Origin of the sequence: Parablautia muri, assembly GCF_009917485.1 — a bacterium.
Classification (GTDB): domain Bacteria; phylum Bacillota; class Clostridia; order Lachnospirales; family Lachnospiraceae; genus Suilimivivens; species Suilimivivens muri.
Map to the genome: position 1 here is coordinate 1 of NZ_QZDT01000034.1, position 44,718 is coordinate 44,718.

Consider the following 44,718-nt stretch of genomic DNA (forward strand, 5'->3'; position numbering starts at 1 on the left):
TGATAATTGAATCATTGCCAGATATTGAGTTTTCAAGGTGCATAGCTAAAATCTATGTGCGAAGTTTGAGTAATATATATTTTCTTTTTGTTTTTGACATGAGAAGAACGCATGATTTTGCACCGGCAGCTTAAGAACGCTTCATAATGTATATTTGATTTACCCGAATTGTTAAGGAGGATGGCAAGCCACCATAAGGAGAATGGAGAATAGACTGTTATGAATGCAAAGACAACCGGTATTGTAGCATATTTTACATGGATTGGCCTTGCGGTAGCAGTTCTTGCAGGAGATAGAGAAGGAGCCAAATTCCATATGAACCAGTCGCTTGTAATATGGTTGTTTTCTCTGCTTAGACATGTTCCATGTGTGGGATGGGTATGGGGTGTTTTTATTTTGATTTGTTGGATTATGGGACTGGTTGCTGCAATGAATCAGGAGGAAAAAGAGGTTCCCTTGATTGGGAGTATAAGAATTTTAAAGTAGCTGAAAAGAGCAGTGGAACCCATATGGTTATCCTTATTTTAACCAGAGGGCGTTATCTGAGAATTATTTTTATAGGAACTTTAATCGCCTGAGAATAAATCTCAGGCGATTATCATGTAAATTGTCAGCTTTAGAGGAGGACAGATATCAGGGCTCAGGCGGTTGTTCAGCGCCTTCATCTTTCGGCTCACCCATATCTTCTTCACCAGTATCTTCGGTATCTTCTGTGTCCGTGTCTTCGTAGGTGAAAATTTCCTCCGGAATGTTCCCGTGTATGATTGAAACAATATATTGGAATCTTATGTTAGCCTGTTCATAATTCCGGTAAGCCACCTCCTCAAAAGCGGCGTCATATTCTCCATCATAAGCCTGATGGTAATAAGAAACCGCTTCTGACATGTAGGCACTGGCATCGTCCGCAAGCTCATCCACACCCGGGAAACCGTCAGGAACCTCCAAAGCAGCCATCTGTGCAAAGGAAGTGTCCATAGAATCAAGCAGCGCCAAAAGCTCGGCGGTTGAGGTTTCAGAATCAGGGTCAATAGCATTGATAGAGGAATCAATGATACGGATATTTTCAAAAAACTGATTCATGTTTGCTTTATAATTTTCCAGATCTTCATTTTTACCGCAGCCTGTGAGTATAAGCGGGAAAATAGCCAATAACAAGAATTTTACCTTAACTTTATGCATTTTCTTAAGAAGTGTTTTTTTCAAAACATAGTCTCCTATTCTTATGTATAAAATTTATTTTAACATAAATAAAGTTATCATAGTTGCTAGTTGAAGTCAACAACCATACTGTAAGCAGCAAATGCAGTAACCGGTTTAGATTATTTTTCATGGGGCAGGAATGCGCACGGGCTGCGCACTGCAAAAGAACATGAATTTTAAATTGCTATATATTTGTAAATTGTAGTTTCAGGGAAATTATGATAACATATAGCAATGTAAATACCATAGATCAGCTTATATGAGCAGGATCAGGAGGTGCATAGGTGAATATTACTGAATTTAAGGAATTTACAGGAAACAGACTTGTTTATCTGGATGGAGCTACAGGTTCTAACTTAATGAAGCGGGGAATGCCAGGCGGGGTGTGCCCTGAAAAATGGATTTTGGAGCATCCGGACATTTTTATGGGATTGCAGAGGGAGTATGTGGAGGCAGGCAGCAATATGATTTATGCGCCGACCTTTACGGCAAACCGCATTAAGCTTAAGGAATATCATTTGGAAGGAGAAATAGAGAGAATTAACCACGAACTGGTAGCTCTTTCCAAAAAAGCGGCGGGCGATAAGGCTTTTGTGGCCGGGGATATTACCATGACAGGCAGACAGCTCATTCCTATGGGAGATATGGATTTTGAGGAGTTGATTGGCGTATATAAGGAACAGATCAAACTGATTTGTGAAGCGGGCGCGGACCTTCTGGTAGTGGAAACTATGATGTGTCTTCAGGAAACCAGGGCGGCTCTGATAGCGGCAAAGGAAGTCTGCACTTTACCTGTAATGGCAACACTGACTTTTGAGTCTGATGGAAGAACGCTTTATGGAACGGATGGCATAAGCGCGGCGGTTACCCTCGAAAAATTAGGCGCCTGTGCAGTGGGTGCAAATTGTTCCACAGGCCCTGATAAAATGGTAGAACTGATTCAGAGTATTTCTAAAGTGGTGTCCATTCCGGTGATTGCAAAGCCCAATGCAGGGATGCCAGGCTTAAATGCGGAGGGGGAGACGGTTTATGATATGGATGCGGATACCTTTGCCCTCGAAATGAAGAAGCTGGTGGATGCCGGAGCCCGTATTTTGGGCGGCTGCTGTGGAACCGCGCCGGAATACATTGAAAAACTGGTAAAGGCCACAAAAGATATACGGCCGGTGGAACCAGCAGAAATTGGTACAAAAAGCCAGGCGGAAAAGTCTGATATACGTTACCTTTCCAGTGAGAGAAAAACAGTGGCATTTGGGCTTGATTCACCTTTTATGGTGGTTGGGGAACGGATTAATCCTACCGGGAAAAAGAAACTGCAGGCCCAGCTAAAGGAAGGAAATTTAGACTTGGCCCTTTCCTTTGCTCAGGAGCAGGAAGAATGTGGGGCGGCGCTTTTAGATATCAATGTTGGAATGAGCGGCATAGATGAAAAGGAAATGATGCTTAAGGTTTTAGATGAGGTTACGGTGGCGACCAATCTTCCTTTAGCCATTGATTCTAGCCACGTGGACGTTATAGAAGCAGCCCTTCGCAGATATCCGGGGCGTGCGCTGATTAATTCTATATCGGCAGAGTCTAAAAAAATGGAACCGCTTCTTACACTTGCAAAAAAGTATGGGGCTATGTTTATTTTGCTCCCTCTTTCCGATAAGGGACTTCCTGAAAACTTGGAAGAAAAAATTGAAATCATAGAAAAAATCAGTCAAAAGGCCTTCGAGATGGGCCTGGGTAAAGAAGACATAGTAGTAGACGGTCTTGTGGCTACGGCAGGCGCAAATCCTAATGCGGCAAAGGAAGTACTTGAGACAATCCGCTATTGTAAGAAGAATGGATTTGCCACAATCTGTGGTTTATCAAATATCTCCTTTGGTCTGCCAGAGAGGAGTTTTGTCAATACCGCCTTTCTCACTATGGCCATTCAGGAAGGACTTTCCATGACCATTGCAAATCCTTCCCAGGATTTGCTGATGAACATCGCCTTTGCATCGGATCTCCTGATGAATAAGGAGGAGGCAGATACCCGCTATATTGAAAGAATGGCTCTTTATAAGGAGAGAGCGCCCATTATGGTAAGCGCTAAGGTGGCGGCAAACGGACAGCCTGAAACAGCGGCAGGACAACAGACGGCAAAAGGCGGAGCGGCAGAGGGCAGTCAGGCTTTCACAGAGCAGGCTGACAGAGCAGGTCTTTCCGACAATCAGATTTATCAGGACGTGATGAAGGGCAACAGGAAACAGATAAAGGAGCACACGAAGCAGCTGGTGGAGGAAGGGCAGGAGGCGGCTCATATTTTGAACCAGATATTATTGCCGGCCATTAACCAGGTGGGCGAGTTGTTTGACAAAGGACGGTACTTTTTGCCCCAACTGATTGCCAGCGCAGAGGCTATGAAGCTCTCCATTGAATATTTGGAGCCCTTTCTTGCTGCAGATACCCAGAAGGAGGAAATGCCTGTGGTGGTAATTGCCACGGTAGCAGGAGATATTCATGATATCGGGAAAAACCTTGTGGCTCTTATGCTAAAGAATCATGGTTTTCAGGTGATTGACCTTGGAAAGGACGTGCCTAAGGAAACCATTGTTGAACAGGCCATTCAAAACAATGCCAGTATCATTGCCATGTCTGCCCTTATGACGACCACCATGCAGGAAATGAAACGGGTGGTGGATTATGCAAAGGAAAAACGGGTAGAGGCAAAGATAATGATTGGAGGGGCTGTCATAACACCTGAATATGCAAAAGAAATAGGGGCTGACGGATATTCCAGGGATGCAGCGGGGGCAGTGCGTGAGGCAAAGCAGCTTTTAGGACTGGTTTAACCATAAAAAGTTTGTGGCAGCGCGGCAGCCACGGATCTATATGATAGGGAAAGTACCGCGCAGAAATGAGGAGAAGTATGACAGGAGCAGATGTAATTGTAAAATGTTTGGAAAATGAAGGGGTAGAGTATGTTTTTGGCTATCCAGGTGTAGCGATTTGTCCGTTTTACAACAGTATTTTGGAATCGCCCATTCAAACGGTTTTGATAAGGACAGAGCAGAATGCGGCCCATGCGGCAAGCGGCCTTACAAGAGTCTCTGGAAAACCGGGGGTTTGTGCCGTCACCTCAGGACCGGGTGCAACCAATGTGATTACGGGAATTGCAACCGCCTTTGCGGACAGTATTCCTTTGATTTGCATAACAGGGCAGGTAAATTCAGCCCTGCTTGGAAGCGATGTATTTCAGGAGGCGGATATCACAGGAGCGGTGGAATCCTTTGTGAAATACAGCTATCTGGTAAGAGATGTTAATGATATTCCACGCATTTTTAAAGAGGCTTTCCATATTGCCAACACAGGAAGAAAAGGTCCTGTATTGATTGACGTGCCTATTGATATACAAAATGCGGAGGTGAAGAAATTTTCTTACCCGGAAACTGTTTCCATGCGTACCTATAAGCCTACTGTAAAAGGCAATATGGTACAGATAAAAAAGGTGGTTGCAGAATTAGCCCATGCAAAGAGGCCGCTCATTTGTACAGGCGGCGGTGTCCTTTTATCGAATGGAGAAAAGGAGCTCCTTGCCTTTGCCGAAAAGCATGAGATACCTGTGGTTTCCACTATGATGGGGATTGGGGTGATGCCCACAAAGCATCCGCTGTATTTCGGGATGGTTGGAAACAATGGAAAGCCCTATGCAAACCGTGCCATGAATGAATCAGATCTTTTGCTTATGGTGGGCGCTAGAGTAGCGGACAGAGCTGTCAATCAGCCGGATTTGATTACCAACAATAAGATACTGATCCATATTGATGTTGACCCGGCGGAAATTGGAAAGAATGTGGGACCTTCTATCCCGCTGGTGGGGGATGCAAAGCATATTTTTGAAGATCTTCTATTACAGGATTTTACTTGTGAGCACAGGCAGTGGATTGAAACCCTGGAAGAATATAGAGAGAGTATGGTGCGTAAGAGAAATCCCAATCCCGCTTATGTGGATCCGGCCGGATTCATCACGCTGCTTTCAGAAAAGATGGAAGATGAAGGTATTTATGTAGCGGATGTAGGACAAAATCAAATTTGGTCCTGTGCATATCATATTGTCAAAAAGGGAAGATTTTTGACCACAGGCGGAATGGGAACCATGGGCTATTCCATTCCTGCGGCTATGGGTGCTAAGCTGGCAAAGCCGCAGCGGCAGGTGATTGCTGTCTGCGGTGACGGTTCTTTCCAGATGTCCATGATGGAGCTTGCCACCATGCGTCAGCATCATGTGCCGGTTAAAATTGTGGTACTTAAGAATAATTATCTGGGCATGGTGAGGGAATTCCAGCACTATAACTATAAGGACAATTATTCGGTGGTTGATTTAACCGGAAGCCCGGACTTGGAAAAGCTTTCGGCAGCTTATGATATGAAATTCCTTCGCCTTGAGAATATGGAGAAGGCCGGTGAGATGATAGATGAATTTTTAAAGCAGGATGAATCAGTGCTTTTGGAATGTATCATAGATCCTATGGATTTGGTGTAGGAAGGGAGGAAGCAGATTTGAAAAAAATATATTCCGTTTTAGTTGAAAACCGTTCCGGTGTACTTTGCAAGGTGGCGGGGCTTTTTTCCAGACGTTGTTTTAACATTGATTCTCTTGCAGTGGGGGAAACGGATGATCCTGCTGTTTCCTGTATGACAATTGTCAGCAGTGGGGACAAACGCACCATAGAGCAGATTGAAAAGCAATTAAATAAAAAGCTGGATGTTATTAAGGTTAAAACCTTTGATGAAACAGCCAGTATCAGCCGGGAGCTTCTTTTGATGAAAGTAAAGTATAACAAATCAAACCGCAGGGATATTATGGAGATCTGCGAGATCATGAATGCACAGATTGTAGATATGTCAAAAACGATGATGCTGATACAAATGTGCGATACATCTGAGCGTATACAGCTTTTTATTAACATGTTTAAGACGGTGAGCATTGTGGAGGTGGCAAGAACCGGAACCCTGGCCCTCCAAAAATGTAATGAAACAGAGCAAACAAGTTGACTTTTGCAAGGTGAATTGTTAAAATATTTTTGTTTAGTCGGTCAGATGTGACGAAGTGAAGGAGGACGAAAATTGCGTAAAAAGGTTTTTCAGCTCTTAGTTGACAATACTTCCGGTGTTTTAAGCAGGATTTCAGGTCTCTTTTCAAGGAGAGGTTATAATATTGAAAGTATCACGGCAGGTCTTACTGCTGACCCCCGTTTTACCAGAATCACGATTGTAGCTTCCGGTGATGATGAGATTCTTGACCAGATTGAAAAGCAGGTGGCAAAGCTTGTGGATGTAAGGGATATCAAGGAGCTTGCACCGGAAAGCAGTGTGTATAGGGAGTTGGCGCTGATTAAAGTCAGGACGAAAAGTGAACAGAGGCAGGGGGTTATCTCTATAGCAGATATTTTCCGTGCCAACATAATAGATGTGGCTCCGGACAGTCTGATAGTGGAGCTTACCGGGGACCAGGCTAAAATTGATGCATTTATCAGCCTGCTAGAGGGGTATGAAATATTGGAGCTTGCAAGAACCGGTATTGCCGGTCTTGGACGAGGAACGGAAAACGTTACTTATCTGTAATATGCAGCAACTGTTTGGAGTGTCTAAACTGTTACAATGTGCAGTGGATATCAAACGCTGTCGCGCTTTGCGAGTCAGCTTATTGATAAAAATTATTTAATTTCACATAAGGATGACCCGTAAAGCGAGGCGTCCGCTATCTAGGAAAGGAGTCAGAAAATGGCAAATATTTATTATCAGGAAGATTGTAACCTGTCTTTATTGGAAGGAAAAACAATTGCGGTTATAGGCTACGGCAGTCAGGGACATGCCCATGCATTAAATGCAAAAGAATCAGGGTGCCATGTTATCATTGGCCTTTATGAGGGATCAAAATCCTGGGCAAAGGCGGAAAAGCAGGGATTTGAAGTATATACGGCAGCGGAGGCTGCTAAAAAGGCGGACATTATCATGATTCTCATCAATGATGAATTGCAGGCTGCTATGTATAAGAAAGATATTGAGCCAAATCTGGAAGAAGGAAATATGCTGATGTTTGCACATGGCTTTAATATTCATTTTGGACAGATTGTACCTCCTGCAAATGTGGACGTGACAATGATTGCGCCTAAAGGTCCTGGCCATACTGTAAGAAGCGAATATCAGGCTGGTAAGGGTGTACCTTGTCTGGTAGCTGTTCATCAGGATGCTACAGGAAAGGCGCTTGATAAGGCGTTGGCATATGCGCTGGCAATTGGCGGTGCAAGGGCTGGCGTGCTTGAGACTACCTTTAGAACAGAGACGGAGACAGACCTTTTTGGCGAGCAGGCAGTTTTGTGCGGCGGTGTATGCGCATTGATGCAGGCAGGCTTCGAGACCTTAACAGAGGCCGGGTATGATCCGAGAAATGCATATTTTGAGTGTATCCATGAGATGAAGCTGATTGTTGACTTGATTTATCAGTCAGGCTTTGAAGGCATGAGATATTCTATTTCTAACACGGCCGAGTATGGTGATTATGTGACAGGTCCTAAGATTATCACAGAGGATACCAAAAAGAATATGAAGAAGATTTTAAAGGATATCCAGGATGGTTCCTTTGCAAAGGAATTTTTGCTTGATATGTCACCTGCCGGCGGACAGGCTCATTTCAAGGCTATGAGAAAGCTTGCGGCTGAACATCCGGCTGAGCAGGTGGGGAAGGAAATCCGTAAGCTCTATAGCTGGAACAATGAAAATGATAAGCTGATTAACAATTAATGCTACATGCTGAAAGCGCGTTTGCATTTGAGGCACAGGTTGCTATATTTGATGAAGTAATTAGAAACTGGGATGGAAAGGGCTGCTGTGTGGCAGCCCTTTTTGTGTAAATAGTGTGAAATACATAAATTAACTTCTCAAATTTATGCTTTTGTGGTACAATCATATATTGTTTATGAAAGAGATTTTTACAGGAGGAAATTATTATGGGGATGACAATGACCCAGAAAATATTGGCAGCACATGCCGGATTGGACAGTGTGGAAGCCGGACAACTCATAGAGGCAGATTTAGATCTTGTCCTTGGAAATGATATCACAAGCCCGGTGGCTATTAAGGAAATGGAAAAAATGAAGGTGGAGGGCGTGTTTGACAAGGATAAGATTGCCCTTGTGCCGGATCATTTTGTACCGAATAAGGATATTAAGTCGGCGGAGCATTGTAAATGTGTAAGAGAATTTGCCTACCGAAACGAAATCACAAATTATTTTGAGGTGGGTGAGATGGGAATTGAGCATGCGCTTCTTCCTGAAAAAGGTCTCACCGTTGCAGGTGATGTGGTGATTGGAGCTGATTCTCACACCTGCACTTACGGTGCGCTGGGCGCATTTTCAACAGGCGTTGGCAGTACGGATATGGCAGCCGGAATGGCTACGGGGAAAGCCTGGTTTAAGGTACCTGCTGCAATCCGCTTTCATCTGATAGGAAAGCCTTCCAAATGGGTCAGCGGAAAGGATGTGATTTTGCACATCATTGGAATGATTGGCGTTGACGGCGCTTTGTATAAATCCATGGAATTTGTAGGAGATGGCATTCAGAATCTTACAATGGATGACCGTTTTACCATTGCTAATATGGCTATCGAAGCAGGCGGCAAGAATGGTATCTTCCCGGTGGATGATTTAGCAATTGCGTATATGAAGGAGCATTCTAAGAAGGCATATACGATTTATGAAGCAGATGAGGATGCTGTTTATGACGAAGAATATACCATTGACCTTAGTACCCTTCGCCCCACAATTGCATTTCCACATCTGCCTGAAAATACAAAAACCATAGATGAAATTACCGAGGATATCAAGATTGACCAGGTGGTAATCGGTTCCTGTACCAATGGGCGTATTGATGATATGCGTATTGCGGCTAAGGTGTTAAAAGGAAATCACGTGGCAAAGGGAATGCGCTGTATCGTAATTCCTGCTACACAGGCTATTTATATGCAGGCTATGGAGGAAGGACTTCTGAAAATCTTTATAGAAGCCGGCGCAATTGTGAGCACGCCTACCTGTGGACCTTGCCTTGGAGGATATATGGGGATTCTGGCAGAAGGAGAGAGATGCGTTTCTACCACAAACCGGAACTTTGTGGGACGTATGGGACATGTGAACTCTGAGATTTATCTCGCAAGTCCTGCTGTAGCAGCCGCAAGCGCTATCGCAGGAAAGATTTCAGCGCCTTGTTGAGAAGAAGCGGAGGTATAAGGTTGAAAGAATTGTATTCTTTCAACCGCAAATTTGTGCTTGAGGGCACAAATTCGCACGTTGAGAAAGGAGCATGGTTATAAATATGAAAGCAGCAAAAGGAATTGTATTTAAATATGGTGATAATGTGGATACGGATGTAATCATTCCTGCAAGGTATTTAAATTCATCTGACCCAGCAGAGTTAGCAGCCCACTGCATGGAGGATATTGACAAGAATTTTATTCATAATGTGAAGCACGGAGACATTATTGTAGCAGATAAAAATTTTGGTTGCGGTTCCTCTAGAGAGCATGCCCCTATTGCAATCAAGGCAGTCGGAATCAGCTGTGTGATTGCAGAAACATTTGCCAGGATTTTTTACAGAAATGCGATTAATATCGGGCTCCCTATTATTGAATGTCCGGAGGCGTCTAAAGGCATTGAGAATGGGGATGAAGTGGAAGTGGATTTTGATTCCGGTATCATTAAGAATCTGACCAAGGGAACCCAGTTTAAAGGGCAGGCATTTCCCGCGTTTATGCAGAAAATCATTGCGGCCGAGGGGTTGGTAAATTACATTAATCAAAAGTAAGTAAAAGCGAGGAGGATTTTTACAAATGGCTAAAAATAATACGCCTGAAGTAAAACCTGAACAGAAGGTTCAGACCAAATATGACCGTAAAATGGAGGCGAGAAGGCAGCAAAAGCTTAAAGACGCGCGCCAGGAAAAAATGATGAAGACCATAGGGGTTATGCTTGGAGTTGTTGTTCTGATAGCAATTGTGGTTTCAATTGCCGTTCCGATTGTGAGGAAGAATGTGGCGCTTAGGGGAACTTATGTTAAAGTGGGAGATCACGAGCTGACACAGCTTGAGTATGACTATTACTACAATGTGGCAGTTAATAATTATTTAACTGCATATGCATCCATCCTGCCTTATATGGGATTGGATACATCTCGTGATTATGCGCAGCAGCAATACGCGGAAAACAGAACCTGGAAGGATTTGTTTGACGAAATGACGGTGGAACAGATTAGGCAAAGTAAGGCGCTTTTGGACGATGCGAATGCGGCCGGATTTACTTATGATACATCTGCTGATTATGAAAGCTTTGTAAGCGAATTTGAAACTGCTGCACAGTCGGCAGGTGCCAGTGCCAGCGAGTATTACAAAAATAATTTTGGCACATATGCCACCAAGCAAAATATGGAGCCTTTTGTAAAAGAGGGATTGTTTGTGAGCGCGTACCATGATGATTTACTTGCCCAAAATGCACCTTCTGAGGAAGAAATAAAGTCATATTATGAAGAAAATAAACAAAATTATGACAAGGTAGATTACAGAAGCTTTAATTTCAACACAGAACTGGCAGAGGATGCCTCCGAGGAAGATATCGGCAATGCCATGGATGAACTTAAGGAAAAGGCAGAGGCAATGATGGAGGCCCGTAAAGATGGCGAGGACTTTGAAGCTCTTTGTCTGGAAAATGCTTCTGAGAATACCAAAGAAAATTATGAAGATCCTGATACGGAATACAGTCTTAGCGAGGGAAGAAGTTATAGCAGTATTTCTGCGGTTATGTCGGATTGGCTTTATGATGAAAGCAGAAAAGCCGGGGATATTACGGTTTTGGCGGATGAAACCTATCATCAGTATTATGTGGTGGAATTTGTAAATCGATATTATGATGAAGCAGATGATGCCAATATTGCAGATACTCTGGCAAGCCAGAGTGTCTCCGAGTACACCAACGGTCTGTTAGAAAACTATCAGGTGACGGACGTGAAAGGAAATCTGAAGTATCTGACAATCAGTACGGAGGAAAGTGCAACTGATCGTGCAGATGAGGAAGGCACAGAGACAGATGCTGATTCTGCTGCTGGTGTAGAAAACTCCGGAGAAGAAGATTCTGATACGGAAGGGGCACAGGCAGAAGATACGGATGAGGAAACCTTGGATGAGACAGACACCGAGGCCGAAAATTAGAATTGAGAAAATTCATTATAACAGGGACTCCGTAGGAGTCCCTTGTTTTATTGATGGAATGGATTTGCAAAAGAGCCTGCCGGAGATATGGGTTCACCTTTTGATAAAAGGTGATGGACATCCCCCATGGACTGTACTCTGAAATAAACTTCATCGTCCCATCGTTCTTCACTGGAAAGAATTGTGATGGAAGTGGTGGGCAGGAAAAAACCATGAACCAGCAATGGAAATGGTATGTTTAGCAGATGGGAGAGAACCACACAAGTAATGCCCAGATGGCAGAAAATAACAATAACAGGCTCCTTATCATCCTTTTCCAGGGCTTTGGAATATTCTGGGCTGTCCGGAAGGGGTGTAGCCTTGCTAAAACGTTTTTCCGTACCTTCTGCTGCCAAAACTTTATAATATTTTTTTTCGCGTATGTAACCGTAAGAGGATAAGAGATGGTCAAAATTGTTACATACTTCTGAAAACTTAATGGCAATTTGAGGATTCTGCTTCATTACATCCGATTTCACCCATTGCAATGGATCTAGCAAAAGAGGATCATTGGTCCAATAAGACGGAATAAAATCCCAGGGAACACCGTGCTTTCCGGTAGCAGGATCATCAATGACATAAGCAAATTCCTGCATCCAGTCTAAAGTAGTGGCCTTGCGATTCATTTTTTCCAAGGTACAGGAGGCAGTGTCTTTAGCGCGTCCTAACGGAGAGCAGTAAAAGGCGGTTACCTTCCATCTGCTGATGCGCTCTGCTAAAAGATTGGCTTCGCGCCAGCCTTTTTCAGTCAGGGTGTCATGCGTATAGTCAGGTTCACCATGACGGACAAATATGATTTTCATTTGCAACTCCTTTCAAAAACAGGATTTTTATAATGATATAAGTTCTATTTTAAGCGTAATAATCGTATCACATGCTGGCAATATTGTCCAGTGAAGCCCTTAGTGTGTGCAGGTAATTGCAAAAAAGGAAAAAACACAGTAGTATGGAGATTGTGGAATTAAGAAAGTCTTAACTTTTTTCCTTACTAACACTTAAATTTTTTATGTTTTACTATTACAGTAAAGTAAAGACAATCTATGGACATTTAGATTAGGCTGCCGGCAGCATGGAGGTTAGAATGACAAATATTTTAGTTTGCGATGACGACAAGGAAATTGTGGATGCCATTGAGATTTACTTGAATCAGGAGGGGTATCAGGTTTATAAAGCTTATGATGGGGAACAGGCGATTAAGCTGTTAAAAGAACAGAACATTCACCTTCTGGTAATTGACATTATGATGCCTAAGCTAGATGGAATCCACGCCACTTTAAAAATCAGAGAATACAGCAGTATTCCAATTATTTTTCTTTCCGCGAAATCAGAGGATACCGATAAGATACTGGGACTGAATATCGGGGCGGATGATTATGTGACCAAGCCCTTCAATCCTTTAGAGCTGGTAGCAAGAATCAAATCAAATTTGAGAAGATACACACGTCTTGGAAATTTGAACGTGGAAAACAATGCGCTTTTTAACGCAGGGGGACTATGTATCAATGATGATACCAAGGAAGTGACGGTAGATGGTGAGATTGTAAAATTGACTCCAATTGAGTACAATATCCTTCTTTTGCTGGTAAAGAATCAGGGAAAGGTGTTTTCAATCGATCAGATTTATGAAAATATCTGGAATGAGGAGGCCATTGGTGCGGATAATACGGTGGCCGTACATATCAGGCATATCAGGGAAAAGATTGAGATTAATCCTAAGGAGCCAAGATATTTGAAGGTTGTCTGGGGAGTAGGGTACAAGATAGAAAAACAATAGTGGAAGATACTGTGAAAACAGAAATAAATTCCTGTTTTTGCAGATAAATATGTGTTCACGATGAAATGAGTGGGGAAAGCAAGAACGGAGGATTCTTATGGAGCATCAGAAAAAGCAGGGGGAAAGCCAGGAGAATATGCAGGAAAATTATATGGGGGAGAATGATATTGAAAAAAGCATAGAAGAACAGGAACAAAATGTCAAAGCGCAAAATATGGAGAATACACAGAACAAAGATAATAAAAAGGAAACAAAAAACAAAAAAGAAGGCCGCAGAAAGAAGAAAAGAAGGCTGGTATTTTTCCATGGTCTTCAACATATTCTGCTGGTAGCGGCTGTTGTCCAGATTGTGACAGTGTTTATTAGCTCTTATGTTATAGTGGAGACAAAAAATGGACCTAAGCCCTTTCGGCTGCTAGAACAACAGCAGCCAAGATATTTTGAGGACTCTCAAGTGTTTAATACGCTCTTAGGGAACAGTGCTTCTGATCTGATATGCTACGGTGCAATCAGAAGCCAGATGGAAACGGATGCGAGATTTGACGCCAAAAAGGAAGTGGATGTGACAGCCTTTGCCGGAAGATATAACGGCATACAGCAGGAGTACATTACCGCACATTATTATTTGGAGGATTTAATTAAGTGGGCTCAGGCCGGATTTAACTACGAAAATGTTTATATGAACGGTGAGGAGGTAGATCAGTTTCTAAGCAGGAGCCGAACGGTGACCAAGGTTAATTTGGAAGGGTACCATGGTACGGTGAGCTACTTAAATGCTGATCTTTCAACCAATACCAGCATAGAGGATGTATCCGGCAATCTGCTTGAAGCTGGCATGGTGGAAAGGGATGGAACGGATGCTTCTGTCCTGCATAACCGATACCGCACGGTGGATGGAAAAAACATAGAAAATTATGTATCTTCCTGGGATGAATATTATGAGCTTTGCAGTAATGTGAAAAAAGCTGCCGAGGATTTGAATATCAATTATGAAGAATATTTAAAATACAAAGAGCTTTATGACTCCGGAAATACAAATGTATTGTATATTATAAAAAGAACCGTGGGAGATAATACTCAGATTTTCACAAATGTGAAAGCAAAAACAACAAATGCTTCCGATCTGGAAAAGGAGTTAAGAGGACAGTGCAATAAATACATCTATTATAACCCACAGAATATGCAGTATGAGACAGATACTTTGATTGAGGAATCTACTCTGCGCTATATTTTAAACGGTTATGATTATGCTTATCCGGAGGATACTCAGATTATGATAGGGGTACGGTCGGAGTATGCTGCCCAGGATTGCTTTTATCAGGCAAGAGATGGATTTCATAACTATGTACCTCATGTTTGGCGGTATGTTGCAGGCGCCATGGCATGTATCCTTTTCTATCTTGTCCTTTTTGTGATACTTACCATGAGGGAAGGAAGGGTTCGCAAAAAAGAAACCGGTGAAATTGTTATAGGACTGTACCCGGAGGATTATATTCCCACAGAAATCATGATTCTGGCGGCAGGAGCTGCTGCAATTGCTTTATGCTATGGAGCGGTATCTATCATAAGGGTAATTTGGGGAAACATTGACAATAGCAGTATGATTATGATTGCGGGAGCGGCAGCGCTTTTCGTGAGCCTATTTTTCTCATTCTTTTATTATAGCTTCGTAAGGCGGATGAAAGCAGGGACATTTTGGAGGGACAGTCTTGTCAGAAACATTATCATGCTGATTCAAAAATGGGTATTATATTTCTGCGATCATTCGACTCTTATTTTAAGAGTTTGGGTTCCTGTAGGACTGCTTGCTACGGTGAATTTAGGGGGCGCCATGTTTGCAGGGTATGCATGGGCGGAGAGAAGAATGGCCACATTGTGGGTTGTTAGTTTGATATTGATTGCCATAGATGGGGCTGCAGGATTTATTATGTACCGATCGGCACTTGGAAAACAAAGAATATTAGAAGGGATTAAGCTGATCCGGGAAGGAAATCTTGCCCATCAGGTGAAAGAAGAAGGGCTCTATGGAGAGGATTTGGTACTTGCGCGGGCAGTAAACAGCATTGGAGACAGTGTAAGGGTTGCGGTGGAAACTAGTATGAAGGATGAACGTCTTAAGGCGGATTTGATTACCAACGTCTCCCATGATATAAAAACGCCTTTAACTTCCATTATTAATTATGTGGATTTAATTAAAAGGGAAAACATTCAGGAGACTAAAATAAAAGAGTATGTGGAGGTATTAGACACCAAATCCCAGCGGCTAAAGCAGCTGACAGACGACTTGGTGGAGGCATCCAAAATATCTTCGGGAAATATTGTGCTGCAGTGGGAAAAGATTAATCTAGTGGAACTCCTTAATCAGACCATTGGAGAATTTTCAGAAAAATTTGAGGAAAAATCTTTATATCTGATATTTAAGGCGCCAAAAAGCAGCGTATACATTGAGGCGGACAGCAGACGTATCTGGCGTGTGATTGAAAATTTGTTTAATAATATATTTAAATATGCGTTAAGTGGTACACGGGTTTATGTTGATATGAAATTGCTGCAGAGTGATAATGGAGGAAAGCAGGTAATTGTTTCTCTGAAAAATATATCGGCTCAGCCTCTCAAGGTAAATCCGGAAGAACTGGCAGAACGATTTATCCGCGGAGATGAATCCAGAACAACCGAAGGAAGCGGTCTGGGACTGTCTATTGCAAAGAATCTGACAGAAGCCCAAAACGGGAAATTTGAGATTGTGATGGATGGCGATCTGTTTAAAATTAATTTGACCTTCCCGTTAATAGAAAAATAGAATTTGATTAGAAATAACGCTGTCATGCAAAGCATGACAGCGTTTGTTATGAAAGCATAAAGCTATTGTGCTGCAATAAATCAGCTGAGCAGGAAACATTACGCTTTGGAGGCTAATCGCCCAGGGTATAAGGGTTTTCCCGATTGTTATATTTTGCAAGAAAACGTTGTATTTTGTCCGTAGGCGTATAAACATTGGCCATAGAAGAATCATGATTCATAAAATCGATGATAGAAGCCAAAAACTTACTCATATCGGCTTCAACATAATAAGGACGGGATATGAGCTCAGGATTTTGGTATGTTAGGTTTGTGGTTACAACCTTGTCGAAATAACATTTTTCATAAGCTTCATCAAACCGCTTAAGACCTTCCGTAAAAAGACCGAAGGTACAACATATGTAAACACGTTTGGCATTCATGAATTTCAGCTGTTTGGCGGTATCGATCATACTGCCGCCGGAAGCAATCATATCATCAATAATAATAACATCCTTGCCGTCTATGTTATCCCCCAAAAATTCATGGGCAATAATCGGATTTTTACCATTTACAATTGTGGAATAGTCGCGGCGTTTGTAAAACATACCTACATCAACTCCAAGCACATTGGCAAAATATACGGCACGGTCTAAGGCACCCTCGTCAGGACTTATTACAATCAGGTTGTCTTTGTCAATCAGAAGGTTATCTTCCGTGGCAAGCAGTGCCCGGATAAACTGATAGGGCGGAGTAAAATTGTCGAATCCATGTAATGGCTCCGCATTTTGGACTCTTGGGTCATGGGCATCAAAGGTGATTAGATTGCTGACTCCCATGTTGTTAAGTTCTTCTATCGCATAAGCACAGTCAAGAGATTCACGTCCGCTTCGTTTATGCTGGCGGCCTTCATACAAAAAGGGCATGATGATATTGATACGGTGAGCTTTGCCATTAACCGCCGCGATAACTCTTTTTAAATCCTGATAATGATCATCGGGAGATTTATAGTTGGTATAACCGTTCATGGTGTAAGAAACGCTATGATTACAGACATCCACAAGAATAAACAAATCTTTACCCCTGACGGATTCAGAAATAACTGCCTTACCTTCTCCGGTATTGAAGCGGTGGCATGTACTATCCATGATAAAATTATCAGATACATAGCTTTTGAAAGCCGGGTCGTTTTTTGCTATATTTTTCACACTTTTTCTGAAATTAATCAGGTGATTGTTGACGCTGTTTCCAAGCCTTGTGGCAGAATCCAGGACAAGTAATTTTAAAGGAGCAACTGGCATTGCCGTTTCTAGTTCATGTAAATTAGGCATGGTGACCTCCGTTAAGTAAATAAAGCCAAAATCTCGCCTTAGATAGCAAGGGAATAAATTTATCCACCAATTAATTTATAACATTATGATAGTGACACGTCAAGAAATTTCTAGTAAAATGAAAAGTAAAGAATAACAGTTTGGCCCAGGATTTTGCGCTTGCTGCATGACTGTATGGTCCGTGATAACGTATAAATTGGGCAGAGAGGATTTGCGATTTTTTCAATATTAGCTGGGAGGATGCAATGAACAAGCAATGGGCTAAGGGACATAGGATTATGGAAGTGTTAGATGGCAGTATTGCCAGTGAATTGGAAATTGTGCCTGGGGACCGGCTTCTGGCCATTGATGGGGAAGAAATAAGGGATATTTTTGATTACCAATTTTATGTGGAAAATGATTTTATTACATTGCTGATAGAAAAGGCAAATGGGGAGCAGTGGGAGCTAGAGATTGAGAAGGATGAGGATGAAGACCTTGGCATGGTTTTTGAAAAGGGTCTTATGGATGACTATCGCTCCTGTAGTAACAAATGTATTTTTTGCTTTATTGACCAGATGCCAAAAGGGATGAGGGAGACTCTTTATTTTAAAGATGATGATTCGAGACTTTCTTTTCTGCAGGGGAATTATGTTACACTTACGAATATGTCAGATTACGATATAGAGCGTGTGATAAGGTATCGTCTTTCGCCTATTAATATTTCTTTTCAGACTATGAATCCGCAGCTGCGCTGTCAGATGCTGCATAATCGGTTTGCGGGAGAGGCTTTGAAGAAAGTGGATAAGCTATATGAGGCCGGAATTACTATGAATGGGCAGATTGTCCTGTGTAAGGGAGTTAATGACGGCGAGGAACTTAAATTTAGCATTCGGAAGCTTTCAGAGTATATTCCGGTGCTCGAAAGCGTGTCTGTGGTACCGGCCGGACTGACCAAGTACAGGGAAGGGTTGTATCCCCTTGAGACATTTACGGCAAAGGATGCCGGGGAGGTTTTAGAGACGATTCATTTATTTCAGGAAGGCTTTTATGAAAAATATGGACTGCATTTTGTTCATGCCAGTGACGAGTGGTATATTCTTGCAAACAGAGCGCTGCCGGGGAAGGAAAACTACGATGGATATCTGCAGCTGGAAAACGGAGTTGGCATGTTGCGGTTGTTGCTGGATGAATTTGAAGAAGCTTTGAAGGATGTAAAAGAAAAGCTTTGCCTGAAAGAGAAGATGGAATCCGCTGCGCCTGCAAGTGCAGATGGAGTTGCCGTTAGGGATGTGTCTGTAGCTACCGGTAAGCTTGCATATCCTTATATTGCGGAGATGTCTGATAAGATGATGGCACTTGTGCCGGGGGTAAGGATTTACGTTTATGAAATTGTAAATTACTTTTTCGGAGAAGAAATTACGGTTGCCGGTCTTTTGACAGGGCAGGATATGATTGCCCAGCTTCAAGGGAAAAAATTGGGAGAAAGGCTGTTGCTTCCCCAGAATATGCTAAGAAGCGGTGAGGAGGTTTTTTTGGATGATGTGACGGTCATGGATATGGAAAAAGCTTTACAAGTAAAAATAGATATTGTAAAATCAAGCGGATATGACTTCGTAAATGCAGTTTTAGGAATTGTTTAGCTTTTGCGCAGGTTTGAATTTGTGTCTCTTACTCGGATAAGAAGCGCAGTAAGGAAACCAGATATTTGAAGCGAGTCAAGGAAAGGATACGGTTAGTTTAAATGGCTGAAAATAAAAAACCCATTGTGGCGATTGTAGGGCGGCCTAATGTGGGGAAATCAACACTGTTTAATGCGCTGGCAAAACAGCGGATTTCCATTGTAAAGGATACGCCGGGCATCACCAGGGACAGGATTTATGCGGATGTGACATGGCTTGATAAGGCTTTTACCCTGATTGATACAGGAGGAATCGAACCGGAGAGCCGTGATATCATTTTATCCCAAATGCGGGAACAGGCGCAGATTGCCATAGATACGGCGGATGTTATTATTTTTATGGTAGATGTAAAGCAGGGGATGGTGGACGCGGATTCCAAGGTGGCGGATATGCTGCGCCGCTCCCATAAGCCGGTTATACTTGTTGTAAATAAAGTGGACAACTTTGATAAGTATATGGCGGATACTTACGAATTTTATAACCTTGGAATAGGAGACCCCCATCCGATTTCCGCCTCTGGCAGACTTGGAATCGGGGATATGTTAGATGTGGTGGTAGACTATTTTGAGGATAGTGAAGGCGCGGATGAGGAAGATACGCGGACACGAATTGCCATTGTGGGTAAACCCAATGTAGGTAAATCTTCACTGATCAATAAGCTGATTGGGGAAAACCGCCTGATTGTTTCCGATATAGCGGGAACTACCAGGGATGCCGTGGATACGCCGGTCGTTCATAACGGAAAAGAATATATTTTTATTGACACGGCAGGACTTCGGCGCAAAAATAAGATAAAAGAGGAATTAGAGCACTTCATGATCGTCCGGACAGTGGGGGCCATTGAACGCTCGGACATTGTGATTTTAGTGATTGATGCGGTGGAAGGTGTGACAGAACAGGACGCCAAGATTGCAGGTATTGCCCACGACCGGGGAAAAGCGGTGATCATTGCGGTAAATAAATGGGACGCCATCGAAAAGAATAACAAGACGGTGAATCAGTACACGGCAAGGGTGCGGGAAATTTTATCTTACATGCCTTATGCGGAAATCACCTTTATCTCGGCGCTTACAGGACAGAGACTTCCCAAGCTTTATGATCTGATTGATGTAATCAGCGAAAACCATTCCATGCGGATATCAACAGGTGTGCTCAATGAGATTATGAGCGAGGCGGTGGCCCTTCAACAGCCTCCTTCAGATAAGGGGAAACGGCTGCGGCTTTATTACATCACCCAGGTAGGGGTGAAGCCGCCCACTTTTGTGATTTTCGTCAATGACAAAGAGCTGATGCATTTTTCTTACACCAGATATATAGAAAATAAAATACGGGAGGCATTTGGCTTCAGGGGAACGCCTCTTAGGTTTTTGATCAGGGAAAGGAGGGAAAAGAAATAGGATGGAACGATTGATTTGTTTGATCATTGGTTATGTGTTTGGTATGTTTCAGACTGCATTTATCTATGGGAAAATGCATGGGATCGATATCAGGGAGCATGGCAGCGGAAATGCGGGAACCACCAATACCCTTCGGGTATTCGGCACGAAGGCAGGTTTGATTGTTCTTGTGGGGGACATTTTAAAATGCATTTTGGCGATTGTGGTAAGCGGTATGCTTTTTGGTTTTTCTCATCCGAATGAAGTTTATCTTTTAAAGCTGTATGCGGCTTGCGGCGCTATTTTAGGGCATAATTTTCCTTTCTACCTGAAATTTAAAGGAGGTAAGGGAATTGCGGCAACGGCCGGACTTATTTTGTCCTTCCATCCGGCTTTTCTGCCTATGGGGGTTCTTATTTTTTTCAGTGTATTTTTCATAACCCACTATGTTTCTTTAGGGTCATTGCTGGTTTATGCCGGGCTTATGATTGAGATGGTAGTGGTAGGCCAGCTTGGTATGTTTGGATCTTCCCAGGCAGTGCTGACAGAGATGTATGTACTCACGGCGTTTCTTACCATACTGGCTTATTATAAGCACCGGGAGAATATCAAGCGATTGCTGGCAGGGCAGGAAAAAAAGACTTTCCTGACGAAAAAAAGCGAGCAATTTGAAAAATAAAAATTTGTGTGGATTTATGTTTGGCGATAACCCTACGTTATTTAAAGTACGTTGCGGTTACCATCAGGAATGGGGATTAAAATGGCAAAAATAGGTATAATTGGAGCAGGCAGCTGGGGATGTGCGCTGGCCTGGCTTCTGCATAACAATGGTAATCAGGTAACGGTATGGTCCATTATGGAAGATGAAGTGAGCATGTTAAAAAACTGCCATGAGCATAAGGATAAGCTGCCCGGCGTGATTCTCCCAAAGGAGATGGAATTTACCACAGATTTAGAAAGCGTTGCTGCGGATAAGGATGTGCTTGTGCTTGCAGTACCTTCCCCTTTTACCAGAAGCACGGCGGGTAAAATGGCGCCCTTAATCAAAGAGGGGCAAAAAATCGTTAACGTGGCCAAAGGAATTGAGGATTCCACCCTTATGACGCTGTCCGAAATTATTGAACAGGAGATTCCACAGGCGGATGTAGTGGTACTTTCAGGCCCATCCCACGCGGAGGAGGTAGGAAAGGGGATTCCCACCACAATTGTAGTAGGGGCTAAAAGGAAGGACACCGCCGAATATATGCAAGGCCTGTTTATGAGTCAGGTATTCCGGGTGTATACCAGCTCGGATGTGCTGGGGATTGAGTTAGGCGCGGCACTGAAAAATGTAGTGGCCTTAGCGGCAGGCATGGCGGACGGTTTAGGGTATGGAGATAACACGAAAGCTGCGCTTATCACAAGAGGTATTGCTGAGATTGCAAGGCTTGGCATCAGCATGGGAGGAAGGATCGAAACCTTTTATGGTCTGACAGGAATTGGGGATTTGATTGTTACCTGCGCCTCCATGCATTCCAGAAACCGGAAAGCCGGTATTTTGATTGGAAAGGGGGCCACCATGGAAGAAGCCATGAATCAGGTAAAAATGGTGGTGGAAGGCGTATATTCCGCTAAGGCAGGTTATGCCCTGGCGCAGAAATACCAGGTGAATGTCCCTATTATAGAGCAGGTAAATAAGATCTTATTTGAAGGCATGCCGGCAGCACAGGCGGTGAGCGAGCTGATGCTCCGTGATAAAAAGGTGGAAAATATTGACTTAAGGCAGTTATATCAAAATAGTGTAGAAATTCCATGGTGAGAAGAATAGGTCATTTCAAAAATTGACCGGATGGCCGTAAACCACTTTTGATAGATTGGCCATCTGCACGCTTTAGGCTTGCTTCGGGCCAGCCTATGAAAAACGTCTTTAGGAAATGTGATTAAGGCAGCCGACTATAATAAAACGGCATAAGTAAAGAGCACGAGGGTGCAGAAATGAGGTTAGGATGAGCGAACAATTTATTAGCACAAATGATTATGTGGCGTCTGAACAGCTTATGGCAAGCGTGAACGTGGCGATTGCCCTGCAAAAACCACTTCTGATCAAGGGGGAACCGGGAACCGGAAAGACCATGCTGGCACAGGCGGTTGCTAATTCTCTTGGTAAAAAGCTGATTATCTGGAATATCAAGTCAACTACAAAAGCCCAGGACGGTCTTTACATGTATGATACCATACAGAGACTGTATGACGGACAGTTTGGAGAGGCAGGAGTGGATGACATTGCCCATTATATTAAATTGGGAAAATTAGGAGAAGCCTTTGAGTCGGATGAACAGGTTATTTTGCTGATTGATGAAATTGACAAGGCCGATTTGGAATTTCCCAATGACCTTTTGTGGGAGCTTGACCAGATGGAGTTTTATATTTATGAGACCAAGCGCACCGTCAAGGCAAAGCAGCGGCCTATTGTAATTATTACTTCCAATGCGGAAAAGGAACTTCCGGACGCTTTCTTAAGGAGATGTATTTTCCATTACATAGACTTCCCGGATGAAGTCTTGATGGAGGAGATTGTAAGAACCCACTATCCGAATGTGGAGGACAAGCTTTTAAAGAATGCTATGGACGTATTCTACCAGATTAGAAGTCTCAGGGACATTCGTAAAAAACCCAGCACTTCGGAACTGATCGACTGGATCAATGCCTTGCAGATTGGCGGGATACCAGCGGAGGATATACGGGCAAAACTGCCTTTTGTAGGGGTGGTTGTGAAAAAGGATGAAGACCTTGAGACTGTGCGGACGAAACTGGATTAGGCAGCAATCTTCGTTTGGATTTGTGATTTCGCAGAGCGGAATCATAGAGGGAGCGTAACAAATTCATACCGGCGTTTTATGGCCGGTGTCAGTATGGGAGACGAAAATGTTTTCAACTTTTTTTTATACCTGTAAAGCAAAAGGCCTTGCAATCACTTTGAGCGAATGGCTGACTTTGCAGGAGGCATTGGACAAAGGGCTTTGCAACAGCAGTCTGACGGAATTTTATTATCTGGCAAGAATGATTCTGGTCAAAAGCGAAACGGATTTTGATAAATTTGATATGGCTTTTGAGGAAACCTTTAAGGGAATCATGTCGGAGAATGAAATCTCGAAAAATATGATGAAGTGGCTGGATAAATCCGAGTTGATTGATATGGTAGATGAAGAAGAACGTTACCGTATGAACGAGCAGGACGGTATTCAGTTTATAGATAAAGATGAGGTAGAGGCCAAATTTAAAGAAAGGCTGCGGGACCAGGATAGCGAGCACAACGGAGGGAGCTTCTGGATTGGCAGTATGGGTAAGACTGCCTTTGGAAATATGGGCGGTTTTATGGGTGGAATCAGAGTGGGAGGCACCACAGGATATCAAAGCGCATTCCAGGTAATAGGCGCCCGCAAGTACAGGGATTTCAGGGATGACAGGATGCTTGACAACCGCCAGTTTCAGTTAGCCTTCAGGAAACTGCGCCAGTTTTCATCAAGACTGGATATCCCGAAAACGGAATTGGACATAGACGGCACCATTGATAAAACCTGCAACAACGGCGGCTATTTACAGATTGTCATGGATAAACCACGCAAAAATGCGGTAAAGCTCCTGCTTTTAATGGATTCGGGAGGAACCATGATTCCTTTTAGTGCCCTGCTGAATGAGCTGTTCCAGGCGGTGCATAAATCCAACCACTATAAAGATGTAAAAACCTATTATTTTCACAACTGTATTTATTCCAAGCTTTATAAAACGCCGGAATGTGAAAATGGAGACTGGATTGACACGGAATGGATGTTCCGCAACCTGGATAGTGATTATAAGGTGATTGTGGTGGGAGATGCCGCCATGGCGCCGGAGGAGCTTTACTCCGAAAGCGGGAACTACAGAGGTCCAAACGGCGGGCTTGCCGGCTGGGAATGGTTACAGCTCCTAAAGCGCCACTATAAAAAGGTGGTGTGGCTGAATCCTAAAATGGCGCCGGGCCATGCGCCCTGGCGTGAGGCGGAGACGGCAATCAAGGGTTTGTTTCCCATGTATAAGCTGACGGTGGACGGCTTAAACCAGGCTATGATAAAGCTTATGTTAAATAAATAGCGTGAGAAGAACTTCTAAAGCTCGCGCCATAGGACGCTTCGCTAAGAAGTTCTAAGTCTCACGCCAGAGAATGCCCAAAAGACGGGCATTCTCCGCACAGATTGAGATTCCGCAGAGCGGAATCATGGAGGTTAGATTGAAAAATCATCCTGGCGGCTGATTTTATCAATCTTCTATTTAAGCAGTATCGCAAGCAGGCTTACGATATGCATGGGGATTAGTGTGAAGAAAAGTTCTAAGCCCGCAAAAAATGCAGGCTAAGAACTTTTAAGGTTTGCAAGCAAACATCTTCACACTTAGAAGAATGCCCTGACGGTCATTCTTCGCACAATGTTTGTGCCGAGAAGCAACATGCCTGGAAGTGTAAGAACGTGATATAGGGAGGAAGTAAAAAATGACGATTTTTGATGAATTAAAAGCCAGAGGACTTTTGGCGCAGCTTACGGATGAGGAGGAGATAAAGGAGCTGATCAACAATGGAAAAGCTACCTTTTATATTGGATTTGACCCTACGGCGGATTCTCTGCATGTGGGACATTTCATGGCGCTTTGCCTGATGAAGCGGCTGCAGATGGCGGGAAATAAGCCCATTGCACTGATTGGCGGAGGCACCGGCATGGTTGGCGACCCGTCCGGCAGAAGCGATATGCGCAGCATGATGACAAAGGAAATGATTGACCATAACTGTGAGTGCTTTAAAAAGCAGATGAGCCGTTTCATTGACTTTTCCGAGGGAAAGGCTCTGATGGTGAACAATGCACAGTGGCTTCTTGATTTAAATTATATTGAATTTCTAAGGGACGTGGGGCCTCATTTTTCGGTCAACAGAATGCTCAGTGCAGAGTGCTACAAGCAGAGGATGGAGAAGGGCTTAAGCTTTTTGGAATTTAACTACATGATTATGCAGAGCTATGATTTTTATGAGTTGTTTCAGCGCTACGGCTGTAACATGCAGTTTGGCGGGGACGACCAGTGGAGCAATATGTTAGGCGGCACAGAGCTGATTCGGAGAAAGCTTGGGAAAGATGCCTACGCAATGACCATTACCCTTCTGCTGAATTCGGAAGGAAAGAAAATGGGCAAGACACAAAAGGGGGCCGTATGGCTTGACCCCAACAAGACCAGTCCTTTTGAGTTTTACCAGTACTGGAGAAATGTGGCGGATGCGGATGTGCTCAGATGCATGCGGATGCTGACCTTTTTACCGGTGGAAGAAATTGACGAGATGGATAAATGGGAAGGCAGCCAGTTAAATCAGGCAAAAGAAATCCTGGCTTTTGAGCTTACTAAGCTGGTTCATGGGGAAGAAGAAGCTTCAAGAGCCCAGGAAAGCGCAAGAGCGCTGTTTGGCGCAGGGGTAGCGGCGGATATGCCTACCACGGAGCTGAAAGAGGAAGATTTTACGGAAGGGATGATTGACCTGATTTCCGTTTTGTGCAAGGCTGGTCTGGTGCAGAGCCGTTCGGAGGGAAGACGCGCCATTGAGCAGGGCGGCGTAACCTTTGGAAACGATAAAATTACAGATGTGAAAGCTGCTTTCGGCAAGGATGCCTTTGCAGGTGAGGGCGTGATTGTAAAAAGAGGAAAAAAGAACTTTCGCAAGCTTATTTTGAAATAGTTAAAAAATTTCCTCTCGGCCCCATTTAACCGTTCCTCTCCGGAACATGTTCCCATGGAATGTGTTCTCTCGGACTTTGCAGCAAATGTAAAGCCTTGGGGTGGACGGATATTGTCAGAATATGCAACTAAGCTGTAAACTTGTAATGGTTTGGAGCATGGAAATCAATTTTCAAAGGTGTTTTTGCTTTGCCAGCACACGGCGTTTTTGAAAATTGATTTCCGTGGGTTTGGATAGATGACAATTTTAGGGGCAGTTGGAAATAGGGAGGTTTCAATTGCAGTATCAATTGCTGAGAAGTAAAAGAAAGTCTATTGCCATCTCTTTTGACAGGGATGGCAATCTTGTTGTGAAGGCGCCTTTATGGGTGGAAAGATATGAAATAGACAAATTTGTGGAATCCAAGCGGGAGTGGATCCTGACAACATCTGTGCGGCTTCAAAATGCAAGAGAAAAAGAAGCGGCTAATCGCTTACGGCTTGAAAACGGTGATGAACTGTATTATTTGGGAGAAAAGAGAGTTTTGACCGTTGTAAGAGAAGAAAGAAGCCGGGCAAGGATAAAGAACGTGTGCGGTCATCTGATTATGACGGTTCCTTATGAGGCAGACTATGCTTATAAGCAGGAGCAGCTGGAAAAATGGTACAGAAAAGAAGCTCTTTCTGTTTTTAAGGAAAAAGCCCAGGAGTTTGCGGAAAATATAGGAGTGAGCTTTAAAGACATTCACATTAAAGATCAAAAGAGCCGCTGGGGGAGCTGCAGCAGTAAAGGAAATTTGAATTTTAACTGGCGCATTTTAATGGCGCCGGAACCGGTCTGCGATTATGTGATTATCCATGAGCTGTGCCATCTTGTGTACATGGACCATTCGGCGAATTTCTGGCGGCTGGTGGAACAACATTGTCCTTTTTACAGCCAGTATAAAAAATGGCTTCGGGATAATGCGGGCCTTCTTTACAAATTTTAAACCGTTTTTCAGATGAAGCATTTCGGATGGTGATAATTTAGCCTCGAATCTCTGAAGGCGGATTTGATGACAGCTTGGACAAAGGCGGATGCTACGGATTTTATAAATATGAATAAATTTCTCCGACTTTACATACATTTAATTAAATATGGAAGGGGTAGGCCAACGCCTTTGACTGTGGGGTGTTGGCAGCATGGAGGAGTTTATGGACTTAAATGTAAAAAAAGAGTATGACCTATACAATGACATCCAATTAAGATGCGGCGGAGAAATTTACATAGGCGTTGTGGGACCGGTCAGAACCGGCAAATCTACTTTTATTAAAAGATTTATGGATTTGATGGTTCTTCCCAATATGACGGAATCCTATGAAAAAGAGCGTGTAGTAGACGAACTTCCTCAAAGTGCCGGCGGAAAGACCATCACCACCACAGAACCCAAGTTTATTCCCAAGGAGGCGGCAAAATTGTCCTTTGGGGAGGGGATAGAGGCCAGAGTACGACTGATAGACTGCGTGGGATATATGGTGGATGGCGCTACCGGCCATATGGAAGACGAAGCGGAGAGGATGGTGAAAACCCCCTGGTTTACAGAAGAAATTCCTTTTACACAGGCGGCGGAAATTGGAACCAGGAAGGTTATCAATGATCATTCAACCATTGGAATCGTGATTACCTGCGATGGCAGCTTTGGGGATATTCCAAAGGAAAATTACGAAGCTGCCCAGGAGCGCACGATCAAAGAACTGAAAAAACTGAAAAAGCCCTTCGTAGTGCTTCTTAACACGGCAAAGCCCTACAGTGAAGATGCCATAAAGCTAGCGGAGGAAATTGCAAATAAGTACAGCGTGTCGGTAATGCCTGTTAACTGTGAGCAGTTAAAGAAAGAAGACATTCATCAGATTTTAGAGAACATCCTTTATGAATTTCCGCTTACCATGATTGAATTCTATATGCCCAAGTGGGTTGAAATGCTGCCTCCCAACCATAAAATGAAGGTGGATTTGATTGAGCGTGTAAAAGAAATCATGTCAAAATACAACTGCATCAGGGATGTAAAAAACGACCCGATTACCTTAGAAGGACCTTTTATCAAAAAGTGCAAGATGGACAGCATTGACATGGCGGACGGCTGCATCAGGGTATGGCTGGATGTGGACGATGCCTATTATTATGAGATGCTCAGCGATATGGTGGGAGAAACCATAGACAATGAATATCATTTATTGTCCGTCTTAAAAGAAATGGCTAAAATGAAACGGGAGTACGTGAAGGTTTTACATGCTGTTGACTCCGTCAGACAAAAAGGATACGGTGTGGTAACGCCTGAACGCAGCGAGATCAAACTTGATAAGCCGGAGGTGACAAGGCATGGAAACAAATTTGGTGTGAAAATCCGTGCGGTAAGTCCCAGCATACATATGATCCGTGCCAATATTGAGACAGAAATCTCACCCATTGTAGGATCGGAAGAACAGGCTCAGGACCTGATTCGCTTTATTTCCGATTCCAGCCAAAGCGAAGCCGGCATCTGGGAGACAAACATTTTCGGCAAATCCGTGGAACAGCTTGTAAACGATGGCATAACCAGCAAGCTTACCATGATAGGGGACGAAAGCCAGTTAAAGCTCCAGGAAACCATGCAGAAGATAGTCAATGATTCTAATGGTGGAATGGTCTGCATCATTATATAAACCACAAAAAAGAATGCTTTCGCATTTTGCGCAGGCATTCTTTTATTATAATGAAAAAATATTCCCGCTGATTGTTTGATTGCAGACCGGTTATTTTTATGGTAATATTATGGAGTAAAGTTTTGTCTAAAAATAAATTGTTTGGAGGGTCATATGAATCAGGTTTATGAAAAGATTGAGAAATGCTATGAAAGCATAAAGGACAGATTTCCTTTTCAACCTAAGGTGGCGCTTGTTCTTGGCTCAGGGCTGGGTACTTATGCAGATACCATGGATGTAAAAGCAGAGATTGATTACAGTGAAATTGCAGATTTTCCTGTTTCCACGGTTCCAGGTCATGAAGGAAAGTTTATTTTTGGTTATGTAAAAGGGGTGCCTGTTGTATGTATGAAAGGGAGAGTCCACTATTATGAAGGATATCCCATAACAGATGTAGTGCTGCCCACACGTCTTATGAAAAAGATGGGGGCTGAGATTTTATTTTTAACCAATGCTTCAGGAGGCATCAATCCTGATTTTACAGCGGGAAGTTTTATGCTGATCAAAGATCATATTTCATGCTTTGCGCCGAATCCTTTGATTGGAGCAAACATAGATGAATTAGGGTGTCGTTTCCCGGATATGAGTAAAATCTACGACCCAGCGCTTTCGAACATAATCAGAGAAAAGGCAAAGGAATGTAATATTCCTTTGAAGGAAGGAATTTATGTACAGCTTACAGGCCCGTCTTTTGAGTCGCCTGCGGAAATCCATATGCTGCGCAGCCTTGGCGCCGATGCTGTGGGAATGAGCACCGTAGTGGAGGCAATCGCTGCCAATCATATGGGAATGAAAATCTGTGGAATTTCCTGTGTCGCAAATTTAGCTGCCGGTATGACGGACCAGCCGCTTACTCATGATGAGGTGCAGGAAGCTTCTAATAAAGCGGCCCCACTGTTTAAACAGCTTATTACGGAGTCGATTGCGGCTTTTTGAGCATATGCTTACCAGGATGTTTCGCATCCGTTTGCCCCATTGCCGGCGGGAAAAATAGGCTGACTGGCTGTGCGTGCTGTTTTTATGCCAATAAGCGCCAGCACGCAGCGCAAGAGAGTTTATTGTAATAAAAGAGCAGGCACGTCTGCTTGGCCCGTTGCTCGCGGGAATAAAAAAGAGCCATATATTTTATGAAAGGAGCTTTTGGATGGAAACAGGAAAAAAACCATTGGCAGGGATAGAGGAGATACCGGTATCGGAGCTGATACGCTCAGCGATTGATGCCAGAAAAAAGGCCTATGCTCCTTATTCAAACTACATGGTAGGAGCGGCAGTACTAACCAATGAGCTGCGGATTTATACCGGCTGTAATATAGAAAACGCTGCCTATACGCCTTCTATTTGCGCGGAGAGAACTGCCGTCAGTAAGGCTGTCAGTGAAGGGCGGCGCGGATTTAAAGCAATTGCAGTGGTAGGAAGTCCTAAAGGGGAAGTGATAAGCCAATATGCCTTTCCATGCGGCGTATGCAGACAGGTACTGCGTGAATTTTCTGATCCTGACAGTTTCTTTGTAATCGTTGCGAAAAGTGAGACAGATTACAAAATCTATCATTTAAAAGAATTGCTTCCAGAAAGCTTTGGACCGGAAAATTTATATTAAGGAGCAGCAGGGATTTAAAGTGGGCGGATGAAGAACAGCCCGGCAAGAAGCCGAAGATAGGAGAAAGGCAAGTGAATATAAGATTATATAACGCTAAAATTCTTACCATGTGTGAGGGTGAGGGAATTTTCGAAGGTGAAATATGGGTGCGGGGAGACAGGATTCTTTATGTAGGGAAGGGTGAGATTCCTGATGATATTTATGCTGAAATGCCTGGGAAGTGTATCATATGGGATAAAGAAATTGATTGTAAGAAAAATCTCCTTATGCCTGGTTTTAAAAATGCGCATACCCACTCTGGTATGACGCTGCTTCGTTCTTTTGCGGACGACCTTCCGCTGGACGAATGGCTGAACCATAAAATTTTCCCCATAGAAGCAAAAATGACTGCCGAAGATATTTACGAACTGTCCAGACTGGCTGTTTTGGAATATCTTACCAGCGGAATCACTGCAGTGTTTGACATGTACCTTACGCCAAAGTCTATTGGAGAGGCCTTTGACAATATGGGAATGCGGTGCGTGCAGGTGGGAGCGGTCAATAATTTCAGCCAGTCTCCCGAAATGGTGGAGGAAATGTACCAAACGCTCAATCACAAAAGCCCTCTGCAATCCTACATGCTGGGATTTCATGCGGAATATACCTGCTCAAAAAGTTTACTTGAGCAAATAGCAGGGCTTGCCCATAAATACAAAGCGCCTGTATTTACCCATCTGGCGGAAACCGAAAATGAGGTGGCAGGGTGCCGTAAGCGCTATGGGATGACGCCTATGGCTTTTCTGGATGGGCTGGGAATGTTTGACTATGGCGGAGGCGGATACCACTGTGTCCACATGACGCCGGAGGATATTGAAATCATGAGCCGCAAGGGATTATATGCTGTCACGAATCCCGGTTCCAACACAAAGCTTGCAAGCGGCATTGCGCCTGTCACAGATTTTTTGAAAGCAGGAGTCAAAGTGGCGATTGGAACGGATGGACCTGCAAGCAACAACTGTCTTGACATGTTCAGGGAAATGTTTCTTGTAATCGGACTGGCCAAACTAAGAGAAAAGGACGCTTCTGCTGTGGATGCTCTGGAGGTCCTTAAAATGGCTACGGTAAACGGAGCAAAGGCTATGGGGCTTAAAGATGCGGATGTGCTTGAGGCAGGAAAACTGGCGGATATGATTATGATTGATTTAAACCAGCCTAATATGAGGCCGCAAAATAATATTCCCAAGAACCTGGTGTATAGCGGCAGTAAGCAAAATGTAGTTATGACCATGGTGGGAGGAAAGATCCTTTACGAAAACGGAGTTTTTTATACGAATGAAAAGCCGGAAGTTATTTATCAAAAAACAGATTCTATTTTGGAGAAATTAATAGGTAAAATACCTGACGAAAACACCTAATTAGAAAAATTGTGAAAGAATAATAAAATGTAGCGGAACTTAGGAGGAAGAATAGACTGACGCGCAAAGTATGTGGGCGTTTTGTTATGCTGTAGAGAACGGAGGATTTATATGAAAAAAAATAAAGTGTCTTTTTTTAATTCTATAAAGACCAAAATTACACTGCTTGTTTTCATATCGGTGCTGATTTCAACGGTTTTATGCTTATGGACGGTTATTCCTTTAGCCGAAGAAAACCAGATAGAGCTGATTAGGAGCTATATGAAGGATATGGTGCTTGTTGCCGGTGTAAATATTGATAAAGAGATGACATATGTTGGTGCAGAGGATGCCCTTAGCATAGATAATTTGAAGGATGTGGTAGGGGATATTACGATACATGATATGGGAGCCAGCTATGCTTACGTAGTAGCTTCTGACAGCACAATGCTCTACCATCCGACAGAGAGTAAAATAGGAGAACCTGTTGAAAATGATGCGGTCAGGCAGATACTTGGCGAAATTTCCGGTGGACGCAGACCTGAGACGGATGTGATTACATATAAATTTGAAAATACAATGAAGTATGCGGCCTATTATGTTGGGGAGAATATGGATTATGTTGTGGTAATCACTGCGGATGAGGATGAGATTCTTTCCGAAAATTCGGTTCTTCTAAGAAACAGCTGCTATTCCGGAAGCTTTATTTTGATTTTGTGTTTTGCGCTGGGCTTTATCCTGTCCATTCAAATCGTCAGGCCAATTAGAAAGATCACCGAAATTATTACCAGTTTATCAGAAATGAATTTTACGGAAAATAAACTTCAGGTATATGTCAGCAGACAGAAAGATGAAATCGGCGTTATGGGAAGAACGATTGACATTCTGCGCAAAGAGCTGGTTATTATGATGAAAGGAATCAGTGGAAACAGCGAAAGCCTGTATGAAGCCTCTAACGGCCTTAGCGCTGGTTCAGGAGAGACGGCTACAGCGGTGGGACAGATAGAAAAGGCAATTTCTGAAATTGCTCAGGGCGCAACATCACAGGCCCAGGAGACCCAGGCGGCAACGGAAGATATTATCCTGATGGGCAATATGGTGGAAGATACAAGCAGGGAAATGGAAACTTTAAGAGAGAATGCCGAGAAAGTGCGGGATGCCGGAAATGAAGCAATGGAGATTCTTTCAGCCTTAAGCAGCGTCAACCAGAGAGCAAAGGATGCCATTCAGGTTGTCTATGACCAAACCAACATCACCAATGAATCGGCATTAAAGATTAAGGAAGCCACAGATATTATCAGTGAAATTGCGGAAGAAACAAATTTACTTTCCCTAAACGCATCCATAGAAGCAGCAAGGGCTGGAGAACAGGGCCGTGGGTTTGCAGTGGTTGCAACCCAGATTCAAAAGCTGGCTGAACAGTCTAATGAATCGGCAAGACAGATTGACGATATTATTCATTCCCTGATCAAGGACTCGGAAGAATCCGTGCAGACCATGAAGGAAGTCAAAAATATTATCGGACAGCAGAATGAAAATGTAATTCATACAGAACAGGCCTTCAATAATGTGAAGGACGGCATAGATCAGTCCATTGAGAGCATTGGAATGATTGCTTCTAAAACTCAGGAGCTGGATGAGGCCAGAGTAAGAGTGGTGGATGTGGTTCAAAATCTGAATGCGATCGCCCAGGAGAATGCGGCCAGCACAGAGGAAACCGCAGCATCTGCCGCCGAGGCCGGTACTACGGTGGAAAGTATTGCCGAAAATGCGCGGCAGCTTAATGATATCGCACAGCAGCTGGAGAGAAGTGTAAAAAAATTTGTGATGGAATAAAATAAGGCGTTTTATTCCCGCAGGCAATGAGCCAGGCACCGTGATTGCACGAGCACTTGGTGAATGCCGTGAGGGGCGAATACCCAGCAGCTTGCTGCGGGATATTTGACTGACTTGCAGACTATTTAAGAAAGGCTTGGTTATTGACAGAATATGGAATATATTATCTTTGCGGCGGCAATGGCCGGACTTATTGTACTTTTTATGTTGAAGGGACTTTATGATTATAAGAAGTCTGAAAAAAAGTTTATCAAAGACCTTTATGAGAACTATGGCACATTGCCCCAAAGAGAGTATAAGCCGGAACAGTTTGAAAATATTTCACACTATTTTTTAAAACATGCGGATGGTTTTGTCATTGATGATATTACATGGAATGACCTGAACATGGATGAAATATTTAAAAAACTAAATTATACTTATTCGGCTGCAGGTGAAGAATATTTATATTATATTTTGCGGAAACCCTGCATGGATGAAGCAGAGTTTGCACACAGGGAAGAAATCATAGAATTTTTCAGGGCGCATCCTGACGAAAGGGTTGCTTATCAGTTTATTTTCAGCAAATTAGGGCGGACAGGAAAGTTTTCCATTTATGATTATCTGGATTATTTAGATGAACTTGGCCAGCGCAGTAATTTGCCGGACTATTTTTCAATCTGTCTGCTTTTAGCGGCTGTTGGCTTTATGTTTGTAAATATGCCCTTGGGACTGGTAGCCTTTGTGTGCGTGCTGGTTTCTAATAATGTGAGCTATTTCAAAGTAAAAGAGGAAATTGACCCATATATTACAAGTTTTACTTATGTGTTTCGCATATTGGAGACCGTCAAAAGGATGCAGGCGAAAAAAAACCATTTCCAAAAAGCGGATTTTGCGAAAGCAAAGCCTGCTCAAATGAATGCTCAAAAAATAGATTCCCAGGAAAAGGATGTGCTTGCCCGGGAATTTGAGATTATGAAAAAGTGCTGCGGGACGATGGGCAGCTTTAAAAGAGGCTCTTTTCTTGTAATGTCCGGCGGGCGCATGTCAGGGTCTAGTAATCCGCTGGAAATGATTTTAGATTTTATCAGGATGGGATTTCACGTAGACTTGATAAAATTCAACCAAATGCTGGCGCAGGTACGTAAGAATCTGCCCCAAATTGATGCTATGATTACAGTGCTGGGACAGATAGAGGCTATGATTGCCATTGGAGCATACAGGCAGTCGCTTGCGGATTATTGTGTGCCTGTATTTACGTCTAAAGCAGAGATTAAGGCGGAAGATTTATATCATCCTCTCATAGAAAATCCTGTAAAGAATGATATAAAGACGCATAAAAGTGTATTGATTACCGGCTCTAATGCTTCAGGGAAATCAACTTTTCTTAAGACCGTGGCAATCAACGGTATTTTTGCGCAGACTATTCATACCTGCCTTGCAAAAAGTTATAGGAGTTCTTTGTTTTACACAATATCTTCTATGAGCCTTAAAGATGATATACAAAGCGGCGAAAGCTATTATATGGTGGAAATCAAAGCTTTAAAGAGGATATTGGATTTACGGGGCAGCGTTGGCGCGCCAGTTTTGTGCTTTGTGGATGAAGTGCTGCGGGGAACCAATACTATAGAACGAATTGCGGCATCGGCACAGATACTAAAGAGCCTGTCTCAGGGAAATTGCCTGTGTTTTGCTGCCACCCATGATATTGAATTAACGCATCTTTTGGAGGATATTTATTCTAATTACCATTTCTCAGAGGAAATTGAAGAAGATGATATTTTCTTTTGCTACAAAATCATGGAAGGACGGGCCAGCACCCGCAATGCCATTAAACTTTTAAGTATTATGGGGTATGAGCCTTTGATTATTCATGAAGCGGAGCACATGGCGGAAGATTTTTTGGAATCTGGTGTGTGGCATAGACTTGACTGTGGAATGCCACAATGATATGATAGTAGAAGTAAAAAATAATAGTTCATAAGAAAGAATTGTTATTCAAAAGAAAGGCCTGGTGAAAAAATGGGAAATTTTATTTTATTTTTTAATACTTTTTTATCTTATGTGCTACAGCTGGCGGTTATTGTAGCATTAGCCGGAATTGCAATGTTTATTGGAATCAAGCAGCGTAAACGTAAAAATGCTCAGTAACACTGCCATGCTTTGTCAGTCGGCTTATGATCATAAGGCAGGGATGATGGGCATATGCAGGTAACGGCTTGGACTGTGGTGTTGGCGCTTTATATGTCCATTCGGCAATGAGCTTTGCATGAAATGAATTTCATAATTATAAAGGGACTGTTTCAAAATAGTCATAATATACAGGATATGGCGGTTCATAAACTTACATAGTAATTATCCATATCCCACGGAGATTGTGGCTGTGTTTGTGACAGTCCCTTTCATCATAAAGTACACATCGTCTTAGGATTGGGTCAGACGGAGGATTTTTGGATGAGCAGATTTGATACTGTGCTGTGGGATATAGACCAGACGCTTTTGGATTTTAATTTGTCACAGGTTTACGCGCTGAAAGAGAGCTTTCAGCTCTTTAACCTTGAAATGAAAGATAATACATTGGCACTTTATGCGGATATCAATCATACTTACTGGAGACGTCATGAACTTGGTGAAGTTTCTAAAGAAGAATTACTTACAGGAAGGTTTAGGACGCTTTTTAAAGAGCTTAGAGTATCAGGCGTTGACATAGAAAATTTTGCCGCCGTATATCAGAAGGCTTTGGGATCTGTTTTTTATTTCAGGGATGATTCTTATACCCTGTGCGATAAGCTTAAGGGTAAAGTAAGGCAGTATGCCGTGACCAACGGGGTTACTGCCACTCAAAAAAATAAGCTGCATCTGTCAGGACTTGACAAAATATTAGACGGCATTTTTATTTCGGAAGAAATCGGCTGTCCCAAACCCCAAATAGAGTACTTTGAGAGATGCTTTGCAAGGATACCTGACTTTAAGAAAGAGAGAACGATTATAGTGGGGGATTCCCTTTCCAGCGATATGCAGGGAGGGAACAACGCAAAAATCGCATGCTGCTGGTACAATCCTGAAGATAAGGAAAATACTACGGCGCTTCGGATTGACTACCAGATCAAAAATCTGTGGGAAGTTGAAAAAATATTGGATTTGTCATCTTAGCTAGCAGACCTCCGGTTTTCAGGCACTTATTTTGACTTAAATCATAGAATTATGGAAAGGCACAGGTATTTGTGGAATGGCAAAATCTGCCAATCAAAAATTGAAGCTTTTATATATTCTAAAAATCCTCACGGAGAAAACAGATGAAAAGCATTGTATGTCGGCCCAGGAGATTATTAGGGAACTTTCAGCTTATGATATTTCGGCAGAGCGGAAAAGCATTTATGATGACATGGAATGTCTGATTTGCTTCGGATATGATATTGTCTATATGAAAGCCCGCAGCGGCGGCGGTTACTATTTAGCCAGCAGGGAATTTGAACTGCCTGAATTAAAGCTGCTTGTTGACGCCGTACAGTCCTCCCGCTTTATTACCCAGAAAAAATCCCGGGATCTGATTTCTAAAATCGAAAAGCTGGCGGGGCCGTTTGAGGGAAAACAGCTGCAAAGACAGGTTTTCGTTGCAGGCAGGGTCAAAACGGAAAATGAAAGTATTTATTATAATGTGGACCGTATTCATAAGGCAATACAGGACAATGCCCCTATCACCTTTACTTATCTGGCATGGAATGTGAAAAAAGAGCTGGTTCCAAGGCATGAAGGTAAGAGATATCGTATCAGCCCCTGGGCTCTTACATGGCAGGATGAGAATTATTATTTGATTGCCTACGATGACGATGATGAGCGCATCAAACATTTCAGGGTGGATAAAATGAGCCGGATTTCAGAACTTACGAAGGAAAGCCGCAAGGGCATGGAGGCTTTTAAAGAATTTGATGTGGCGGAGTACACCAATAAAACCTTTGGAATGTTTGGCGGTGAGCAGGAGATTGTTTCATTGCAATTTCCGGAGGATATGGTTGGCATTGTGCTTGACAGGTTTGGAAAAGACATAGATATCCGCCAAATGGGGAATGGAACCGTAAGCGTCCGGATTAAGGCGGCGGTCAGCGGTCAGTTTTACGGATGGCTTACAGGACTTGGAAAAAGAGTGACGGTTCTAGGACCGGCCCATGTGCGGACAGGTTATATAGATTTTATGAGACAAATTATGGAAAATTATCATTAAACAGGCATTCGGCATCAGGGGATGTTGTTGTGCAGCCGGTAAAATGCTGGCAAGCGTTTTTTACCATAAGTGCTGTCTCACTTCGCGAGATGGCTTATTGTAACAGGTTAAGAAGGGAGTATGTATTAAAATGAAACTACAGGTATCAGACAGAATGAAGTCATATGAGGAGGGGATTTTTCAGATTCTGAATGAAAAGAAGGAGGAAGTGGAGAAATCTGGCAGGAAGGTTTACAATCTTTCCGTAGGCACCCCTGATTTTCCCACGGAACCTCATATCATAGAAGCGGTAACAGAGGCGTCCAAGGATCCTGCCAATTATAAATATTCGCTGAAAATGCTTCCTGAGCTTATCGAGGCGGTGATAGATCGGTTTGAAAAGCGTTATCATGTAAAGTTAAGCGAAAAGGAAATTACGGATGTTTATGGCTCACAGGAAGGAATCGCCCATATTGGTTTGTCTCTTTGCAATCCGGATGAGATTGTCCTTGTACCGGATCCGGGATACCCAATTTTTTCCATAGGGCCTTCCCTGGCAATGGCGGATGTGCGCACTTATGAATTAAAGCAGGAGAATGATTATCTTCCCAAGCTTTCCGAGATTAAGGAAGAAATATTGAGAAAAACAAAGTTTATGATTGTTTCTTATCCTTTAAATCCTATCTGCAAGATAGCGCCGGATTCATTTTATGAGGAATTGATCCCATGGGCGAAGGCGCACGATATTATCATTGTCCATGACAATGCATATTCGGATATTATATATGATGGGCATGTGGGGAAATCTATTTTGCAGTTTGAAGGGGCAAAAGAAAATTGTGTTGAATTTTATTCTCTGTCAAAGAGCTATTGCTATACGGGCGCAAGAGTGGGATTTCTGGTAGGAAATGAATATCTGGTGCAGAATTTTAAAAAGCTTCGCTCACAGATTGATTATGGAACCTTCCTTCCGGTACAGTATGGCGCAATTGCGGCTTTAAAGGGCTCGGATGAAGGTGTATACAAAAGATGTGCAAAATACCAGGAAAGAAGGGATGCGCTTTGCGGCGGCCTTCGGAAGATTGGCTGGGATATTCCCGACAGTGAAGGAACAATGTTTGCCTGGGGAAAAATACCGGAAGGGTATTCGGATGATGTTGCTTTTGTGATGGAGCTTCTTGAAAAATCCGGTGTGCTCTGTACGCCGGGAAGCAGCTTTGGAAAGCTGGGGAAGGGGCATGTGCGCTTTGCGCTTACCATGCCGGTGGAAGAAATCAAGAAGGCTGTGAAGGCTGTTGCAGATTCAGGCATGATATAAATTTTAAAAATTATAAATTTTAAAATTTATGAATGTTGCAAATTATAGTTTTTACAATTGAGTGTTTTCAGGGTTATTTTTCACGGGTCAGGAATGCGCATTTACTGCGCACTGCGTGAGAACGTGATTCAGGTGTGAGGGGCGATTTTTGCGAAGCGAAACTTGGAATATCGCCCCGAATGTTACTATGAGCGGCTCCCAGGCCGTGAATAGTAACTTTTCAGGGGATTCATATTAAGGTTGACAGCCGCAGTTTCTTTCTTTATACTAGGTTGTAACGCTATATTTTGTTATGGTATTGACAGGCTTTACCAGATATAGTATTTTTGTGTGATATAGCGTATAGAAATGTGGGTGAGAATGGAGGAATGGGAGTGAGTGATTTACAGGAAAATTCTGCTGATTATGGCGAAGAATTTCAGCCTGAACATATGGTGAAGGTAATCAAAAAAGATGGAAGTCTTGAAGCCTTCAATGTACAAAAGGTAGTAGACGCAGTGGGAAAAAGTGCATACCGGGCGCTTACGAAATTTACCGATGAGGAAAAAAGACACATCTGTCAGTATGTAGTCGATAAAGTAAACGAGATGGAGAATGACAAAATTCCAATCCCGATTATGCATAACATTGTGGAGAGCGCGCTTGAGGAAGTAAAACCGATTGTGGCTAAAAGCTACCGTGACTATCGCAACTATAAGCAGGATTTTGTCCGTATGATGGATGATGTGTATAAAAAAAGCCAGTCCATCATGTATGTTGGGGATAAAGAAAACGCCAACACGGACAGCGCGCTTGTTTCCACCAAAAGGAGTCTTATTTTTAATCAGTTTAATAAAGAATTGTACCAGAAATTTTTTATGACCACAGAGGAAATTCAGGCATGCCGGGACGGTTATATTTATGTACATGACATGTCCGCAAGGCGGGATACCATGAACTGCTGTCTTTTTGATGTGTCAAGCGTGCTTACCGGCGGCTTTGAGATGGGGAATATCTGGTATAATGAGCCAAAGACCCTTGATGTGGCTTTTGACGTAATAGGCGATATTGTCTTAAGCGCCGCCAGCCAGCAGTACGGCGGATTTACGGTTCCTGAGGTGGACAAGATTTTAGAGCCCTATGCGAAAAAAACCTTTTCAAAAAGCTTTCAGAAATATACGGATCTGGGCATTGACGAAGAAAGAGCCCGAAAAGAAGCCTACGCGGATGTAAAACGGGAGTTTGAGCAGGGTTTCCAGGGGTGGGAATATAAATTTAACACTGTGGCATCCAGCCGTGGGGATTACCCTTTTATTACGGTGACAGCGGGAATCGGCACCGGAGAGTTTGCAAAGATGGCTACGATTTCCCTTCTGGATGTAAGGAGAAAAGGGCAGGGGAAGGAGGGCTGTAAAAAGCCGGTTCTTTTCCCCAAAATTGTATTTTTGTATGATGAGAATCTTCATGGCCCCGGAAAGGAGTTAGAGGATGTGTTTGAAGCCGGCGTAAGGTGCTCGGCAAAGACTATGTATCCCGACTGGCTGTCTTTGACCGGTAAGGGCTATATTGCAAGCATGTACAAGCAATATGGAAAGGTGATTTCCCCTATGGGGTGCCGCGCCTTTCTTTCTCCCTGGTATGAAAGGGGCGGTATGCACCCGGCGGATGAGCATGATACGCCTGTTTTCGTAGGGCGTTTCAATGTGGGGGCAGTGTCCTTGCACCTTCCTATGATTTTGGCGAAAGCAAGGCAGGAGAGCCGTGATTTTTATGAAGTGCTGGATTATTATTTAAATTTGATCCGTCAGCTCCATGTCAGAACTTATGCTTACCTTGGAGAGATGCGTGCGTCCACCAATCCCCTTGCTTATTGCGAGGGAGGCTTTTTAGGGGGGCATTTGAAGCTGTCGGATAAAATCAAGCCTATCTTGAAAACAGCCACCGCCAGCTTCGGTATTACCGCTTTTAATGAGCTCCAGGAGCTGTACAACGGAAAGTCTCTGGTGGAGGACGGCGCTTTTGCACTGGAAGTTTTAGAGCATATTAACCAGAAAATCAGCGAATATAAAGAAGAAGACGGCCATCTTTATGCGATTTACGGGACCCCTGCCGAGAGTCTTTGCGGCCTTCAGGTAAAGCAGTTTCGGGCAAAATACGGAATTATTGAGGGTGTTTCCGACAGAGATTATGTGTCCAACAGTTTTCACTGTCATGTAACGGAGGACATTACGCCGATTCAAAAGCAGGACTTGGAATACCGTTTCTGGGAGTTGTCAAACGGCGGAAAGATTCAGTATGTGAAATATCCCATTGATTATAATATTGACGCCATTAAGACCTTGATTCGCAGGGCTATGGATATGGGCTTTTATGAAGGGGTAAATTTGTCCCTTGCTTACTGTGACGACTGCGGCCACCAGGAATTGGAAATGGACGTATGTCCCGTATGCGGCAGCAATAATTTAACCAAAATTGAACGGATGAACGGTTATCTTTCTTACTCAAGAGTACATGGAGATACAAGGCTTAATGAGGCGAAAATGGCAGAAATTGCGGAAAGGAAGAGCATGTAACCAGATGAGATATCACAATATTACGAAAGAGGATATGCTAAATGGCGATGGACTTCGCGTGGTGCTGTGGGTCTCAGGTTGTTCTCACTGCTGTAAAGAATGTCACAATCCTGTCACATGGGATCCGGCAGGAGGTCTTCTCTTTGACGAGGAGGCAAAGCAGGAAATCTTTGAACAGCTTAATAAATCTTATATTTCCGGCATTACTTTTTCAGGAGGGGATCCCCTTCACGCGGCGAATCGGCTGGATGTAAGAAATCTGATTATGGAAATAAAAGAAAGCTACCCTGATAAGACCATTTGGGTGTATACGGGGGATGTATGGGAAAATGTGATGCATTATGCCATGATGGAGGACATAGACGTACTGGTTGACGGTGAATTTCAGATAGAAAAGAAAGACAATCGGCTGCTCTGGAAAGGGAGCAGCAACCAGAGGGTAATTGATGTAAAGGCGACTCTCAAACAGCCGAACCCTAAAATACCTGTCTTGCATTGTGGAGATTACGCATGATGTGTGCGTTTATTCTGTATATAACAAACGCTGTCACGCTTTGCGAGTCAGCTTATTGTAATAAACGCTGTCACGTTGGGCAGGCCGGCTATTGTAGCAAACGTGTCACGCTGGGCAGGCCGGGTTATTGTGAAAAATGTTGTGATGCTTTGTGGGGCTGCTTTGATACATATATTGTCACGCTGCGCGGGTTAGTTATTGGGATATAATAAATGAAAAGGAAAAGGATTTTTTCTATGGAAACAATAAAGATTAAATATTTTACAGATAAAATTGACAAACTGACCTACATAGACAGGAAATCTGACTGGATTGACCTGCGGGCAGCGGAAGATATAGACTTGAAAAAGGGAGAGTATAAGCTGGTTCCTTTAGGAATTGCCATGGAGCTTCCCAAAGGATATGAGGCCCATATTGTGCCAAGGAGCTCCACCTTTAAAAATTTTGGCATTATCCAGACCAACCATCAGGGGGTTGTGGATTGTTCTTACTGCGGCGATAACGACCAGTGGTTTATGCCGGTGTATGCCCTGCGGGATACCCATATTTCCTGCAATGACAGAATTTGTCAGTTCAGAATCGTGGAAAACCAGCCTAAAATTATATTTGAGGAGGTTTTCTCCCTTGAAGGAGCTGACCGGGGCGGATTTGGAAGTACCGGAAAACAATGATGATACAGGTAGGCCGCTTAGGATTAAGGCGGTGATGAACTTTATAAAATCTGCATAAAAATACTCCTTTTGCCACATAATTCTAACAAAAGTAGTGGGAAGGAGTTTTTTTATGGATTCAAAAAAAATGAGTGCTTCACTTTCTGAAAATATGAACTATTTAAATAATTATCTGTCCGTAAACACCAATTTTGATATTGTGTACCGTGTCATACGAGTGGGCGGACGGGAAGCGTGCATGTATTTCATTGACGGCTTTTGCAAGGATGAGCTGATGCAGAAGATGCTGCAGTACTTTATGAGTATTAAAGAGGAGGAAATGCCAACAAGCGCCCATGAGATGTCAAAATCAAACCTTCCCTATGTGGAAGTGGATTTGAAGGATGATTGGGAGCAGATTACCTATTTTATTATGTCCGGTGTATTTGCTCTTTTTGTTGAGGGGTATGACAAGTGCCTTTTGATTGATTCAAGGACGTATCCCGCAAGAAGTGTGTCGGAGCCTGAGAAGGATAAGGTGCTGCGGGGGTCGAAAGACGGCTTTGTGGAGACAATTGTGTTTAACACGGCTTTGATCCGCAGAAGAATCAGAAGTTCTGACCTTCGTATGGAAATGTTTCATGCAGGCAACAGCTCTCAGACAGATATTGTGCTGTGCTATATGGATTCCAGAGTGGACCACAGCTTTTTGAATAAGCTGAAAGAGCGTATCAATGAAATACAGGTTGATGCACTGACCATGAATCAGGAGAGCCTGGCGGAATGCCTTTATAAGAAAAAATGGTATAACCCGTTTCCTAAATTTAAATTTACGGAAAGACCAGATACCGCATCGGCCCAGATTCTGGAAGGGGATATTGTCATTTTGGTCGATAATTCACCTTCGGCAATGATTGCCCCCACTTCCATTTTTGATATTGTGGAGGAGGCGGACGACTATTATTTTCCGCCTATTACGGGAACCTACCTGCGCCTTTCCAGGTTTTTGATTGCTATTTTGACCTATCTTATGACCCCCACTTTTTTGCTGCTTATGCAAAGGCCAGAGTGGATTCCTTCCGGGTTTGAGTTTATTATGGTGAAAGAGCCGACTAATATTCCGCTGGTGTGGCAATTTTTGCTTCTGGAGCTGGCAATAGACGGTTTAAGGCTGGCGGCGGTGAACACGCCCAACATGTTAAGTACCCCCTTAAGTGTCATGGCAGCGCTGGTGCTTGGAGAATTTTCTGTAAACAGCGGCTGGTTCAACTCAGAGGTTATGCTATATATGGCCTTTGTGGCAATTGCAAACTATACCCAGGCCAGCTATGAGCTCAGCTATGCCCTGAAATTTATGCGTATCATAAACCTGATATTGACCGCTATTTTTGGGGTATGGGGCTATATTGCGGCAATTGTACTGCTGGTCCTTGCAATCGGAACCAACAAGACCATATCGGGGAAAAGCTATATTTATCCCTTGCTGCCTTTTAATTTAAAACAACTTTCTAAAAGACTGTTCCGGTATAGGCTGCCAGGGTCGAGGGAATAGACAGTTCTCTTTGCAAACAGGCTGATTGGTCAACAGTCATCACATTTTGCAAGCGGGTTTATGAAACAATGATAGCATGCTTTGATAGTGAGCTTATGAAACGATAGCATTACACTTGACAGTGGGCTTTATGAAACAACGGGCATCATGCTTTGACAGTGACTTACTGTAAAAAAGGTTCAGCACACTTGAGCTGTGTCTATATTCAAAGCAAATGCCGTTACGCTTCGCGAGTCGGCTAATTGTAAAAAAGAACAGGTAAAAACCCAATGTCATTTAGATAAGGACGATGCAAAGAACAGTGTATGTAGAAATATGTACCCTGTTCTTTTTTTGTA

Annotated in this window: 36 protein-coding genes; 33 read left to right on the plus strand and 3 right to left on the minus strand. The window is 43.1% G+C overall.

All coding sequences use genetic code 11. The annotated features are described in order from the left end of the window. Positions 1–219 precede the first annotated feature (219 nt). The gene (locus D5281_RS17015; protein ID WP_160561301.1) at positions 220–486 is read left to right on the plus strand and encodes a hypothetical protein; all 267 of its coding nucleotides are present in this window, start codon (positions 220–222) and stop codon (positions 484–486) included. A 147-nt stretch (positions 487–633) separates the two neighbouring features. Here the strand turns inward: D5281_RS17015 and D5281_RS17020 are convergent, their stop codons facing one another. Next, positions 634–1,203, minus strand: coding sequence for a hypothetical protein (locus D5281_RS17020; protein WP_160561302.1), 570 nt, complete (start codon positions 1,201–1,203; stop codon positions 634–636). A 281-nt stretch (positions 1,204–1,484) separates the two neighbouring features. Here D5281_RS17020 and D5281_RS17025 point away from each other — a divergent pair, with 281 nt between their 5' ends. From D5281_RS17025 to D5281_RS17060, 8 genes are all read left to right on the plus strand, one after another. Beyond that, the gene (locus tag D5281_RS17025; protein ID WP_330585116.1) at positions 1,485–4,019 is read left to right on the plus strand and encodes a homocysteine S-methyltransferase family protein; all 2,535 of its coding nucleotides are present in this window, start codon (positions 1,485–1,487) and stop codon (positions 4,017–4,019) included. 77 nt (positions 4,020–4,096) lie between these two features. Beyond that, positions 4,097–5,710, plus strand: coding sequence for a biosynthetic-type acetolactate synthase large subunit (gene ilvB, locus D5281_RS17030; RefSeq protein ID WP_160561303.1), 1,614 nt, complete (start codon positions 4,097–4,099; stop codon positions 5,708–5,710). A gap of 17 nt (positions 5,711–5,727) precedes the next feature. Next, a complete protein-coding gene (ilvN, locus tag D5281_RS17035) occupies positions 5,728–6,222 on the plus strand; it encodes an acetolactate synthase small subunit (protein ID WP_160561304.1) in 495 nt (164 codons plus the stop codon). Positions 6,223–6,294: 72 nt separating this feature from the next. Beyond that, entirely contained in the window at positions 6,295–6,792 is a 498-nt protein-coding gene (gene ilvN, locus D5281_RS17040; RefSeq protein ID WP_160561305.1) for an acetolactate synthase small subunit, read from the plus strand. A 159-nt stretch (positions 6,793–6,951) separates the two neighbouring features. Continuing rightward, positions 6,952–7,971 carry a ketol-acid reductoisomerase gene (gene ilvC, locus D5281_RS17045; RefSeq protein ID WP_160561306.1) on the plus strand — a complete coding sequence of 340 codons (1,020 nt, stop codon included), beginning with the start codon at positions 6,952–6,954 and terminating at the stop codon, positions 7,969–7,971. A gap of 206 nt (positions 7,972–8,177) precedes the next feature. After that, complete coding sequence (gene leuC, locus D5281_RS17050) at positions 8,178–9,434, plus strand: 3-isopropylmalate dehydratase large subunit (RefSeq protein ID WP_160561307.1); 1,257 nt, start codon at positions 8,178–8,180, stop codon at positions 9,432–9,434. Positions 9,435–9,537: 103 nt separating this feature from the next. Next, on the plus strand, positions 9,538–10,026 hold the full coding sequence (leuD, locus tag D5281_RS17055; protein WP_160561308.1) for a 3-isopropylmalate dehydratase small subunit: 489 nt from the start codon (positions 9,538–9,540) through the stop codon (positions 10,024–10,026). Positions 10,027–10,051: 25 nt separating this feature from the next. Continuing rightward, entirely contained in the window at positions 10,052–11,422 is a 1,371-nt protein-coding gene (locus tag D5281_RS17060) for a peptidylprolyl isomerase (protein WP_160561309.1), read from the plus strand. A gap of 47 nt (positions 11,423–11,469) precedes the next feature. On the opposite strand, the gene D5281_RS17065 is transcribed toward D5281_RS17060, so the two are convergent. Further along, complete coding sequence (locus tag D5281_RS17065) at positions 11,470–12,264, minus strand: histidine phosphatase family protein (RefSeq protein WP_160561310.1); 795 nt, start codon at positions 12,262–12,264, stop codon at positions 11,470–11,472. 278 nt (positions 12,265–12,542) lie between these two features. Here D5281_RS17065 and D5281_RS17070 point away from each other — a divergent pair, with 278 nt between their 5' ends. Continuing rightward, the gene (locus D5281_RS17070; protein ID WP_160561311.1) at positions 12,543–13,235 is read left to right on the plus strand and encodes a response regulator transcription factor; all 693 of its coding nucleotides are present in this window, start codon (positions 12,543–12,545) and stop codon (positions 13,233–13,235) included. Between the two features lie 97 nt (positions 13,236–13,332). Then, entirely contained in the window at positions 13,333–16,035 is a 2,703-nt protein-coding gene (locus tag D5281_RS17075) for a sensor histidine kinase (RefSeq protein ID WP_160561312.1), read from the plus strand. Between the two features lie 112 nt (positions 16,036–16,147). Here the strand turns inward: D5281_RS17075 and D5281_RS17080 are convergent, their stop codons facing one another. Further along, a complete protein-coding gene (locus tag D5281_RS17080; protein ID WP_160561313.1) occupies positions 16,148–17,344 on the minus strand; it encodes a ribose-phosphate pyrophosphokinase in 1,197 nt (398 codons plus the stop codon). 245 nt (positions 17,345–17,589) lie between these two features. On the opposite strand from D5281_RS17080, the gene D5281_RS17085 reads away from it, so the two are divergent. From D5281_RS17085 to D5281_RS17185, 22 genes are all read left to right on the plus strand, one after another. Continuing rightward, positions 17,590–18,966, plus strand: coding sequence for a DUF512 domain-containing protein (locus D5281_RS17085; protein WP_160561314.1), 1,377 nt, complete (start codon positions 17,590–17,592; stop codon positions 18,964–18,966). Positions 18,967–19,067: 101 nt separating this feature from the next. Beyond that, complete coding sequence (gene der / locus D5281_RS17090; protein ID WP_160561315.1) at positions 19,068–20,402, plus strand: ribosome biogenesis GTPase Der; 1,335 nt, start codon at positions 19,068–19,070, stop codon at positions 20,400–20,402. A 1-nt stretch (position 20,403) separates the two neighbouring features. Next, a complete protein-coding gene (gene plsY / locus D5281_RS17095) occupies positions 20,404–21,060 on the plus strand; it encodes a glycerol-3-phosphate 1-O-acyltransferase PlsY (protein ID WP_160561316.1) in 657 nt (218 codons plus the stop codon). An 81-nt stretch (positions 21,061–21,141) separates the two neighbouring features. Continuing rightward, positions 21,142–22,179, plus strand: a complete 1,038-nt coding sequence (locus tag D5281_RS17100; protein ID WP_160561317.1) for an NAD(P)H-dependent glycerol-3-phosphate dehydrogenase — start codon at positions 21,142–21,144, stop codon at positions 22,177–22,179. A gap of 187 nt (positions 22,180–22,366) precedes the next feature. Then, a complete protein-coding gene (locus D5281_RS17105) occupies positions 22,367–23,179 on the plus strand; it encodes an AAA family ATPase (RefSeq protein ID WP_160561318.1) in 813 nt (270 codons plus the stop codon). Positions 23,180–23,285: 106 nt separating this feature from the next. Next, on the plus strand, positions 23,286–24,491 hold the full coding sequence (locus D5281_RS17110; protein WP_160561319.1) for a VWA containing CoxE family protein: 1,206 nt from the start codon (positions 23,286–23,288) through the stop codon (positions 24,489–24,491). Between the two features lie 394 nt (positions 24,492–24,885). Continuing rightward, positions 24,886–26,109: a tyrosine--tRNA ligase gene (gene tyrS, locus D5281_RS17115; RefSeq protein ID WP_160561320.1), complete on the plus strand. Its 1,224-nt coding sequence runs from the start codon at positions 24,886–24,888 to the stop codon at positions 26,107–26,109. A 277-nt stretch (positions 26,110–26,386) separates the two neighbouring features. Further along, positions 26,387–27,076, plus strand: coding sequence for a M48 family metallopeptidase (locus D5281_RS17120; RefSeq protein ID WP_160561321.1), 690 nt, complete (start codon positions 26,387–26,389; stop codon positions 27,074–27,076). Between the two features lie 205 nt (positions 27,077–27,281). Continuing rightward, positions 27,282–28,769 (plus strand): stage IV sporulation protein A, encoded by a 1,488-nt coding sequence (gene spoIVA, locus D5281_RS17125; protein ID WP_160561322.1) that lies wholly within the window; start codon positions 27,282–27,284, stop codon positions 28,767–28,769. A 153-nt stretch (positions 28,770–28,922) separates the two neighbouring features. After that, positions 28,923–29,744 carry a purine-nucleoside phosphorylase gene (locus D5281_RS17130; protein WP_160561323.1) on the plus strand — a complete coding sequence of 274 codons (822 nt, stop codon included), beginning with the start codon at positions 28,923–28,925 and terminating at the stop codon, positions 29,742–29,744. Between the two features lie 208 nt (positions 29,745–29,952). Then, on the plus strand, positions 29,953–30,405 hold the full coding sequence (gene cdd / locus D5281_RS17135) for a cytidine deaminase (protein ID WP_160561324.1): 453 nt from the start codon (positions 29,953–29,955) through the stop codon (positions 30,403–30,405). Between the two features lie 71 nt (positions 30,406–30,476). Beyond that, the gene (locus D5281_RS17140; RefSeq protein ID WP_330585117.1) at positions 30,477–31,799 is read left to right on the plus strand and encodes an amidohydrolase family protein; all 1,323 of its coding nucleotides are present in this window, start codon (positions 30,477–30,479) and stop codon (positions 31,797–31,799) included. A gap of 111 nt (positions 31,800–31,910) precedes the next feature. Then, positions 31,911–33,614 carry a methyl-accepting chemotaxis protein gene (locus D5281_RS17145; RefSeq protein WP_160561325.1) on the plus strand — a complete coding sequence of 568 codons (1,704 nt, stop codon included), beginning with the start codon at positions 31,911–31,913 and terminating at the stop codon, positions 33,612–33,614. 153 nt (positions 33,615–33,767) lie between these two features. After that, positions 33,768–35,543 carry a MutS-related protein gene (locus tag D5281_RS17150; RefSeq protein ID WP_160561326.1) on the plus strand — a complete coding sequence of 592 codons (1,776 nt, stop codon included), beginning with the start codon at positions 33,768–33,770 and terminating at the stop codon, positions 35,541–35,543. Positions 35,544–35,615: 72 nt separating this feature from the next. Continuing rightward, positions 35,616–35,744, plus strand: a complete 129-nt coding sequence (locus D5281_RS25830; RefSeq protein ID WP_277935424.1) for a hypothetical protein — start codon at positions 35,616–35,618, stop codon at positions 35,742–35,744. A 303-nt stretch (positions 35,745–36,047) separates the two neighbouring features. Then, the gene (locus D5281_RS17155; RefSeq protein WP_160561327.1) at positions 36,048–36,746 is read left to right on the plus strand and encodes a YjjG family noncanonical pyrimidine nucleotidase; all 699 of its coding nucleotides are present in this window, start codon (positions 36,048–36,050) and stop codon (positions 36,744–36,746) included. A 76-nt stretch (positions 36,747–36,822) separates the two neighbouring features. Then, on the plus strand, positions 36,823–37,815 hold the full coding sequence (locus D5281_RS17160) for a helix-turn-helix transcriptional regulator (protein ID WP_160561328.1): 993 nt from the start codon (positions 36,823–36,825) through the stop codon (positions 37,813–37,815). Between the two features lie 130 nt (positions 37,816–37,945). Next, positions 37,946–39,112: an aminotransferase class I/II-fold pyridoxal phosphate-dependent enzyme gene (locus D5281_RS17165; RefSeq protein WP_160561329.1), complete on the plus strand. Its 1,167-nt coding sequence runs from the start codon at positions 37,946–37,948 to the stop codon at positions 39,110–39,112. Between the two features lie 431 nt (positions 39,113–39,543). After that, on the plus strand, positions 39,544–41,664 hold the full coding sequence (nrdD, locus tag D5281_RS17170; RefSeq protein WP_160561335.1) for an anaerobic ribonucleoside-triphosphate reductase: 2,121 nt from the start codon (positions 39,544–39,546) through the stop codon (positions 41,662–41,664). A 4-nt stretch (positions 41,665–41,668) separates the two neighbouring features. Then, positions 41,669–42,178: an anaerobic ribonucleoside-triphosphate reductase activating protein gene (gene nrdG, locus D5281_RS17175; protein WP_160561330.1), complete on the plus strand. Its 510-nt coding sequence runs from the start codon at positions 41,669–41,671 to the stop codon at positions 42,176–42,178. 236 nt (positions 42,179–42,414) lie between these two features. Beyond that, positions 42,415–42,849, plus strand: coding sequence for a dUTP diphosphatase (locus D5281_RS17180; RefSeq protein ID WP_160561331.1), 435 nt, complete (start codon positions 42,415–42,417; stop codon positions 42,847–42,849). 112 nt (positions 42,850–42,961) lie between these two features. Next, on the plus strand, positions 42,962–44,380 hold the full coding sequence (locus tag D5281_RS17185; RefSeq protein WP_160561332.1) for a spore germination protein: 1,419 nt from the start codon (positions 42,962–42,964) through the stop codon (positions 44,378–44,380). The last annotated feature ends 338 nt before the right edge of the window (positions 44,381–44,718 follow it).

Excerpts from the sequence above, each read along its gene's own strand:
- D5281_RS17015 (WP_160561301.1), top strand. The coding sequence starts at position 220 with ATGAATGCAAAGACAACCGGTATTGTAGCATATTTTACATGGATTGGC.
- ilvB (WP_160561303.1), top strand. The coding sequence starts at position 4,097 with ATGACAGGAGCAGATGTAATTGTAAAATGTTTGGAAAATGAAGGGGTA.
- ilvC (WP_160561306.1), top strand. The coding sequence starts at position 6,952 with ATGGCAAATATTTATTATCAGGAAGATTGTAACCTGTCTTTATTGGAA.
- leuC (WP_160561307.1), top strand. The coding sequence starts at position 8,178 with ATGGGGATGACAATGACCCAGAAAATATTGGCAGCACATGCCGGATTG.
- leuD (WP_160561308.1), top strand. The coding sequence starts at position 9,538 with ATGAAAGCAGCAAAAGGAATTGTATTTAAATATGGTGATAATGTGGAT.
- D5281_RS17060 (WP_160561309.1), top strand. The coding sequence starts at position 10,052 with ATGGCTAAAAATAATACGCCTGAAGTAAAACCTGAACAGAAGGTTCAG.
- D5281_RS17065 (WP_160561310.1), bottom strand. The coding sequence starts at position 12,264 with ATGAAAATCATATTTGTCCGTCATGGTGAACCTGACTATACGCATGAC.
- D5281_RS17070 (WP_160561311.1), top strand. The coding sequence starts at position 12,543 with ATGACAAATATTTTAGTTTGCGATGACGACAAGGAAATTGTGGATGCC.
- D5281_RS17075 (WP_160561312.1), top strand. The coding sequence starts at position 13,333 with ATGGAGCATCAGAAAAAGCAGGGGGAAAGCCAGGAGAATATGCAGGAA.
- D5281_RS17080 (WP_160561313.1), bottom strand. The coding sequence starts at position 17,344 with ATGCCTAATTTACATGAACTAGAAACGGCAATGCCAGTTGCTCCTTTA.
- D5281_RS17085 (WP_160561314.1), top strand. The coding sequence starts at position 17,590 with ATGAACAAGCAATGGGCTAAGGGACATAGGATTATGGAAGTGTTAGAT.
- der (WP_160561315.1), top strand. The coding sequence starts at position 19,068 with ATGGCTGAAAATAAAAAACCCATTGTGGCGATTGTAGGGCGGCCTAAT.
- plsY (WP_160561316.1), top strand. The coding sequence starts at position 20,404 with ATGGAACGATTGATTTGTTTGATCATTGGTTATGTGTTTGGTATGTTT.
- D5281_RS17100 (WP_160561317.1), top strand. The coding sequence starts at position 21,142 with ATGGCAAAAATAGGTATAATTGGAGCAGGCAGCTGGGGATGTGCGCTG.
- D5281_RS17105 (WP_160561318.1), top strand. The coding sequence starts at position 22,367 with ATGAGCGAACAATTTATTAGCACAAATGATTATGTGGCGTCTGAACAG.
- D5281_RS17110 (WP_160561319.1), top strand. The coding sequence starts at position 23,286 with ATGTTTTCAACTTTTTTTTATACCTGTAAAGCAAAAGGCCTTGCAATC.
- tyrS (WP_160561320.1), top strand. The coding sequence starts at position 24,886 with ATGACGATTTTTGATGAATTAAAAGCCAGAGGACTTTTGGCGCAGCTT.
- spoIVA (WP_160561322.1), top strand. The coding sequence starts at position 27,282 with ATGGACTTAAATGTAAAAAAAGAGTATGACCTATACAATGACATCCAA.
- D5281_RS17130 (WP_160561323.1), top strand. The coding sequence starts at position 28,923 with ATGAATCAGGTTTATGAAAAGATTGAGAAATGCTATGAAAGCATAAAG.
- cdd (WP_160561324.1), top strand. The coding sequence starts at position 29,953 with ATGGAAACAGGAAAAAAACCATTGGCAGGGATAGAGGAGATACCGGTA.
- D5281_RS17145 (WP_160561325.1), top strand. The coding sequence starts at position 31,911 with ATGAAAAAAAATAAAGTGTCTTTTTTTAATTCTATAAAGACCAAAATT.
- D5281_RS17150 (WP_160561326.1), top strand. The coding sequence starts at position 33,768 with ATGGAATATATTATCTTTGCGGCGGCAATGGCCGGACTTATTGTACTT.
- D5281_RS25830 (WP_277935424.1), top strand. The coding sequence starts at position 35,616 with ATGGGAAATTTTATTTTATTTTTTAATACTTTTTTATCTTATGTGCTA.
- D5281_RS17155 (WP_160561327.1), top strand. The coding sequence starts at position 36,048 with ATGAGCAGATTTGATACTGTGCTGTGGGATATAGACCAGACGCTTTTG.
- D5281_RS17160 (WP_160561328.1), top strand. The coding sequence starts at position 36,823 with ATGGCAAAATCTGCCAATCAAAAATTGAAGCTTTTATATATTCTAAAA.
- D5281_RS17165 (WP_160561329.1), top strand. The coding sequence starts at position 37,946 with ATGAAACTACAGGTATCAGACAGAATGAAGTCATATGAGGAGGGGATT.
- nrdD (WP_160561335.1), top strand. The coding sequence starts at position 39,544 with ATGGTGAAGGTAATCAAAAAAGATGGAAGTCTTGAAGCCTTCAATGTA.
- nrdG (WP_160561330.1), top strand. The coding sequence starts at position 41,669 with ATGAGATATCACAATATTACGAAAGAGGATATGCTAAATGGCGATGGA.
- D5281_RS17180 (WP_160561331.1), top strand. The coding sequence starts at position 42,415 with ATGGAAACAATAAAGATTAAATATTTTACAGATAAAATTGACAAACTG.
- D5281_RS17185 (WP_160561332.1), top strand. The coding sequence starts at position 42,962 with ATGGATTCAAAAAAAATGAGTGCTTCACTTTCTGAAAATATGAACTAT.